Genomic DNA, 57,671 nt, shown 5'->3' with positions numbered 1-57,671 from the left:
TGCCGACTCGCGGAAAGCGCCGAGGTCGGGTGTGGCGCGCGGGCAACCCGCAGGTCACACGGTGGAGCGCGCCGAGTTGAGGGTGTTCTCAGCGGGGTGGATCTACCCTTTGCGCATGTTCCGTCGTCGCGTCCTGGTAGGCGCGCTCGCCCTCCTGCTGGCCGGGTGCACGTCGTCCGGTGAGCTGCCCGCCGGGTCCGACCTGCTGGGCGAGTCGGCCGCCGCCATGCGCTCGGTGAGCAGCACGCACTTCACCATCGAGGTCGACGGCGAGCTGCCCGACGTGACCGTCAAGGACGCCGAGGGCGACCTCGACGCCGAGGGCAGGTCGAAGGGCCGGGCCAAGGTCGAGCAGTTCGGGCAGCTCCTGGAGGTGGAGTACGTCCTGGTCGGGGGCGACCTGTACTTCAAGGGCCCGACCGGCGGGTTCACCAAGTTGCCCGCCGCGCTGGCCGGCCAGGTCTACGACCCGACCGCGATCCTCGACCCGGACCGGGGCGTGGCGAAGGTGCTGGCCGACGCGAAGGACGCGAAGACGGTCAGCGCCGAGGACGGTGGTCACGTGGTCGAGGCGACGGTGCCGAAGGACGTGGCGGCGGGTCTCGTGCCCGGGATCGGCGGCGACGTGAAGGCGACGTTCACGCTCAAGGACGACAAGGTGACCAACGCCGTGTTCGAGCCGGCCAACGGCGCGAAGGTGACCATCGCGCTGACCGACCTGAACAAGGCGTTCACCGTCGCACCGCCGACGTGAGTTCCCGACGGCTGGCCATCGGCGCGGGGGCGCTCGCCGTCCTGCTCGGCGCGCTGGACGCGTACGTGGTGGTCGGAGTCCTGGTCGACATGGTGCGCGACATGGGCATCCCGGTGAACCACCTGGAGCGCGCCACCCCCGTGGTGACCGGGTACCTGCTCGGGTACGTGGCCGGGATGCCGCTGCTCGGGCAGCTCTCGGACCGGTTCGGCAGGCGGGTCGTGCTGCACCTGTGCCTGGTGGGGTTCGCCGTCGGCTCGGCGGTCACCGCCCTGGCGGGCGACCTGCCGCTGCTGGTCGTCGGCCGGGTCGTGCAGGGCCTGGCCGGTGGCGCGCTGCTGCCCGTGACGATGGCCCTGGTCGGCGACCTGTGGGACGAGAGGCGGCGGGCCGGCGCGCTGGGCGTGGTCGGCGCGGCGCAGGAGCTGGGCAGCGTGCTCGGGACCCTCTACGGCGTCGGGGTCGCGTCGCTGTTCAACGCGTGGTCGGTGGCCGAGTCGCTGGAGCCGCAGAGCTGGCGGTGGGTGTTCTGGGTGAACCTGCCGCTGGCGGCGGTGGCGGTGCTCGTCGTGCAGCGCACCGTGCCCGGCGGGTCGGGCCGGCCGGTGCGGATCGACGTCGTCGGCGGCGCGCTGCTGGCATTGTCGCTGGCACTGCTCGTGGTGGGTTTGTACAACCCGGACCCGGAGCACGCCGTCCTGCCGCCGTGGGGGTGGCCCGCGCTGGGTGGCGCGGTGGTCGCGCTCGCCGGGTTCGTGTGGTGGGAGAGGCGCTCGTCGGTGCGGCTGCTGGACCCGACCGGCGTGGCGATGCGGCCGTTCCTGGCGTCGCTGGGGGTGTCGCTGGCGGCCGGGGCGGCGTTGATGGTGACGCTGGTGGACGTCGAGCTGTTCGCGCAGACGGTGCTGCGCCGCGATTCGGCGGCGGCCGTGGCGCTGCTGGCCAGGTTCGTGATCGCGTTGCCGGTCGGGGCGCTGCTCGGTGGGTGGGTGGCGAGCCGGATCGGTGACCGCTGGGTGTCGGTGGTCGGGATGGCCCTGGCGGCGGGCGCGTACGTGCTGATCTCGCGGTGGCCGGCGGACGTGCCGCCGGCCACGCTCGACCGCGACCTGGTGGTGGCGGGCTTCGGGTTGGGGCTGGTGATCGCCCCGGTGTCGGCGGCGGTGCTGCGCGTGGTGCCGGCGGCCCAGCACGGAGTCGCGTCGGCGGCGGTCGTGGTGGCGAGGATGACCGGGATGCTGGTCGGCGTGGCGGCCCTGTCGGCGTGGGGGCTGCACCGCTTCAGGGAGCTGACGGCGGACCTGGACACCCCGTTGCCGTTCGGCGTGGAGGCGGCGGAGTTCAAGCGCCAGGTCGAGCAGTACCAGCGGTCCCTGACCGAAGCCCTGCTGACGGAGTACCACGAGATCTTCCTGATCACGGCCGTCATCTGCGGCGCGGGAGCGGTCCTGGCCCTCCTGCTCCCGGCGAAGACCCACCACCCGGCCCCTGCTCCCGACGCCACACGTCCCCGTAGCGGGTGAACAACCCTGGGAATTTGTACGAAAACACTGTTCCCGTTACTCGGTGAAATATCGAACGCGCGAGCCGCCGCCCCCCGGTCCCCACCCCAAGACCGCTACCCCACAACCACCCCCACCACGGTTCACACGGGACAGAACAAGACAGAACCAGGCAGGCCAACACCAAGTCCCCGTCTCGACCCCGCACTCCGCACCCCGCCTTTGCACTCCGACCCCGCGCCCCGCACTCCGCGCCCTGCACTCCGCGCCCCGCCCGACTCGCCCAGCCACCCCTGACCCGCCCACCCCTCGGCTTGCCGACCAGCTTGCCAACCGGGTCGCCGAGCGGGTCCCCGCCCGACTTGCCGAGCGGGTCACGAACCGGGTCGCCGAACGGACCGCTGAACGGACCGGCGAACGGCAGCTTGGCCGACGCGGCTGGATCTTGTGGGCGGCCGGACATGACATGCGGGGCCGCGCATGTCAGCCTGGACAGATGGGTGATCCGAATGCCTGGTACTACTGCCTGACCCACCAGACGGCCGAGAAGGGTGTCGGTTGTCGTGGCGGGGATCGAATGGGGCCTTATCCGGACGAGGCGGCGGCTCGGCGAGCGCTGGAGCTCGCCCGCGCGCGGACCGAGTCGGAGGACGAGGCCGATCGGAACTGGAAGGACGAGGCCGATCGGGAGTGGGAGGAGAAATAGACCGGGTTCCGGTTGCCGAGCGGGTTAAGGTGCAGGCGTGGCCTCGATCGTGATCCGTACCGGGCGGGCGGACCTGGACTTCAGCGGGATTCGAGCCGAGTTCGGGTTGCCCTCGGAGTTCCCGGCGGCGGTGCTGGCCGAGGCCGAGCAGGCCGTCGGGCGTGAGATCGCGGTCGGGGATCGTGAGGACGCCACGGCGTTGCCGCTGGTGACCATCGATCCGCCGGGCGCGAAGGACCTGGACCAGGCCGTGCTCGTGGAACGGGTCGGGCGCGGGTTCCGGGTGCACTACGCGATCGCGGACCTCGGGGTGTTCGTCGTGCCGGACGGCGCGTTGGACGCCGAGGTCCGGCGGCGCGGGCAGACCCTGTACCTCCCGGACGGCAACGTGCCGCTGCACCCGCCCGTGCTGTCGGAGGGCGCGGCGAGCCTCCTGCCGTCGCAGACCCGGCCGGCCGTGCTGTGGACGTTCGAGTGCGACGCCGACGGCGAGCCGGTGGACGTGCGGGTCCGGCGGGCCGTGGTGCGGTCGACGGCCCAGTTCGACTACGAGAGCGTGCAGGCGTCCTTCGACTCCGGCACGCCGCACCCGTCGATCGAGGCGTTGGCCGACTTCGGCCGGTTGCGGCGGGAGCGGGCCACGGAGCGCGGCGCGGTCGAGTTGCGGTTGCCGGAGCAGGAGATCGTGCCCAACGGCGACGGTGACTGGAAGCTGGTGGTCCGGCCTCGGGTCGACGTCGATGCCTGGAACGCCGAGATCTCGTTGCTGACCGGGATGTCGGCGGCGCGGATCATGCTGGACGCGAAGGTCGGCGTGCTGCGCACGTTGCCGGACGCGGACGACACGGCGGTCGACGCGTTGCGGCGCTCGGCGAGCGCGTTGGGCGTGCCGTGGCCGGACGGCGTCACGCCGGCGCGGTTCCTGGCCGACCTCGACCCGGCGCGACCGGAGTCGTTGGCGCTGTTCGTGGATGCGACACGGTTGTTGCGGGGCGCGGGTTACACGGCGTTCGACGGCGAGATCCCGCCGGTCACCACGCACGCCGGTGTCGCCGCTCCGTACACGCACGTCACCGCTCCGCTTCGGCGGCTGGTGGACCGGTTCGCCACCGAGGTGTGCCTGGCGGTGAGCGCCGGCCAGGACGTGCCGGAGTGGTTGCGGCGGGCGTTGCCGTTGCTGCCCGGCGTGATGGGCGGTTCGGACACGGTGGCGAACAAGGTGGACCGGGCCTGTCTGGACCAGGTCGAGGCGTGGGTGATGGCCGATCGGGTCGGCCAGGTCTTCGACGCGGTGGTGCTGCGGGCCGAGGGCAACGGGGCCGACGTGTTCGTCGCGCAGCCGCCGGTGATGGGCCGGTGCGCGGGAGCCGACCTGCCGGAGGGCGAACGGATCCGGGCCAGGTTGACCGAGGCCGATCCGGAACGCCGCAAGGTCGCGTTCACCCGGGTCGAGGACTGATGCTCCCGGTCGACGACCTGGGCGAGCCGGTCGCGCTGCCGGTCGCTCCTCGGCGCGTGGTGAGCCTGGTCCCCTCGCTCACCGAGGCCGTCGATCCCGGCGTGCTCGTGGGAGCCACCGACTACTGCACGCATCCTGCGGACCTGGACGTCACGCGGATCGGCGGGTCGAAGTACCCGAAGGTCGACCGCGTGGTGGCGTTGACGCCCGACCTGGTGCTCGCGAACAGCGAGGAGAACCGGCCGGAGGACGTGGAACGCTTGCGCGCCAACGGGATTCCGGTGTGGGTGACAGCCGCGCCCGCGACCGTTCCGGCTGCGCTCAAGTCGTTGCGCCGGCTGCTGGGCACGGCGTGGGACGTGGAGCCGGACTGGTTGGTCGAGGCCGAACGGGTGTGGCGGGACGTCGAGCCGGCCAGGTTCCGCGCGATCGTCCCGGTGTGGCGCAAGCCGTGGGTGGTGGTGGGGCGGGACACGTTCGCCGGGGACGTGCTGCGGCGGCTCGGCGTGGTCAACGCGTACGCCGACCACGCCGAGCGGTATCCGCGACCGTCGCTGGACGAGCTCCGGGCGGTCGATGCGGATCTGGTGGTGCTGCCGGACGAGCCGTACCTGTTCACGCCCGAGGACGGTCCGCAGTTCTTCCCGGACTTGCGGCCGGTGCACGTTTCCGGGCGTTATCTGACCTGGTACGGGCCGTCGTTGGTGGCGGCGCGATCCGAGCTGGCGCGGGCGTTCGCGGGCTGAGGTGGCGCGGGCGCTCGCGAGTGGGGCGCTCGCGGGTGGGGTGGTTCGCGGGGCTGCGATCTATCGGGCTCGGGGACGGAAGCGGTCGGTGGCTGCCACCAGTGCCTCCAGAATTCCCGGCTCGTCGAACGCGTGACCCGCGTCGGGCACCATGACCAGTTCCGATCCCGGCCACGCCCGGTGCAGTTCCCAGGCGGACGTCGCGGGGGTGGCCATGTCGTAGCGGCCCTGCACGATGACGGCCGGGATGCCCGCGAGCACGCCGGCGTCGCGCAGCAACTGGCCTTCGTCCAGCCACCCCCGGTTGACGAAGAAGTGGTTCTCGATGCGGGCGAACGCCAGCGCGTAGCGGGGTTCGGCGAACACCGCGACGAGCTCCGGCCGTTCGCGCAAGGTGACCGTGGAGCCTTCCCACACGCTCCACGCGACCGCCGCCGGTTCGTGCACGGCCGGATCGGGGTGGTTGAGCAGGCGGGCGTAGGTGTTGATCACGTCGCCGTCGGGGGCGAGCGCCGCGACCCGGCTCCACAGCTCGGGGAACACGAAGCCGGCACCGCCGCCGTAGTACCAGTCCAGTTCGCGCTCGCGCACCAGGAAAATCCCGCGCAGCACCATTTCGGTGACCCTCGACGGGTGGGTTTCGGCGTACGCGAGCGCGAGCGTGCTGCCCCACGAGCCGCCGAACACCTGCCAGCGGTCGATGCACAGGTGGTCGCGCAGCTTCTCCAGGTCGTCGACGAGGTGCCAGGTGGTGTTGGTGGTCAGGTCCGCGCCCGGACTACTGGCATGCGGCGTGGACCGCCCGCAGCCGCGCTGGTCGAGCAGCACGATCCGGTAGGCCGCCGGGTCGAACAACCTGCGGTGGACGGGCGAACTGCCGCCGCCCGGTCCGCCGTGCAGGAACACCACGGGCTTGCCGCGGGGGTTGCCGGACACCTCCCAGTAGATGCGGTTGCCGGCACCGACGTCGAGCAGGCCCTGGACGTAGGGCTCGATCTCGGGGTACATGGCCCCCACTGTGCCCGACGCCGGCCCGTCGATGATCACCCTGCCGGGACGGGGAAGGCGTGTTGCGTGGGGACCGTGCGCCGGGTCGGAGGAACGTGCGGCGGGTCAGGTGGCCCCTTGCGCACGGGGGCCGGAAAAGACCCGCCCTCGATCAGTGGAAGGTGTGCTCCGGGCCGGGGAACTGGTGGCCGCGAACCTCGTCCGCGAACGAGCGGGCCGCGCCGAGCATGACATCGGCCATGTCCGCGTACCGCTTCACGAACTTGGGGGCCTTGCCCCGGCGCAGTCCGACCATGTCCTGCCACACCAGGACCTGGGCGTCGGTGTCCGGACCCGCGCCGATGCCGACGGTCGGGATGTCGAGGTCGTGGGTGATCTGCTTGGCGACCTCGGCGGTGACCATCTCCAGGACCACCGCGAACGCCCCGGCTTCCTGCACGGCCCGCGCGTCTTCCACGACGGAGTCGAACGCGTCGTTGCGGCCCTGGACCCGGTAGCCGCCGAGCTGGTGCTCGCTCTGCGGGGTGAACCCGATGTGGGCCATGACCGGGATGCCGGCCCGCACGATCGCCTGGATGTGCGGTGCGAAGTGGCGACCGCCCTCCAGCTTGACGGCGTGCGCGCGGCCTTCCTTCATGAACCGCACGGCGGTGGCCACGGCCTGCTCGACGGACACCTGGTAGGAGCCGAACGGCAGGTCGGCCACGACCAGGGCGCGCTTCGCGGACCGGGTGACGCCGCGAACCAGCGGGATCAGCTCGTCCACGGTCACCGGCAGCGAGGTGTCGTAGCCGTAGACGTTGTTCGACGCGGAGTCGCCGACCAGCAGCACCGGGATGCCCGCTTCGTCGAAGAGCTCGGCGGTGTACATGTCGTAGGCGGTGAGCATGGGCCACGGCTCGCCGCGTTCCTTCAGCTCACGCAGGTGGTGGATGCGCACTTTCTTCGCCGGCGCGGTGGGGGTGCTGGGTCCGCTGCCGTAGGGCGCGGGTACCTCGGCGGAAGTCATCGTCGACCGTCCTCCCTCGAAGCCCGCTTCGTCGCGGGTCTCCGGGCCTTGTTGCACGGTTTACCCGCTCAGCGTGACACCGCAGGGGCCGGTTGTGCACGGTGTGGGAGTCACTTCACACGTCACAACCACTCTGAGTTGTCGAATTATCACTCCGTGGCATGTCGCGGGCGGCTGGATGGGGAGGCGTGTAAGGAAAGGTGCGTTCAGAAGGGCAGCCTGACGGCGTGTATGGGCTGTGGCGGCGTGCGGTCAGACCTGTCGGGTGGGCAGGACCACGATCTGGCGCAGGTTGACGTGCTGGGCGCGGCTGGTGGTGTAGCCGACCACGTCGGCCACCTCCGCCGAGGTCAGGCGGCCCACTCCGTCGAACCAGGAGCCGAGGTCGTCGCGGACGGCGGCGTTGTCGATGTGGTCGCCCAGCTCGGATTCGGTGAAGCCCGGTTCGATGTTGGTGACCCGCACGTTCTTCGGCCCGAGTTCGGTGCGCAGGTTCGCGGACAGGTGGGTGACGGCGGCCTTGGTCGCGGTGTAGACGGCGAAGTCGGGGAACGTGAGGTGCGCCCCGATCGAGGAGATGTTCACCAGGTCGGCCGGGCCGGACTTGGCGGCTTCGATCAGATCTTCGGTGAACGCGCCGGTCACGGCGAGGACGCCACCCAGGTTCGTGTCGATCATCCGGGTCCACTCGTCGGCGCGCCGGTCGGTGATGGGGTTGGCGAGCATGACGCCCGCGTTGTTCACCACCAGGTCGACGCGGCCGTAGGTCTCGTGGACGGCGGTGACCGCCTCGGTCAGGTCCCGGGTCACGTCCGCCGCCACCGCAAGCGCTTGCCCACCGTCGGCGCGGATCTTGTCCGCGAGTTCGGCGAGCCGGTCGGCCCGGCGGGCCAGCAGTGCGACCCGGGCACCTGAGCGGGCGAGCACCAGGGCGATCTCGGCCCCGATGCCGCTCGCGGCTCCGGTGACGACGGCGGTGCGGTCGGTGAGGTCGTAGGTCATGGGATCCAGGGTGGGGGCGGTTCGGGCACGGACCGGAGGCCCCGGCTCTCCCCAGGTCTGGCAGGACCAGGTTGCGACGGCGCGATCCGGCCATACTGGGTGACGTGAACCACGACCTGGGCGAGTTCCTGCGCACCCGCCGGGCCCGCGTCCGGCCGGACGACGTGGGGTTGCCGGGTGGTGGTCGCCGACGTGTGCCGGGCTTGCGCCGCGAGGAGTTGGCGCTCCTGGCCGGCGTGAGCGTGGACTACTACATGCGGCTGGAGCAGGGGCGGACGCCGGCGGTGTCCGACGCCGTGCTGGACGCGGTGGCGCGGGTGTTGCGGCTGGACGACACCGAGCGCGCGCACTTGCGGAACCTGGTGCGGCCCGCGAGGCCGCGCAAGGCCGTGCCGCAGCGGGTGCGGCCGGGGCTGCGGCGGTTGCTGGACCTGATGGAGGACGTGCCCGCCCTCGTGCTGGGCCGTCGCACGGACCTGTTGGCGTGGAACGCTTTGGCGGGCGCGCTGGGCGGGTACGAGGGGTTCGCGCCGACCATGCTGAACAGCGCGCGGCACGTGTTCCTGGATCCGGCGGCCCGCCGGTTCTACCGGGACTGGCCGACAGTGGCGGCGGACACGGTGGCCGTGTTGCGGCTCGACGCCGGGCAGCATCCCGACGACGCGCGGTTGGCCGCGTTGGTCGGCGAGCTGTCGGTGAAGGACGAGACCTTCCGGACGTTGTGGGCGCAGCACGCCGTGTTGGAGAAGACGCACGGCACGAAGCTGATGCGCCACGACGTGGTGGGCGATCTGGACCTGGACTACGAGGTGTTGCTGTTCCCGGGCGAACCGGACTTGCAGTTGGTGGTGTACACGGCGGAGGAGGACTCGCCGACCGAGGAGCGATTACGCCTGTTGGCGAGTTGGTCGGCCTCGGTCGACGTCTGACGCGGTCGCCGGATGACGCCTCTCAGGAGCAGGTCTTGCCGGTGGCCGGAAGTGTCAGGTTGATCAGGTACTCGTCGCCGATCGGGTCGACGCACCCGTTGCCCTGCAAGTACACGGTGTGCTGGTTGCCCTCGTAGGTGAGCAGCCCGCCACCGAGCTCCTTGGCCAGGTTCACGCCCGCCTGGTACGGGGTGGCCGGGTCGCCGGTGGTGGAGATGATCAGCGTCGGAGGCAGGCCATCGGTGGTCTTGGCGTCCTGCGCGGTCGGCGGGACGGGCCAGAACGCGCACGAGTCGAGCGCGCCGGCCGGCGGGTTGCCGTCGTCGAGGAACGGGGCGGCGGCCTTGTAGCGGCGGGCGACGTCGTCGAGCACGGCGCGGTCGGTGACGCGCGGCTCGTCCACGCACTTCACGGCGGTGAAGGCGTCGGTGATCGTGGCGTACTTGCCGTCCTTGTCGCGGTCGTAATAGGCGTCCGCGAGCTGCATCAGCACTTCGCCGCTGTTGTTCTTCAGCTCGGCGAGGCCGGCGTTGAGCGGGCCCCACAGCTCTTCGGTGTACATGGCCTGGATCGCGCCGGTGATGGCGTCGTTGTAGGACAGCTTCCGCGAGTCGACGTCGACCGGGCGCTGCGCGAGCGGCAGGGTGAGGTCGCGGAACGCCTTGCTCGCGCCCGACGCGTCCCGGCCGAGCGCGCAGTCCTGGCGTTTCGCGCACCACGCGGAGAACGCGTCGAACGCCTTCTGGAACCCGGCAGCCTGGGCGATCAGCGACTCGACCTGGTCCTGGGTCGGGTCGACGGCTCCGTCGAGGACGAGCGCGCGGACGTTCGCGGGGAACGCCGCCGCGTAGCCCGCGCCGATGTGCGTGCCGTAGGAGTAGCCGAGGTAGGTGAGCTTCTCGTCGCCGAGCGCGGACCGCATCGCGTCGAGGTCGCGGACGACGTCGCGGGTGCCGACGTTCGCGAGGACGTCGGCACCGGTGGTCGCGGCGCACTTCTCGGCGTACGCCTTGTTCTCCGCCTCGGTCTGCGCGATGCCGGCCGGTGACGTGTCGAGGTCGATGTCGAGGCGGTCGGTGTCGCGTTCGTCGTCGGTGAGGCAGCGGACCTGCGGTTGGCTGGAGCCGACGCCGCGCGGGTCGAACCCGACCAGGTCGAAGCGCTCGCCGAGGGAGGACTTGGCGACCTGCGCGCCGAGGCTCGCGGCGGCGGACATGCCCGACGCGCCGGGGCCGCCGGGGTTGATGAACAGCGAGCCGATGCGGTCACCGGTGGCCCGCTGGCGCAGCAGGCCGAGGCGGATGGTCCGACCGTCCGGTTTCGCGTAGTCGAGGGGCACCTCCAGGCGCGCGCACTCGATGCTCTTCTTGTTCCTGTACTGCGATCGGGTGGTTCCGGTGGTGGCGTAGTCGGCGCAGTCCTCCCAGCCGAGCTGCTGGCCGTAGAACCGTTTCAGTCCGGCGGGCACGGTGCCGGCGGGTCCGCGCTGTTCAAGCGCTGTTCCCGGGGTCGGTGAGCCGGGCACGACGCTCGTGCAGGACGCCAGCACGGGCAGGACGAGGAACAGCGTTAGGGAACGGCGCACGGTTCGATCGTAGGTGTGACACGTCGGCCACAACGTCCACCACGCTCGCCCCGGGTGAGCGAGAATGCGTCCATGCCACAGCTCCGACTCGCTCTCGCCCAGGTCAACGCCTGTGTCGGCGACCTGGCCGGCAACGCCGAACTCGTCGTGGACTGGTCCCGCAAGGCCGTCGAGGCCGGCGCGCACCTCGCGGTCTTCCCGGAGATGGTGCTCACCGGGTACCCGGTGGAGGACCTGGCGCTGCGGGAGTCGTTCGCGGAGGCGTCCCGGGCGGCGCTGGCCGCCTTGGCGACGCGCCTGGACGAGGCGGGCTGCGGTGGGCTGGCCGTGTTCGTCGGCTACCTGGACCGCGACGAGCTCGGGGTGCGCAACGCGGCGGCGGTGCTGCACGGCGGCGAGGTCGTGGCGCGGCAGCACAAGCACCACCTGCCGAACTACGGCGTGTTCGACGAGCGGCGGTACTTCACGCCCGGCGACTCGCTGGACGTCGTGCGGCTGCACGGCGTCGAGGTCGGCATGGTGATCTGCGAGGACCTGTGGCAGGACGGCGGGCCGATCGCCGCGCTCGGGGCGGCCGGCGTGGACCTGGTGGTGTCGCCGAACGCCTCGCCCTACGAGCGGAAGAAGGACGACGCCCGGTTGCCGCTGGTCGCCCGGCGGGCGATCGAGGCTCGGGCCCCGCTCGCCTACGTGAACCTGATCGGCGGCCAGGACGAGCTGGTGTTCGACGGTGACACGATGGTGGTCACCGCCGACGGGGAGCTGGTGACCCGGGCACCGCAGTTCGTCGAGCACCTCGTGGTGCTCGACCTGGACCTGCCCGGCGGCGCGGCCCGGACGGAAGGCGTGGTCAACGGGTTCACGGTGCGGCGGCGGGTGGTGTCGGCGGACCCGGTGGCCCGCTACGAGCCGCTGCCCGTGCCGGCGGCGGCCGAGCCGTTGTCGGACGAGGCCGAGGTGTGGCACGCCCTGGTCACCGGACTGCGCGACTACACGCACAAGAACGGGTTCCGGTCGGTCGTGTTCGGGCTGTCCGGCGGGATCGACTCGGCGGTCGTGGCGGCGTTGGCCGTGGACGCGCTGGGAGCCGACTCGGTCTACTGCGTGTCGATGCCGTCGGTGTACTCGTCGGACCACTCGAAGTCCGACGCCCACGACCTGGCGCAGCGGACCGGCGTGCACTACGAGGTGCAGCCGATCGCGGACATGGTGAAGATCTTCGTGGACCAGCTCGGGCTGACCGGGCTGGCCGAGGAGAACGTGCAGGCGCGGTGCCGGGGCGTGACGCTGATGGGGTTGTCCAACCAGCACGGGCACCTGGTGCTCGCGCCCGGCAACAAGACCGAGCTCGCGGTCGGGTACTCGACCATCTACGGCGACGCGGTGGGCGGGTTCGCGCCGATCAAGGACGTGCTGAAGACCCTCGTGTGGGACCTGGCCCGGTGGCGCAACGCGCAGGCCGAGAAGCTGGGCGAGCTGCCGCCGATCCCGGAGAACTCGATCAGCAAGCCGCCCTCGGCCGAGCTGCGGCCGGGGCAGGTGGACACGGATTCGCTGCCCGACTACGAGCTGCTGGACGCCGTGCTGGACGACTACGTCGAGGGCGACAAGGGCTACCACGACCTGATCGCGATGGGGTTCGCGCCCGAGCTGGTCGACAAGGTGCTCCGCATGGTGGACCGCGCCGAGTACAAGCGGCGGCAGTACCCGCCGGGCACCAAGATCACGTTCAAGGCGTTCGGGCGCGACCGCCGGCTGCCCATCACGAGCGGGTGGCGCGAGGGCTGACCTTCCGGGCGCGCCCCGGTCCGACCGGGGCCGACTTGGACTGGCTGGGGTCGACTTGGGTTGGCTGGGCCGACGGGGGCCGAGTGGGACCGTTCGCACGGTGGCTCGGTCGGCGGTGGTTCGCTTTGCCGGTGACGCACCTCGGCCGGACCTCGCCTGGTGGCGGGGTCCGGCCGAGGTGCGTCGAGTGCTTCTAGGGGCTTCTAGGGGCTTCTAGGGGCTTCGAGGGGTTGCGCGGGAGCTAAGCGGGAGCGGCGTGGCCGGTGGTCCCGGTGTGGTCCGTGGATCGCTTGGTCGCGGGCGCGCGGCCCTCGGTCACCGCGGTCGCGATGCTCAGCACACCGAGCACCAGCAGCGTGATGCCGAACAGCCAGGCGAGCGCCACCATGCTGGACAGCGGCGCGACCAGGACCACGATCCCGGCGATGACCGTGACCACGCCGGAGAACACCGCCCAGCCGCTGGTGCCGAAGCCGTGGAAGATCTCGGCCACCCCGCCGACCACCCAGATCGCGCCGAGCAGCAGCGCCAGGACGGCGATCGTCTGGAACGGCGCGCGCAGGCACAGGATGCCCGCGAGCAGCGACAGCAGCCCGGACACCGCGAACAGCACCCGGTGACCGGTGCCCGCTCCGTCCGTCGTGAACGTGCTGACCAGCCAGAATACGCCGGTGATCAGGAGTTGGACGCCGAACAGCACCGCCGCCGTGAGGATGGTGATGCCGGGCCAGATCAGCACCAGCAGCCCGATCAGCACGGTGATCACGCCGAACGTGATCCGCAGTCCCTTCGACTGGCCGAGCGTCGCGAGCGACGGTGACGGACCAGTCGTGCCACCCGGACCAGCCTCGAAGTGCGTCATGGCGACCAGGGTGCGCCTCATCACCACGTCGTGCAGTGCCGAACTCGCGTATCACCCGTTCCGGGACGCCAGAGCAGGTGCGCGCGTAGCCGGGTGCGAGCCCGGAGCCAGGTGCAGAGGCAAGTACGGAGGCAAGTACGGAGGCAAATATGGAGGCAAGTGCGGAGACGAAGTCGGATGCGGGGCTGAAACCGAGTGCGGAACCAGGTGTGAAACCGGGTGCGGACGAGGTCGGTCAGCGGGATGTCCAGCGTGCGGCAGGGCTTGGGGGCCGGGGTGTCGGGGGCGATAGGGGCGACAGGGATGTCGGGAGCGACGAGGGTGCCGGGGGTGCCGGGGACCTGCGTGCACGGCCTGCGCGCGAGTCGCGCCAACGCGGTCGCGCCCGAGCGTTGCGGACTCGGCCGGCCGGCGATGCGCGGTCGGGGCCGCCCGGCGGCGGGGCTGGGCTTGGCGGGGCTGGGCTCGGCGCGGTCAGGCTTGGCGGGGTGCGGCTTGGCGCGGCCCGGTTCGGTGAGGCCCGGTTCGGCTGGGTGCGGCTCGGCTGGGTGCGGCTCGGTTGGTTGAGCGGTGGGGAGCGGGGAGCGGCACCGGGCTCGCAGGTGGGCTGGGACGGTGGGTCGGGGTGCGCGGGATTCCATGTTCTACCCGAGTGACGGGAACACCGTTACCGTACGTTTTTCGGCTTGATCACCCGAAAGTGTCAGGACCGAGGAACGTCCCGAGGCGTGGCGGCCTGGGGCCGCCGATCCCGTCAGCGCTGGTGGGGCGACTGCACCGGCAAGGGGCCGGACTGGGGGTGCTGCTGGTGCGGCACCGGGAAGCCCCGGGCCGGGGTGTTCTGGTTGGCGTTGGCGTAGTCGCCGGGGATCGGGTCCAGGACGGACACCAGCACCACGCGGTTCTCCGGGTCGTCGATGCGGGTCCCGGCGCGGTCCCGGTAGACGAGTTCGCCGTCCGCGTCGATCTCCATGATCGCGCCGACCTCGGCCAGTTGCTCCTCGTCCAGGTCCACCAGGCGCTCCCGCCGGGACGGGGTGACGCGGTAGATCGGCCACCCCAGGTGGGCGAACGAGCGGTGGAACTCGGCCAACAGGTGGGTCATCTGCTGCTGCCACGGCAGCGGCATCGCCTCGACCAGCGACCTCGGGAGCACGGCGTACGCACCGTCGACTCCCGGCGGCAGGGCCGACAGGTAGTCCCGGACCGGGGTGCTGGACGCGGGCGGGCCGGCGTGGCGCTGGATGGGGTCGGGGGTGAACATCGGTAATACCTCCCTCGCACGATCTACACGCCCGGCCGGACGGCCAGTGGCATCAACTCGTGGTAGTCCCAGTTGACCTTGCTGATCTTCACCACGTCCCCGGTCTGGGGGGCGTGGATGTACTCGTCGCCGCCCAGGTACATGGCCACGTGGTGCACCGTGACCGGGTCGGCCGGGTTGGTCGCCCAGAAGATCAGATCACCTGCTTTGGCCTCCCGCACGGGGAGGTGCGCGCCACCGGAGGTGTACTGGTCGTTCGCCACGCGCGGGATCTTCACGCCGGCTTCGGCGAACGCCTTGACCAGGATGCCCGAGCAGTCCCACTGGTCGGGGCCGTTGCCGCCCCACAGGTACGGCTCGCCGAGCTGCTGCTTGGTGAACTCGATCGCGGTGCCCGCTGCCCCGGAGGCGAGCAGGAACTGGCCGACGGCCTGGCCGCAGCCGGCCGGGTCGACCACGTTGCCGAGGTCGCCGATGAGGAACGCGGCCATGGCTTCCCAGTTGTGGTACCGGTCGGGGAACGCGGAGCGCTCCACGGCCTGCGCCGACTCGCCGGGCCGCCGGTCCTCCCAGTTGGGGACGTTGACCAGCACGTCGTAGAACTTGTTGACCGCGTACACCGGGTCGGTGACCTCGGTGGGTGAGCCCCAGCCCATGGAGGGGCGCATCTGGAAGATGCCGAGCGAGTCGCGGTCGCCGTAGTCGAGGCTGCGCAGCCCGGATTCGGTCATGCCGGCCTGGATGGCGATCTGCCAGGCGAGCGGCGGCAGCTTGCGCTCCTGGCCGATGGAGATGATCTTGGCGACGGTGCCGCGCTGCTCTTCGTCCAGCCGGCTCGCGTCGTTGCGGCCCTTCTCCTCGCCGCCGCCCTCCCACGGGCCGATCGACGCGTTGCACCCGACGTTGCGGATGCCCATCGTGGCCTCGTCGGGCGTGGTTCCGTTGACCACGGTCGACACGCCGTTGGTCACGGTGACGGCGACTACGGCGGCCACCGCTGCGACGACCATCGCGATCTTCAGCATCTCAGCCCACCCTGCTGTACTTGTGCACGCGCCAGCCCTCGGGCAACTTCGCCACGGTCAGCACGAGCTTGCCGGTTTCCAGGTCGGCTTCGAAATCGACCGAATCGGTGGTGGACCGACTGGCCTTGACCGGGCTCTTGATCTCCTTGGGCACGTTGGCCGGGTCGACGGACTGCAACGTGGGCAGCAGTTCGTCCGAGGTCCACGGCTTGAGCCCGGCCAGCCACTTAGCGTTGGTCATGCCCGCCGGGTGGTTGAGCCACGCGTCGATCCAGCTCTCCGCGACCAGTTGCGCGTCGGCGGTGACCGGCGCGGACGTCGCGGACGCGGTGGGGCTGGGTGCTTTGGTCGGCAGCGGCGTCGTGGTGCCCGTGGGGGGCAGCACGCCGATCTGGTTGCCGGTGCCGGGCGCGACCGGCCTGGTGGAGGTGGTGGTCGTGCCGGCTGCGGTGGTGGGCCGCGAGCCGACGACGCGGTCGACGACGATGCTGGACGTGGCGACCAGCGCGACGACTCCGACGACGGTGGCGATCAAGTGCCGGGGTGACCGCAACGGCCACCCCCACAAGCGGCGGTAGACCGCCGTGCGCCCCCGGTTGGTCCTGATCGGCATCAGCTGTCCCTGACCTCAAGTCCGCGCGAAGGCCGGTAGATCACGTGGACCTGCCTGCCCGCTACCACTTCGGTCTCGGCTCGCCTCGGCCCCGGCACGACCGGGGTGTCGGCGATCCGGGTGAAACCGTTCGTCACCCGGGAGGGCACCAGGACGGCGTCCTCCGAGCGGTCCCAGGTGCGGTCCGCGACGGGTGGGGTGTCCACGACCCTGGACCGCCCGGACGACAGGGCCGCCGGGCCGCTGTGCGCGCCGATGGGCAGCGCGGCCTGACCGCCGCCACCGCCTGCACCGGGGCCGAGCTGCGGCTGGCCGCCGGTCCGGTCGAGCCGGTGCGCGGTGGCGACGACCGGGTTGGCCGCCTCGGGCCGCACCCGTCCCCGTCCCCGCTGCGGCACTTCCGGGCCGTCGGGGTCGGAGTCGCGGACGGTGTCCCAGAACTCCTCCTGCGGCGACGGTCCGGCGTCCTTCTTGCGCCGCATCCGCGAGAGGAGCCCGCCGCTCATGGGCAGCGCGTTCCGGGCGGGGCCGACCGACACCTCGACCATCTGCCACATGCGCCGCAGCGGTTTGCCGACCATGAAGCACACGAGCGTGAGCATCAGCCCGAGCAGGGTCCTGGTCAGCAGCGACAACCCGGTCGCGTTGAAGATCTCCTGGAGCAGCAGCGCGTGGATGCCGGCCAGCACGGCGAGCACCAGCACGTTGAAGACGGTGACGGCCGCCGCGCGGCCGACCTTGCGCAGCAGGTCGTGGTGCAGCAGTGCGACCAGGCCGATGAGCGGGCCGGCGAGGGTGATGAGGCGCAGCAGCAACTGGGCCAGCAGGACGGCGGCCTTCGCGAAGAGCTGGAACAGCGAGAACGCGACCGATTGGAGGAGCGACAGGAATCCCGCACCGGTCCGCCCGCCGTCGCTGCCGGTGAAGTAGCCGCGCACCGGTCCGAGCTGGGTGGCGATGTTCTTGTACTCGTTCCGCTTGGCTTCCAGCGCGACCTTGTCGCCGTCCTTCTGCTCGTCCAGCTCGACCACGGTCCAGGCCTGCACGTTGAGCAGGCGGGGGCCGAACTCCTTGGCCTGCGCCGCGTCCGGGGTGCCGAACTCGCCGCGCAGCCAGCTCTGGTAGACGACCGAATCGTGCAGGCGGGACGGCAGGACGTGCAGGGTGCCCTGCTCCTCCGGGTTCTCGATGAACCCGGCTTGGATCTCGGCGGTCTTGGTCACCAGGGTCTCGTCGAGGAGTTTGTAGAACTGGGGCAGGGCGAGCGCCGAGGTGGCCAACCACATCGCGGCGAGCGCCCACAGCCCGCGTTTGCTGATGGAGGCGAGGTCGCCTTGCCAGATCTGCCGGAACATGAGGATGGCCAGGATCAACGCCACGAGGCCGAACCAGCGCAGGTAGACGTTGTCGTAGACCCGCTGGACACCTTCCTTGACGGCGTCGTCCAGCGGTTTGAGCAAGCCGTTGCCCATCACCGTGTAGTGCAGTGCGTTGGTGATGCCGACGATGTTCTTGGCAACGTTGAACAGCTCGTTGCCCATCCACGTGTCGAGCACCGCAGAGGTGTCCGGGAGCTTGAGACACGTGTCCTGGTAGGTGTGCCACACCATGCCCGCGTACCCGTAGGTCAGGTAGGGCGTGTCCTTCAGACCTTGGCCGTCGGGCGGGTCGAGCGCCCCGACCATGCCCGATCCGGGCCGTTCCGGGTTGGGCGCTTCACCGCAGTCGGCGGCGTTCGCGGCCGGAGCCCCGAGCACCACCTGGAGGCTCATGATCGCCACGACCGTCGCCATCGACGCCCACCGGGCGCGCCCCCTGCGGGTGCGAACGGGCCCGGCCTGACCCTCTGCGGCACGGGCGCGTCTGAACCGCCGCCGCGCGTAGAGCGCGGCGGCGATGACCGCCGCCAGCAGGAGGGTGCTCATGCCGCGCCTTCCCGTCCCTTGCGGCGGTTTCCTCCCTCGCCGTGCGCCGAGTCGACCAGTTGGGGGTCGGCCAGGCCGACTTCCAGGTCGGCCGCGAGTTCGTCGTCGTACTCGTCGGTGAGGCCCTCGTCGTAGGCGAAGGGGTCCTGCGGCGGCGAGGAGAGTTCGACCTCGCCCTGGTCCGGGCCGTCGCGCAGGGCGTCGGGGGTGGTGTCCAGGGAGTTGCGGAGGTGTTCGAGGTGCGGGCCGGAGAAGTCGATGCGGATGCGTTCGACGCCGCCCGCGCCGTCGCCGAAGATGAACTGGCGGGGGGCGCGGTCGCGTTCGGTGCTGTTGCGGATGCCGCCGGGGCGGCGGCCGAGGGAGGCGACGACCTGTTCGTAGCCCGCGCCGACGGGGACCTTGAGCAGGCGCAGCGCGTCGGCCTGGGCCTGGTCGTCGTCCAGCCGGCCGACGAACACCGAGTCGAGCAGGGTGACGAAGCCCTGGATCTTCAGGAAGTCGGCGGGGATCTGGGAGGACAGCAGGACGCGGACGTTCCACTTGCGGGAGTCGCGGGCGAAGCGGTTCATCAGCACGCGGCCCGTCGGGACTTCGGACAGGAAGAACGCCTCGTCGATCCACACGCCCTTGCGGAGGTCCTTGGGGCGTTCGTAGATGGACCGCTGGGTGAGCCACGCGGCGAGGTTGAGCATCTCGACGCCGAGCGACTCCGCGTCGGTCCAGTGCTCGCGGCCGGTGCCGTCCTTGGGCAGGTTGAGGCCCGCCATGGTGAGGACGGTGAGGCGGTCGTCGCGCTGCTCGTTGTACGGGTCGGCGTCCTGCTCGGGGATGAGCAGCGACATGCGCTCGCGCATCTCGTCGAGGAAGTCGGCGACCACGACGGCGTGCTCGTGGTGTTCCGACGAGTCGCGGCGCAGGGCTTCGAACACCTGGCCGGGGTGGGCGTCGGGGCGTCCGCCGACGGTGCGGACGGCGCGCAACAGCACGATCCTGGTCTGCGGGAGCCGCGCGACCTCGAACGGGAGCAGGCCGGTGAGCACGTCGAGGACGAGTCGGCGGCGGGTGGCGGCGGCCAGTGCGCGTTCGCGCCGCCACGCCCGTTCCGGGTCTTCCTCGTCCAGGAAGTGGTCGAGCTGGGGTTCGGCGACCACCCGGTAGGGGTTGAGGATGCCGGGTTGGGCGTTGAGCAGGTTGATCGGCCGCGCGTAGGGCTTGAGCTCGGGCAGCTCGCACAGGGCGGCCAGCGGGCCGGACGGGTCGAGCAGCGTCCAGTGCGCGCCGGACCGCAGCGTCTTGTAGACGATGCCGCCGCCGAGGAACGACTTGCCCGCGCCGAGGCCCGCGACCATCGCGGACAGGCCGGACGCGTCGCGGAGCTCCTGGGCCATCCACGGGTCCCAGGCGACGGGGCGGCGGGTGGCGGTGACGGTCTCGCCGAGCAGGATGCCGCGCCGGTCGCCGACCTCGGCGGTGGCGGTGGGCACGGACGAGGCCGCCCACAGCACGGAGCCGCGGCGCAGGTACGCCGACGAGGACAGCGACTCGCCGGGGATGAACTCGCGCGCGATGGCGTACTGGGCCTCGGGGTGCTCGATGGCGACCTTCGGCTTGTACAGGTCGAGCAGGGCCTGGGCCAGGCGCAGCGCTTCGCGCTCGGTGGGGCCGGACACGGCGAGCCGCCACCAGGAGCGCACGCGGGTGCCCAGCGCGGTGAAGCCCGACGTCATCTCGTCGTCGATCTCCAGCACCCGGGACGCCTGGCGCGCCAGCGACTGCGGCGGTTCGAGCTCGTGCTCGTCGGTGTAGTGCCGCACCTGGGAGCGGACCTTGTTCATCTGCCGGGTCAGCTCGCCGGAGACCTCTTCGGGCCGCCGCACGTAGATGCGGGCGGACCACTCGACGGCGGCGGACAGCCGGTCGGAGCGCTGCACCCACGGGTCGTCGATCTCGGGGATCTGGAGGCCGTGCATGAGGCCGACGGTGAGCACGGCGACGTGCCGCTTGATGCCGGCGTTGGAGCCGGTCCGACCCCGCACGGTGACGGTCGGCGAGTACGGCTCCTGGTGGAAGTCCGCGGCGTCGGTGAACGACGCGAGGTCTTCGGGTTCCCACGGCGCGCCGGGCACGGCGGGCAGGTTGCGCGGCGCGGGCAGGCCCAGCGAGCACGACCGGTGCATCAGCCAGGACATCTCCTCGGCGGTGACCGGCCGGCCTTCGAGCCCGGCGGAGCCGATCACCTGGTCGAGGTGGTCGACCTCGGACTCGATGGCGACGAGTTCGGCGTCGACGGCGTCCGGGAAGACCTTGCGGAGCACGGGCGCGGCGCGTTCGACGGCGCGGTCCATCATGTTCCGGGTCTGCACCTGGACGCCCAGGTAGACCTCTTTCTCGGCCATCGAGCGGCCCATGAGCTGCTGCTGCTCGCCGACCATGTAGTCGTCGAACGACAGCGTGCCGGGCGTGTCGGGCAGCCGGCGCACCGCGTTGTGCACGTGCGCCTCGGCCCACATCCGGATCGGGTAGGGCCGGGTGGTCACCCGCAGGTGCATCCACCGGCCCTGGAGCTCGGCGTACTGGCCGGCGATCGCGGCGATCAGGTCCTGGCGCTGCGAGTCGGAGCGGAACGACCAGCGCTGCGGGGCGAGCTTGTACCAGGCGTACACCTCCTGGCCGGTGCGCAGCAGGTGGCCGTCGATGCTGCGCGCGGCGATCGACGGGGTGTAGCTGGGCACCGCCTGCTCACCGGGCAGGCGTCGGCCACGCTTGGAGTAGACCTTCCGGTCGTCCCGCGCGGCAGCCGCGTGCTGGGCCACGTGCTGCGCTGCGGAACGACGGGTGCGGTCACGCCGGCGTCCGAACACCGCGAACCTCCTTCTTGCGACGGTCTGGCTGCCCGCGGTGCTGGGACCGGGCGGCGCGCGCGGCGCGCTTCGCCCCCTTCTCGGAAACACGTTTCCGAGGCCGGTTCTGGTTGACCCGGATGCGGGCGGCGCTGGCCGCACCGCCGTTGCCCGAGGTCGTCTCGCGCGGTGAGTTCAGCTCGCGCACCCACATCGTCATGACCGACGACAGCGGGCGCTCGTGGCTGATGCGGGTGCAGATGTACCGGGTCAGGGCGACCGTGAACACGAAGCCCCACCCGGTGTTGATGAAGTCGAACCCGAAGCCGACCTGCCGCTGCATCGCCGTGACCAGCAGGAAGACCACGATTCCGACGCCCCAGGCCACGTAGCGCGCACGCCACGGGAAGGTCGCCTTGGGCGGGCCGAGCCAGACGGCGTCGACCCGGTAGACCTCGTCGTCAGTGCGTACCCGCAAGGGTCACCCGCCGGTGAACAGGCCGGCGATCCACTGGCCGATGTTCGCCCCGGCGTTCGTGGTCACCGCCAGTCCGATGATGCCGAGCGCGATGATCACGCCCCCGAGTCGGCGCATGACACCGGCGTTGTCGCCCTTGCCGCCGCCCAGCCACAGCAGCAGGACCGCGACGGTCAGCAGCAGCAGGGGTACCAGGTTGTCGAGGATCCACTGGCGCACACCTCCTGTGCCCAGGGCGGGTTCTGTCTGCTGCGCGAGTGTTACCAGGGTGTGGGCGGTCATCTCAGTACTCCTGAGTACGCAGGACTTCGCCGGGCGGGCCGAGGGTGCCCGTCCGGTTGGTGCGCCAACGAGTAGAACACGTCTTCGTCACGAGGTGTATCTGTCGGTTCGCGGTGAGTAGATCACTGGCCGTTCCCCTGAGCCTCGATTACGTCTAATCTGACCACAGACATCATGGGTCGAGGGGAGCCGGTGGAGAACCGGCGACACTGGATTCTCCCGATTGCTGAGACAGTTCACCCGACTGCGAATTTCCAGGTCACGCACCGTGTGCACGGCCTCGCTCCCCATTGTCCAACCCACTGTGCGATTGACCCGTCCGGCCGGAACGTTAGCCCGAACGAACCGCACCCCGGAGTGACGACGCCGAGGAGGCTCGCAGATGGCTCAGCCACCCGAAGCCGCGCCCGAACCGGTCTCCGCAGTGAACGAGATCACCGTCTCGGTCACCGTCTCGGGCAATGATCAGGTTACCGGCACGGACGGCCGTCCGGGGCGGCGGGTGCAGCGGACGGTCAACTTCGACCAGGAGGTGCTGGAGCGGGCCCGCGCCGCGGCCACCTTCCTGGCCGCGTACGAACCCGCGGCGGGCGTGCGGAGCCTCGCGGACATCGTGAACCCGGCGGTCGAGGCGTACGTGGCGGAGTTGGAGCAGCGCTTCAACGGCGGCGAGGCGTTCCGCCCCGTGCACCGGATGCCGCCGGGAAGACCTGCCCGACGCTAGAACCCGAGGAGCACTCGTGCCCGTGACCGACACCGACCCCCGCTACGGCGACCCCGCCGCGCCCGCCACCCCGTGGTCCCTGGCGCGGGGGCGACTGGCCGAGGCCGAGGTGTACTGGTTGTCCACGGTCCGGCCCGACGGCCGACCGCACGTGACGCCGCTGATCGCGGTGTGGCACGACGAGGCGGTGCACCTGTGCACCGGCCAGGACGAGCGCAAGGCCCGCAACATCGCGGAGAACCCGAACGTGGTGCTGACCACCGGCGACAACGCGCTGCACGGCGGCTTGGACGTCGTGGTCGAGGGCACGGCCCGACGGGTCGTGGACCCGGCCGCGCTGGCGGACCTGGCCGCGGTGTGGGAGGCGAAGTACGGGCCGGACTGGCACTTCGACGTGACCGAGGGCGGTTTCGCGAACCCGCACGGCGTGGCGCTGGTGTTCCGGGTCGAGCCGGTCACCGCGTTCGGGTTCGGCAAGGACCCCTACAGCCAGACCCGGTGGCGGTTCTGACCGCACGGCGAACGGGGCCCTTCCACCCCCAGTGCCAGGGGAAGGGCCCCGCCGTCGAGCGGGGGTCAGCTCGTGCCGGAGATCCGCCAGAAGCCGAGCGTCGGCAGGGTGTCCGGGCCGACCGGTCCCTTGTTCCAGAAGTAGTCGTTGTGGTTCGCGATCCACGAGTAGCCGATCGGGCCCATGGTCGCCCAGCGCACCCACGACGGCTGGGTGTCGATGGACGCCTGCGCCCACGCGTCGCGGACCTTCATCGGAGCCGGCCGGTTGCGCAGCAGGTAGTTGCCGTACCGGGCCCCGTGCGCGGAGCTGTGGTACGACACGGTGTCGAAGCTGTTGATCTGGTGCAGGCCGTGGAACGCCCGGCCCCACCGCTGCGCCCAGTTCTGGCCGCCGGAGGTGGTCTGGAGGAGCGACGCGGTGTAGAGGCTCATCCACTCCACGTCCCGGTTGCCCCAGCGGGCGTCCCGGTTGGACAGGAAGGTGTCGGTGTTGCTGCTGCACCCGGCGAAGGAGATGCCGGTGGGCGAGCCGCGACCGTGCCAGTAGGTCAGGTCCACGTCGTCGGTGTAGACCTGGTCCTGGCCGCCGGCGAAGGCCGGGTCCTTGAAGTCCCGCTCCCACGCGTTCGAGTCGAGCCAGCTGAACTGCACCGGGATGCCCCGGCTGGTGAACTGGTTGTTGAAGCCGTTGACGTCGGTCGCGGTCCACGGCAGACCGGCGCACCGGCCGGTGCCCTCGCTGCCCACGTCGATCCGGGGAATCCACTGCGGGGAGACCACACCGGCGTTCTCGGTGCGCGGCGGCTGGCTCGGGCCGGGCTCGGGCAGCGTGCCGTCCACCGCGGCGGGCAGCGTCACGGGCTGCACGATCGCGCTGTTCGGGTCGGTGCCGGAGCAGCGGATGCTCGGCTCCAGCCGCGTCGTCTTCTCCGACAGGGCGGGCGCGTCGTAGGCGTAGGACACGTCGGTGATCCGGGTGTCCGCGGCGAAGACCTTGGCGCACCGCGCACGGGACTCGGCCAGGTCGAGCACCTTGATCGTGCCGGTCTTGACCAGGTCGCGCGTGTTGTAGACGAGGCCGGTGACCGCGCCCTTGCCGTCGAGGGCGACCCGGACCTTCGCGCCGCCGCCCTCCAGCGGGATGCCGTCGAGGGAGAACGCGAAGGACACCGCGGTGTCCAGCGGTGCCGACGCCACGACGTCGCCCCCGGTGCCGACGACCTCGAACGTGGTGTTCGACGCGGAGGCCACGGCGTTGCCGGGCAGCAGCCCGACCCCGCGCAGGGTTTCCTGGACCTTCTTCACGGCGGCGTCCGCCGGGACGGCGCGCAACTGCTTGAGCGCTTCGACGTCGAGCTGGGTCTGGGTGGTGGGCACGCCGTCCTCGCCCGGCTGGCCCGCGCCCTTGTCCAGGCCGGGGACCTTCAGGTAGGTGGCCTCGTCGGTGAACGACACCGAGCCGTCGCTGTCGCGCTGCACGCTCTTCAGGCCGAACGCCCGCTGTAACGCGGTGGCCTGGTCCAGGCTGAGCCCGGCACTGCGGACCGCGTAGACCGGCAGCTCGACGGTCGCGGCCGACGCGGTGACCGTGCTGGTGACGGCCGCCGCGCCGACCAGTCCGGTCAAGGCGAGCCAGGTGGCGGCCCGCTTGGTGGCTGACATGGGTTTCCTCCTCCTCTGACCGCGGAGCAGGGCCCGCGGTTCGGCTGGAGGACGAGGCCGCGCACGGCCTGATACCGACGACCACTCGAACGGCGTCATTTTTGTAACATCGTTGCGGCGCAAGGGATCTATAGGCGGACCAGTACGCCCGGAGACGGTTCTCGGGTGAGTGCCGGGTACGGCGGCCGGGCCGGCGGGCCGGGCGTTCGGCCTCGTGCGGGGTGGTCGGCGCGGCACCCCCGGTGCGGGGTGCCGAACCGGGGGGTGCGGATGAGCCGGCATGTAAGCCGGATTCTGTCCCCGGGTGCCTCGCGGCGGTCCCGGTGGGCGGCCATCCATCTCGGCCTGCCGTCGCCGACAGGCTCGTGCGGCCTACCCGCAGGCATCGGGCGGGCCGCCCTCGATCGCCTGCGCAGACGCCGAAGCGCCCTCTTGGCCTTGCTCCGGGTGGGGTTTACCTAGCCGCCCCCGTCACCGGGGGCGCTGGTGGTCTCTTACACCACCGTTTCACCCTTACCCCGACTCGCGCCGGGGCGGTCTGTTCTCTGTGGCACTGTCCCGAGGGTCGCCCCTGGTTGCCGTTGACAACCACCCTGCCCTGTGGAGTCCGGACTTTCCTCGGCGGCAGACACAAAATCTGCCGACGCGACCGCCCTGCCGACTCATCCGCGCCGCCAGCATAGCCGGACACGTCCCAGGCTGTGGAACCAGGAGCCCGCAACCTTGTCGTGATGTGGAACGAACTGCTCTACTCGAAACATGGCAGGAAATGGGGGACTTACCCGCCGTCGGCACGTGGACTACGGTCGCACCGCCGCCGCCATCTGTTGTCGCTGACAGCTTTTATCTCGTAGTCCGAGCTTTTTCGGGAAGGTGTCAGCGAACCATGTCCTCCATTCTGGTTATTTCCGGCAGTCCTTCTCCCACGTCGCGCACCGGGATTGTCGTGGCGCACGTCGAACACCTCCTGCGCGACGCGGGGTACGACGTGCGGACCGTGCACGTGCGCCAGTTGCCCACGTTGTCGCTGCTCACCGAGGACTTGCACGACCAGGAGATCGCCGACGCGGTGAGCGCCGTGCTGCGCGCGGACGGCGTCGTGGTGGCCAGCCCGGTGTACCGGGCGGCGTACAGCGGCCTGGTGAAGGCGTTGCTCGACCTGCTGCCGAAGAAGGCGTTGCGCGGTCGGGCGGTGCTGCCGCTGGCGACCGGCGGCAGTCAGGGATTCCTCGTCGCGATGGACTACGCGTTGAATCCGCTGCTCACCGGCAAGGGGGCGGACCAGGTGTTGCGCGGTGAATTCGTGCTCGACCCGGACATCGTGGGCGAGGTGATCGCGCCCGCGTCGGCCGAGGCGCTGCGCGGCGCGGTGGACCGCTTCACGCTGGCCGTGGAAGAAGCCCGGTTCCGCCGCAAGCGCACCCAGTTGCGGCCCGCCGTGTGAGCCGGGGCTCCCGCGCCGCCGGTGACGGATCGCCGGCCGGCGGGGAGGCACCGGCGGCGTCCGCCGGTACCGCGTCAGTCCAGGTGCGAGGTGTCGTTCACGAGCCGGACGGACGCGTGGCCGTCGGGGTAGAACTCGACCACGGACAGCGACGCGAGGTCCAGGTGCAGCCGGTACAACAACGACGGGCCGGCGTCCAACCCCATCCGCAGCAGCGACTTGATCGGCGTCACGTGGCTGACCACCACGACGTCGCGACCGCCGAACCGGGTGATCAGCGCGTCCCGCGTCCGGCGCACCCGGCGGTGCACCACGTCGAAGCTCTCGCCGCCCGGCGGGGCCACCGAGGGGTCGCCCAGCCACCGCCGGTGCAGGTCCGGGTCGTGCTCGGCAGCCTCGGCGAACGTCAGGCCCTCCCAGCCGCCGAAGTCGGTCTCGATCAGCCCGTCGAGCGCCTCCACCTCGACCCCGAGCGCGCCCCCCACCGCGGCGGCCGTCGCCGCGGCACGCCCCAGCGGCGACGACACCACGGCCGCGACGCCGTCGAGCTTCGCCAGCCGCGCGGCGGCGGCCTCGGCCTGCCGGCGGCCCACGTCGGTCAGCGGCGGGTCGCCCCGGCCGGAGTACCTCCGGGCCGCCGACAGCTCGGTCTGCCCGTGCCGCACCAGGTGCAGCCGGGTCGGCTCGCCCACGGCACCGGTCCACGACACCGGCGTCGCCCCCGACGCGGTGCCCGACGCGGTGCCCGGGGCGGCGGGCTTCGCGGCCGGGGCACGCCCGGCCTGGGCGTCCATCGCCTCGTTGGCGAGCCGGTCGGCCACCTTGTTGCGCTCGCGCGGGATCCACTCGTAGGACACGCTCGCGATCCCCGACGCCACCTCGCGGGCCTCCCGCGCGAGGGGCTGCATCGAGGGGTGCTTCACCTGCCAGCGCCCGGACATCTGCTCCACGACGAGCTTGGAGTCCATCCGCGCGACCACCGCCGAGGCACCCAGCTCGACCGCCGCCCGCAGGCCGGCGATCAGCCCGCGGTACTCGGCGACGTTGTTGGTGGCGACCCCGATGCCCTCGGCGCGCTCGGCGAGCAGCTCGCCGGTCGCCGCGTCGCGCACCACCGCGCCGTAGCCGGCGGGCCCGGGGTTGCCCCTCGACCCGCCGTCCGCCTCGACGACGACCTTCACAGCCCGGATTCCCCCGTGCGCACCATGATCGCGCCGCACTCCTCGCACTGCACGACCTCGTCCGCGGCGGATTCCTTCACCTTGGAGAACGCGCTGCGGTCCAGCTCGATCCGGCACGCGCCGCACCGGCGGGACTGGAGCAGCGCGGCCCCGATGCCCTTGTGCACCCGCACCCGGTCGTAGAGGGCGAGCAGCGGCTCCGGGAACTGGGTGGTGGCGAGCTTGCGTTCCGCGGTGCGCTTGGTCTCGGTGGACTCCAGGTCGGCCAGCGCGCTGTCGCGGCGGCGCGCGGCGTCGGACAGCGCCTCCTGCGCCTTGTCCAGCTCGACCCGCGCGTGCTGCACGTCGGCTTCGACGGCCTCGCGGCGCTCCATCAGTTCGAGCAGGTCGTCCTCCAGCGCGGCCTGGCGACGCCGGAGGGTCGCCATCTCGTGCTCCAGGTCGGTGAGCTGCTTCGCGCCGACCGTGCCGGCCTGCATGAGCTTGCGGTCCCGGTCCTCGCGGGCGCGGACCTGGTCGATCTCGGTCTCCTGGCGCTTGACGTCCCGGTTGAGGTCGCCCAGCGTCGTCTCGATGGTGGTCAGCGCGTCCTGCTTGGCCCGCGCGGACTTCTCGGCCTCCGCGATCTCCGCGATCTCCGGCAGCGTGCGGCGGCGGTGGGTGACGCGCGACAGTTCGGCGTCCACCTGCGCCAGGTCGAGCAGCCTGCGCTGCACGGCGGGATCGGCTTTCACTTCAGCGGCCTCCAGTTCGGGTCGTCACGCCAACGGTCCACGGGTCGGTCCGGCGAGTCGAGACGAGAACGTCGACCGTACCGTCGAAAGCGTTCCGCACGATGCCCGCCGCCTGCCCACACCACGGCCACTCGCTGGCCCAGTGGGCCACGTCCACCAGCGCGGGCCCGCCCCGGGCGAGGTGCTCGCCCGCCGGGTGGTGCCGCAGGTCGGCGGTCACGTAGGCGTCCACCCCGGCCCGGGTCGCCGCGCCGAGGTAGCTGTCACCGGCACCGCCGCACACCGCGACCCGCCGCACCGGCCGTTCCGGGTCGCCGGCGGCGCGCACGCCCCACGCCGTGGCGGGCAGGGCGTCCGCGACGCGGCGCGCGAACACCCGCAGCGGCTCGGCGGCGGGCAACTCGCCCACCCGGCCGATGCCGGTGCCCGTGCGGGACGGCACCTCGGCGATCTCCACCAGGGAGAACGCCACTTCTTCGTAGGGGTGGGCGGCGCGCAGGGCGGCCAGCACCGGGGACCGCAGCCCCCGGTCCAGCACGACCTCCACCCGGGTCTCGGCGACGCGCGACACCGAGCCCACCGACCCCACGGCCGGGTCGGCACCGGCCACCGGGCGGAACTGCCCGACGCCGTCCACGGTCCACGCGGCGTCGCGGTAGTCGCCGATCGCGCCGGCTCCGGCGGCGTGCAGCGCGGACAGCACGCGCGCCGCCGAGTCGACCGGGACGTAGGTGGTCAGCAGGTCCACCGCCGGGGCCGGGGCGGCGCTCAGCGGACCGGTCACGGTCAACCCCAGGGCGTCGGCCAGTGCGTCGGACACGCCGGGCGAGGCCACGTCGGCGTTCGTGTGCGCCGTGTAGAGCGCGATACCGGCGCGGATCAGCCGGTGCACCAGCGCGCCCTTGGGGTCGTCGGCCGGCACCCCGTGCACGCCGCGCAGCAACAGCGGGTGGTGCGCCACCACGAGCTGGGCACCCACCGACTCCGCTTCGTCCACAACGGACGGATCGGGGTCGACGCAGAACAGCACCCGCGACGCGGTCTCGCCGCGATCGCCGCACACCAGCCCCACGGCGTCCCACGACTCGGCCGTGGCGGGCGGATAGGCGGCCTCCACCACGGCCAGCACGTCCCCGACCGACGTCACCGCTCCTCCAGCACCACGCGCAGCGCGTCCACCAACAACGCGAACTCCTCGGGCGGCCGGACGGCCACCCGGAGGTGATCGGCGGTCAGCCCGGGGAACGTGTCCCCGCGCCGCACCGCGATCCCCTTGTCCCGCAACGACAGTCGTACCCGTTCGCCGCCGGGGACCCGCAGCAGCGCGAACGGCGCGGACGGCGGCACCACCACGAGGTCGCCCAGCGCGCGCACCGCGGACGCCGTGTGCTCGCGGCAGTCGAGGGCCAGCGCCGCGGCCTCGGCCACGGCGGCGGGCTCGCAGCAGGCGGTGACGGCTTCCAGCACCAGGCTGCCGACCGGCCACTGCGGCCGGGGCAGCGCCAAGCGCGCCAGGAGTTCCGGTGCCCCCAGCGCGTACCCGGCGCGCAGCCCGGCGAGCCCCCACGTCTTGGTCAGGCTCCGCAGCACCAGCGTTCCCGGCACCCGCGCCGAGGCCAGCGACTCGACCTCGCCGGGCACGGCGTCCGCGAACGCCTCGTCGACCACCAGGACCCGGCCGGGCCGGCTCAGCGAGGCCACCACCTCGGCGGGGTGCGACACGGAGGTCGGGTTGGTCGGGTTCCCCAGGACCACCAGGTCGGCGGAGTCCGGCACGGCCCCCGGCCGGAGCCGGTAACCGTCCTCGGCGGACAGCAGGACCCGGTGCACCGGCACGCCGGCGTCGCGCAGGGCGACTTCGGGTTCGGTGAAGGAGGGGTGCACCACCACCGCCGAGCGGGGCCGGAGCGCGGGCAGCAGCGAGAACCCCTCGGCCGCGCCGGACAGGACGAGGACCTCGTCCGCGTCGCGCCCGTGGCGGGCGGCGACGGCGGACCGGGCCCGCAGGTCCTCGGCGGCGGACGGGTAGCGCCCCACCGCGTCGAGCACGCCCGCCAACCGCTGCCGCAACCAGGCGGGCGGCGCGGTCATCCGGACGTTCACGGCGAAATCGGCGAGACCGGGTGCCGCGTCGACGTCCCCGTGGTGCCGCAAGAGCGCCCGTCCGGAATCCTGGCTGGTCATCGCCTGAAGTCTAGGCGATGGGCGGACCCCCACCGACCGCCCCGACCACGCCCGGTGCCGCACGCGACACCGCCGGGAACCGGCGCTGTCACGAGATCTGCGACACGGCCCACTCCAGGTAGGCCACCGGCAACTGCCGCAGGATTCCCAGCGCCTCGGACTCGGGCACCTCCGGCAGCGCCCGCGCGGTCTGCTCGGCCAGGCTGCGGCAGTAGGCGACGGTCTCGGCCACCATGCCCCCGGCCCGCAACCCGGCCAGCAGCCCGGCCAGCTCACCGTCTTCCCACGTCCCGCCGCGCGCGGCGAGCAGCTCCCGCTGCTCCTCGGTCAACGACCGCAGCAGCGGGAACGTGTAGACCCCCTGCCGGATGTCGTTGCCCACCGGCTTGCCCAGCCGCTCCACCGACGACGTGAGGTCCAGCAGGTCGTCGAGGATCTGGAACAGCAGCCCGAAGTGCGCCCCGTACTCCGAGAGCCGGGTCGCCACCTCGTCCGACGCCGCCGCGCAGTGCGCCGCCAGCACGCACCCCACCCGGAACAGCGCCCCGGTCTTGAGCGCGACGGACCGCAGCGCGCTGTCCGGCGACCGGTGCACGTCGTACAGGTCCAGCACCTCCAGGACCTGCCCCTCGACCAGGTCGGTCACCGCGGCGGCCAGCTTCCCGGCCGCGTAGGGCGAGATCGACTCCAGCGCCGCCTGGCTGGCCCGCGCCAGCATGAAGTCCCCGACCAGCACCGCCGGGCCGGGACCCCACTCGGCGTTGACCGTCGGCACCCCGCGCCGCTCGACCGCGTTGTCCATCAGGTCGTCGTGCACCAGCGACCCGGCGTGCAGCAGCTCGACGCACGCCGCCGCCGTGACGGCCTTGTCCGGGATCTCCCCGGACAAAGCCAGCGACCCGGCGAGCATCACCACCGAGCGCAGCCGCTTGCCGCCGGCGGCGGTGATCCGGCCCGAGAACGAGTTGACGATCGGGACCGTCGAGGAGGTGGCCAGCTTCCGGATCTCGTCCTCGACCCCCGTCAGCGCGCTGGCCAGCGCCGGGATGGTCGGCATGGTCGTGGTGGGCACACCGCCGATCCTCGCGCGCGCCTGCTGAGAGGCCGCTGAGACGCCGGACCCGCGCTTCCGGACCCGTGCGCGGAGCAGCCCGGAGCACGACCGCGGAATCGTTCCGCGAAACGACTCAGAGCACCGACGCGGCCACCGCGAGCAACACCACCGCGATGCACAGAATCCAGTGCCACCGCATCGGAGGGCGCGCGTCACCTGCCGCGAAGTCGCGTAGTAGGGGGTCGCTCATGTTTCCTCTTCCCGAGGTGCCACTACACGAACAACGTCGTGGGGAAACGTCGGAACGTTACCCTTCGGCACGTTTGCGCAAGGTCGCGTCCACTTCGGACATCACCCGCGCGCGATCCCGTCTGGCCTGCTCACGGCGCTCCTGGTCCCGCACCAATTGTCGCACGGCGTCGTCCCGGTAGCCGGCGGATTCACGGTGGAAACCCTCTTCGAACCACCACCACGAACGCAGCCCGACACGCGCGACACGCACGGGCTGTTCCCGCCTGCGCACGTCGAGTGACGGATAGTCGGTGATACGCACCGGCGGGCATCCGGTGGCCACGAAGAAATGGCGTTTCCGGAACAGGAATCCGCGATCGGTGAAGAATCCGGCGTTCGGGTCGGGCAGCAGGTCCGCGTTCGGCACGGTCGGTCGGGGCTGGGCGAACGCGGGTGTCTCCGGCTGCGCTCCCCGCCACCACGACAGGCCCGCGAACGCCGCGAACCCCGCGACGAGCAGCAGCAGCACCGCGACCACGCCTGACATCGATCCCCCACCACCGGCCGGCCCGCCGGTCCCCGTGGCGGCGATCATATTCCGCGACCACCCGACCGGGTCCGACCCGGGTGACCTCGTGACCGTGACCAGCGCGGGCACGTCGCCGGCCCTGCCGCCCACTGCCATGATGAGCCGATGGGGATCGAGGCGTTCGACCGCGACGACTGGCAGTGGCTCAACGAACCGGCCTGCTGGACCACCGACGGCGGACTGCGCTTCACCACCGACCCGGACACCGACTTCTGGCGCACCACCCACTACGGGTTCGTCCGCGACACCGGCCACGTCCTCGGCGTGCCGCTGGTCGGCGACTTCACCATCGTCGCCGCGTTCACCGCCGACTACGCCGCCCAGTACGACCAGGCCGGCATCGCGCTGCACGTGGACGAGCGCAACTGGATCAAGGCCGGCGTCGAGCTCGTCGACGACGAGTACCAGGTCGGCGCGGTCGTCACCCGCGACTTCTCGGACTGGTCGGTGGTGCCGGTGGCGCACCCGACCCGGGTCACGATCTCCGCGAGCAGGGAGGGCGACGCGGTCACCGTCCGCTACGGCCTGGGCGACGCCGAGCCGACCACGATGCTGCGCCTGGCCTACTTCCCGCCCGGGGTCGGCGTGCTCGCGGGGGTGCTGGCGGCGGCCCCGACCGGTCCCGGGTTCACCGCGCGCTTCGACCGGGTGCGGGTCACAACGGCCTAGGGCTTACCGTGGACGGGTGCGGTTGAGCTTCCTGTTGCGGCCGGGGTGGCTGGCGTTGACGCTGGCGGTCTGGGTGTTCGCGGGCGCGTGCTTCGCGCTGCTCGCCCCGTGGCAGTTCAGCCGGGACGCCGAGCGCGACGCCCAGAACCACGCGGTCACCACGTCGGTGCGCACCGATCCGGTGCCCGTCGCGACCGTCCTGGACCGCCCCAACGCGGAGAGTGAGTGGCGGCGGGTCACCCTGACCGGCCGCTACCTGCCCGAGGGCCAGGCCATCGCCCGCCTGCGCACCGTGCAGGGCGAGGCCGCCTCCGAGGTGCTGACCCCGTTCGTGCTGGACAGCGGCGAGACCGTGCTGGTCGACCGGGGGTACGTGCGGCCGGTGAACGGGCTGAAGGTGCCGGAGCTCAAGCCCGTCCCGGAGGGCGCGGTCACGCTCGTCGCGTGGGTGCGCGCCGGCGAGAACGACAACCGGGACGCGATCGAGCGCGACGGCCACCGCGAGGTGTACGCGATCAACTCGGCCGTGGTGGGCCGCGCCGCCGGGCTGGACATTCGGCCCGGCTACTTCCAGCTCACCGAGGGCCAGCCGGGCGTCGAGGAGGAACTGCCGCTGCCGAAGCTCGACGCCGGCCCGTTCTTCTCCTACGCGCTCCAGTGGATCGCGTTCGGCGCGATGGCCCTGGGCGGCTGGCTGTACTTCACGGTCCGCGAGGCCCGCCCCGGCGGCGCGCTGGCCGACGCGCCGAAGGTCAGGCGGAAGTCGGTCGCCGAGGTGCTCGCCGAGGACGAAGCAGCGCCAGCGCCGAGGTGACCACCGCGGCCGACGCGCCGACCACCCGGGACAGCTCCACCGCGCGCGTCACGTGCCCCGCGTCGGGCTGGCGGCCGTGGCCCAGCACCGGCCGGTCCTCCGCGCCGTGCGCGTACACCGTCCGCCCGCCCAGCCGGATCTCCAGCGCACCGGCGAACGCCGCCTCGACCTGGCCGGCGTTGGGGCTGGGGTGGGCCGCCGCGTCCCGCCGCCACGTCTTCCACGCCTCGCCGGACGAGCCGCCGACGACCGGCGCGCCGGCCGCCGTGAGCAGCGCCGCGAGGCGTGCGGGCACCAGGTTCGCGAGGTCGTCGAGCCGGGCCGCGGCCCAGCCGAACCGGCGGTAGCGGGCGTTGCGGTGGCCGACCATCGCGTCCAGGGTGTTCGCCGCGCGGTAGCCCAGCAGACCGGGCACGCCCGCGACCGCGCCCCAGAACAGCGGCGCGACGACCGCGTCCGACGTGTTCTCGGCCACCGATTCCACGGTCGCCTTGGCCAGGCCCAGGGTGTCCAGGCGGGCCGGTTCGCGCCCGCACAGGTGCGGCAGCCGGCGGCGGGCCGCCTCCAGGTCGCCGCCGTCGAGCTCGCGGCCCATGGACGTGCCCTCGTCGGCCAGCGACGACCCGCCGAGCACGACCCAGGTCGCGACGGCCGTCGTCATCGCCTCGAACACCGGGTGCCCGCGCCCCGCGTGCTGTACCGCGATCCCGGCCAGCACCGCGCCGCCGACCAGCGTCGCGGTGTGCACGACCCCCGCCGCCGGGTGGTCCCGGTAGACCTTGCGCTCCACCTGGGCGGCCACCCGCCCGAACCCCGCCACCGGGTGGTACTTCCTGGGATCGCCGAGCACCGCGTCCGCGGCCACGCCCAGCAACAACCCGACCGCGCGTCCCACGCTCACACAGGCACGGTATCCCGCGACTGTCGGTAGCCCGCACTAGGGTGCCTCCCGTGGAACCGGCCCGCCTGAAGCTCTACGCGTACCTGGACGCGCGCGACCACCAGCGCACCTACCTGGCGGTCATGCGGCTGTTCACCTCGACCCTGCTGGCCGACCTGTCGGCGGGCGAGGTGGCGGGCGCGCTGGCCGGCGCGGAGCGCGCGGGCCGGGTGGAGGCGGGCGAGTCGCGCATCGAGAACGTGATCAACCGGCTCAGGCAGCTCGTCGAGTGGGGCAACCTGGTGCGGGGCCGGCGCGAGGTGGTCGCGTCGAGCATCGCCGAGTTCCAGCACGGCAGCGTCCGCTACCAGGTCTCGAAGCTGGCGGTGCGGGTGCAGCGGGACGTGGACGAGCTGCTGCGCGTCCCGGAGGGGGCGCGCGAGGTGTCCCGCGAGCTGCTGCCCGCCGTGGAGCGCGGCCTGGGCCGGCTCGGCCGGTCGCTGTCCGAAGCGCTGCTCAGCGAGGCGGAACGGCCGCGCGAGGTGCTCGCCGAGCAGGTGACGACGCTGTTCCTCCAGCACGCCGAGCTGGCCGCGACGGTCCGCGACTTCTACGCCTACCTGGGCCAGGTCGTGACCCGGCACCACCTCGCCGCCGAGGAGATCTCCGGGTTCCGCAACCTGCTGGTCGAGTACATCCAGATGGTCGTGGAGGACGTGTTGCGGCACACGCCCGCGATCGCCGACGCCCTGGCCCGGCTCAACGCGGCCCGCGCCGAGCTGCTGCGGCTGCTGGGCCGCGCGGACCTGGGCGAGCGGGTGGAGCGGGCGCGCGGGCGGTCGGCGGAGGACTGGCAGGAGCTGACCGACTGGTTCGTGGACCGGCCCGGCCGGCCCAGCCAGGTGACCGCGCTGCGGGACGCGACGGCCCGCGCGATCGGGTCGCTGCTGGCCAGTGTGAAGCGCGCGACCTCCGGCGGCGGCCTGCTCCCCGGCCGGCGCGCCGAGCTGCTGGCACTGGCGGCGTGGTTCGACGGCGGCACCCGGTCGCAGGCGCACGAGCTGTACGCGGCGGCGTTCGGCCTGTACTCGGCGCGCCACCTGTCGCCCGCGCCGGAGCACGACTCCGACAACGAGCGCACGTCGTGGCGCGACGGCCCGGTGCACGAGGTGCCGGTGAGCGTCCGCAGCCGGGGCGACCGGAGCGCGCGCGGTCGGGCGTCGCGGATTCTCGACGACCCGATGACCGAGCAGTCGCTGCTGGCCGAGGCGCGCGACGCCGACGAGCGGCGGGCCGCGTCGGTGGCCGAACTCGCCGCCGCCGCGCCGCACCTGGCCACCACGAGGCTCAGCGGCGAGGCGCTGGGCGTGCTGTGCGAGCTGCTGACGCTGGCCATGGCGCAGCGCGACACCGCCGCCGACCCGGGTTCCGCGACCGATCCGGTGCGCGGGCTGCGGGTGACCGTGGCGCACGAGGCCGGGCGGTCCACCCGGGTCCACTCGCGGGCGGGCACGTTGACGCTGCACGACTCGACGCTGGTGCTCGACTGATGGTCGACGGCCTCTCCGACATCGACGCGGCGAACGTGGTGCGCTGCGCCCGCACCCTGCTGCGCCGGCCGCTGCTGCGCGCCGACGGGCCCGACGGCGAGCTGCTGACCCTCGTCTACCGGCACCGGGTCGCGTTGCAGGACCTGTTCGCCCGCCGGCTCGGCTACCGGCTGGTGGTCGAGCGCCGGTTCGCCCGGCTGTACAAGGCGGGCCCCGGCGCGGACGACTCGCGCGGCGTGCCGGGCATGTCGCCGCGCGGCTACGCGTACGTGGCCCTCACCATGGCCGTGCTGACCGGGATCGGGCGGCAGACCCTGCTGTCCCGCCTGGTCTCCGACGTCCGCGCCGCCGCGGTCGAGGCGGGCATCGAGGTCGTGGACGACGTGGTCGACCGGCGCGCCCTGACGGCGGCGCTGCGGCACCTGGTGTCGCTGGGCGTGCTGCACGAGACCGAGGGCACGGTGGACAGCCGGACCGAGGCGCTGATCACCGTGGACACCGACCTGCTCGGCCAGTTGCTGACCGGCCCGGTGGCCGAGGCGTCGTCACCGGAGCGGTTGGTGGAGCTGGCGAACCGGCCCGGCCCGCGCGGCGTGGAGCACGCGGTGCGGCGCAAGCTGGTCGAGAACCCCGTGGTGCTGCACGCCGACCTGACCGCCGAGCAGTCCGAGTGGCTGCGGCGCAACCAGCGCAAGGAGTCGGTGGTGCTGGAGACGTCCTTCGGGCTGCGCACCGAGGCCCGCGCGGAGGGCGTGCTGGCCGCCGACCCCGAGGACTACCTGACCGACCTGTACTTCCCGGGCACCTCCACCGTGGCCCGCATCGCGCTGCTGGCGCTGCCGGAGCTGCTCTCGGAGGACCCCGTGGCGGGCCGGCACCCGGTGCCGCGACCACGGCTGGTCGAGTTGTGTGCCCGCTTGGTGGAGGATTACCCGGCGGCGTGGTCGAAGCAGTTCACCGACGAGGTGGAACGCCTGGCGGACGAGGTGCTGGAGCTGTTGCGGCGCATGGGTTTGGCGGCGTGTTCCGACGGGAGCTGGTCGCTGGCCGCCGCCGCGCACCGCTGGACACCGGAGCCGGACGGCGACCCGGAACGTGGAGTGGAGCGACCGGTCGCGGCCCCCGAGGTGCCGAGCTGGTCGCTTTTCGACGAGGAGAACGTGTGAACAGGTGGCGGCTGCACCGCGGCGGCATCGTCAACATCTGGCAGTACACCGAGCAGGCGTTCGACTTCTCCGGTGGCCGCGCGATCTTCCAGGGCACCAACGGGTCCGGCAAGTCGCGGACCCTGGAGCTGCTGCTCCCCCTGTGCCTGGACGGCGACCTGCGCCAGGTCGGGTCCAAGGGGTTCGACACGGTCAGCCTGCGCCGGCTGATGCTGGACGACTACGACGGCGGCCCCAACCGGATCGGGTACGCGTGGGTGGAGCTGGTGCGCGGTGACGAGCACCTGACCTGCGGGCTGGGGGTGAAGGCGTCCAAGACCTCCCAGGCGATCACCGACTCGTGGCGGTTCGTCACCCCCGCGCGGGTCGGGCACGACCTCCAGCTCGTCGGCCCGGAGCGCACCCCGCTCGGCCCGGCCCAGTTGCGCGACCTGATCGGCGCGGACTGCGTGCTGGAGGAAGCCGCCTTCCGGGCGCGGATCGCGGAGACCGTGTACGGCGTGCCGGCCGCGCGCTACGGCGACCTGCTGCACCTCCAGCGCACCCTGCGCAACCCGGACGTCGGGTTGAAGGTCCTGGAAGGGCAGTTGGAGCAGATCCTGTCCGACGCGCTGCCGCCGCTGGACCAGGCGATGGTCGAGCAGCTCGCGACGTCGTTCGACGACCTGGAGTCGATCCGGGAGAACATCGTCCGGCTGTCGTCGGCGGACGCGGCCCTCGGCACGTTCCTCAAGACCTACTCCGACTACGCGTTCGGCGGGCTGCGGTCGTCGGCGGACCGGCTCGACGCGGCCGAGGAGGCGGTGCGGAAGCTGGAGCGCTCGACGGCGAAGCTGTCCTCGTCGCTGGACGCGGCGGTGGCCGGACGCGCGGCGGCGGAGCACTCGCTGACCTCGCTCGAAGCCGGCGAGCAGCAGACCGAGGAGACCATCGGCGCGTTGCGGGAGCTGCCCGCGTTCCGCGACCTCCAGGACCTCCGGACCCGCGAGAAGCTGGTGCAGGAGAAGCGGTCGTCGGCCGTCGCCGCGCTGGACGTGGCGAACAGGCAGCGCGCGCAGGAGGACGGCGCGGTGGACGGCGTGCTGCGGCTGCTGCGCCGGCTCGCCGACGACCTGGGCGCGGCCGAGGAGCTGGTCGAGCCGCTGCGCCACCACCTGCGGGTGGCCGGGTTGGACGACGTGCTCGCGCCGGACGTGCCGCGGGTCGCGGTGGTGGACGCCGCGGTGCGCACCGAGTCCGTGCGCGCCAAGCCGGACCCGGAAGCCGAGCCGCTGCCCATCGAACGCCGGGTGCCGCCCGCGCTGCCCGACCTCGACCTGGCACCCGCCGCCGAGCGCACCGCCGAGATCGCGTCCCTGGCGCGGCAGCGGGGCGCGCTGGCGCTGGCGCTGCACCGGCAGGCCGACGAGCTGGACACCGCGCAGCGCCAGGTCGACGCGCTGCGGCAGACCGCGCGGGACGCGCGGCAGGCGGCGGCCGAGTCGTCCGCGCTGCGCGACCAGGAGGCGCGGGAGCTCGCCGAGGTCGCGCTGACCTGGCTGGACGAGGTGCGCGCGTGGCAGGAGGCCGGGCCCGCGCGGCCGGAGGACGCGCTGGAGCTGCCCGCGTCGGTCGACCCGGCGGGGGCGCGGTCGCTGACGTCCGCCGCCCGCGAGTGGGTCGGTCCGCTGGTCGCGGCGGCGCGGGAGTCCTCGCACGGCGTGTCCGCGCGGCGCGGGGACCTGCACGGGACGATCGACGCGCTGGACGCGGAACTCGCGGCGCTGCGCTCCGGCACCGCCCGGGTGCCCGAGCGGGGTCGGTACGCCGCCGCCGACCGGGACCCGGCGGCCGGGTCGCCGTTCTACCGCCTGGTCGACTTCCGGCCCGACGTGGACGACGCCCGACGGGCCGGGCTGGAAGCGGCGCTGGAGGCGTGCGGCCTGCTCGACGCGTGGGTCAGCGCGTCCGGCACGGTCTCCGACGCCGATTCGGGTGCGGTCCCCGGCGCGGTCGACGTGCTGGCGGTGCCCTCGACACCCGTGGCCGAGCCGTCCCTGGCCGCCGTGCTGACGCCGGCGGTCGACCCGGCGTCCCCGGTGTCCGCCGACGTCGTCGCGGCGGTGCTGGCGTCGGTGTCGCTGGGCGAGGGCGCGTTCGCGGTGCGCCCCGACGGCGGGTGGCGCGCGGGCGTGCTGACCGGCTCGTGGCACAAGGACGCGGCCGAGTTCATCGGGGCGGGCGCGCGGGAAGCGGCCCGCCAACGGCGCATCGTCGAGCTGGAGGACGAGCTCGCCGCCCTGCGCGCCGAACTCGGCGGGGCCGAGACCGAGCTCGCCGCCGCGCACGACCTGGTCGACCGGTGGGAGGCCCACCTCGACCGGTTCCCCGCCGACCGCGACCTGGTCGCCAGGCACGGCCGGCTGCAAGCCGCGCAGGAATCCGCCGACCGGTCCGCGAAACGCGCCGAAGAACTGCGCGCCGAACTCGACACCGCCCAGTCCCGGGACGAGGCGGCGCGGGGCGAGGTGGTCCGGCAGGCCGGGGACGCGGACCTGCCCGCCACCACCGACGGGCTGCGCCAGGCGCAGAGCGCCGCCGCCGAGGCCCGGCGCACCGCCGACCGGCTCGGCGACGTGCTGCGCCGGCAGTGCCGGTCGACCGCCGTCGACCTCACCGACGCCGTCCACCGCTACCACGCGGCGGTGGACGACCGGGTGGCCGCCGAGTCCGACGCCGGGACCCGGTGCGTGGACTACGCGGCGCAGGCGGGCGCGCTGGCCGAGCTGACCGACGCGATCGGCGGCGAGGCGCGGCAGATCGCCGACCAGCTCTCGGCCGCCGAGCGGTCCCGCCGCGAGCTGCGGGGCGAGCTCACGGGCGTGCGGGAACGCGTCGCCACGGCCCGTGAGCAGGCCGCGAAGCTGTCCGCCCAGCTCGACGCCGCCCGGGAGCAACTGACGTCGGCGCAGGACGCGCGAGCGCGCGCGGCGGAGCGGTTCAAGGCCACCGCGCACGCGCCCGGGGTGCTGGTCGCGGCGCTGCCGGACGTGCCGCAGGACGTCGAGTCGGTGCGGGCGGCGCTCGCCGCGGCCGACCGGCGCGGCGCGGGCGAGACGACCGTGATCACCAGGCTCCAGGCGTTGCAGACCTCGCTGGCCGGCAGCCACGACATCACCGCCGAGCAGCACGAGGGCCTGCTCACGGTGACCGTGACCGGCGAGGACGGCGCGCGGCCGGTCGCCGTCGCCGCCCGCCGGGTGACGGAGAAGTTGGCCGAGCAGCGGGGGTTCCTGGACGAGCGGTACCAGACCATCTTCGCCGACTACCTGATCCGGGACCTCGCGGAGTGGCTGCGCGGCCAGATCGCCGTCGCCGAGGACCTGTGCAAGCGGATGAACGAGGTGCTCGGGCGGGCGCGGTCCAGCCAGGGCGTGCACGTGAAGCTGGCGTGGAAGCCGTCGGCGGCGCTGGAGGAGGGGACGCGCGACGCGCTGGCGCTGGTGCGCCTGTCGTACGCGGACCGCGACCCCGAGCAGGACGCCGTGCTGCGCCGCGTGTTCACCGAGCGGATCGAGGCCGAGCGCGACTCGCACTCGGGCGGCTACGCGGAGATCCTGTCCCGCGCCCTGGACTACCGGACGTGGCACCAGTTCACCGTGACCGTCGCCGACACCGGTCCCGACGGCAACCCCCGGGAGCGGCGGTTGCGGCAGTTGTCGTCCGGCGAGACGCGGCTCATCTCGTACGTGACGCTGTTCGCGGCGGCGGCGTCCTTCTACGACGCGGTCAGCGGCGACTTCTCGCCGTTGCGGCTGGTGCTGCTGGACGAGGCCTTCGAGCGGCTGGACGACCCGACCATCGCGCGGATGCTCGGCCTGCTGGTGGACCTGGACATGGACTGGGTGATCACCTGGCCGAGCGGCTGGGGCGTGTCGGACAAGATCCCCCGGATGCACATCTACGACGTGCTGCGGCCCAAGAACGGCCGTGGCGTCGCGTGCACCCGGACCACGTGGGACGGCGCGGCCCTGGACCGCATCGACCCCTGATCCCGACCAATTCCCGGGCCGCACGGCGACCTCCGGTGCCCGCCGACGTGCGAGCGCCGGGTCGGCCGGTGCTCCGGCGGCGCGCCCCGCCGGACTCCGGCAGCGCGGACTCCGGCAGCGTGGCCGCCCCGAGCGCGGCCGACTCGGGACCCAGCTCGCACAGCGCGATCGTCGCCCGCTCGAAGGGCCGGCGCAGCGCGTGCCGGGCGGCCTCCCGGCGGACCAGGTCGGGCAGCCGCTCGCCGAGCACCAGCCCGGCCCACCCGCCGAGGAGCACCGCCGAGGGGTGGAACAGGTTGATCAGGTTCCCGATGCCCGCCCCGGCGAACCGCGCGGTCGCCGCCAGGATCGTCGCCGCGCCGGGTGACCGGTCCGCGATCCCGGCCGCCCCGAGAAGGCCTCCAGGCACCCGGCGGCCCACAGCGGCACGCCCGACCGTCCAGCCCGACCGTCGTGTGGCCCCACTCCCCCGCGCCGCCGGACACACCCCGGAAGGGCACGCCGCCCACGATCACGCTCGCGCCGACCCCGGACCCGATCAGCGCGACCACCACGTCCGCCCCGCCCCGCCGGGCCCCGAACCACGACTCGGCCCGCCCAGCGTGTTGACCCCGTTGTCGAGGAACAGCGGCAGCCCGGTGCCGGCGCGCAGCAGCCGTGCCGGCGAACCCGGGATTCACCCGCAGCAGCACGCGGGGCCGCCCGCCGTCAGACTCGACCTGGCCGGCCTCGACCACGAGGCCCTCGGCGGCCGACTCCTGCCGACTGCGCGGCTGGTCGAAGTACAGCGCGCGCAGCACCCGCGCCCGGTTGCCGGTCCGCAGGTCCCGCACGGTCAGCGTGCGCCGCACAGCCCACCCCTTCGTCGGACCGGGCGTCGAACCCACGTCATCGGCCCCGCCCCGCTCCCCGCCCGCAGCCGAGCCGGCGGGCGGCCCGGCCTCAGTTCGCGAACCGCTGCGCGTCCCACTTCCCGTGCGCCTCCAACAACTTCCGCCCGATCCGCTTCAGGTCCGCGATGTCCCGGTCGTTGAGCGGCGCGGCGAACTCCTGCGCCACGGCGGCCCGGTAGGTCGGGGCGGTGGTGTCGTGGAGCACCTGCCGGCCCTCGTCGGTGAGCGCCGCGTAGACCACCCGCCGGTTGTCCGGCGGCTGCGAGCGCTCGACCCAGCCGCGCCGCACGAGCCGTTCCACCAGCCGCGTCGCCCCGCTCGGGCTCACCGCGAGCAGTTCGGACAGCTCGGACATCGGCAGCCGCCCGTCCTTGTCGATCCGGTAGAGCGCCTCGTGCTCCAGCAGCGAACACCCGGCCGACGCCTCGACCCGACCTCCCATGGCGACGCGCACGGCGTCCACACCCTGCTGCGCGTAGAGCCACGCCAGCATCTCGTCGCTCGGCTCGAACCGGTTCACAGCCGCCACCCTACCAAATCGCTTGACTCCAGAACATTTTCGCTGTCAACCTTTGTTCATGGAATTGACCTTGGTGACCGGAGCGACCGGAGCCCAAGGCGGCGCGCTCGCCCGCCTTCTCCTGGATCGCGGCCACCCCGTCCGCGCCCTCACCCGCACCCCGGAGAGCCCCGCCGCGCAGCGGCTCCACGCCGCCGGAGCCGAACTCGCACGCGGCGATCTCGACGACCCCACCAGCCTCGCCGAGGCCCTGCACGGCGTCCGCTCGGTGTTCGCGGTGACCACCCCGTTCGGCACCGACCCGGAAACCGAGATCCGCCAGGGCACCGCCCTCGTGGACGCGGCGCACGACGTCGACCACATCGTGTTCACCTCGGCGGCGAACGCCGACCGTTTCACCGGTATCCCGCACTTCGACAGCAAGCAACGCATCGAAGAGCACCTGACCAGTGGAAACGTTCCGTGGACCATCCTCGGTCCGGCCGCGTTCGTCGACGACAAGTTCGGCGAGTGGACCCTCAGCGGCCTGCGCCGGGGCGTCCTCGGCCTGCCGATGCCGACCGATCGCGCGCTGCACCTGGTCGCCGTGCGCGACATCGCCGCCGTGGCCGCGCTCGCGCTAGAACAACCGACCCGCTTCGCCGGCACCCGCCTGGACCTGGCCGGCGAAGCCCTCACCCCGCGCCAGATGGCGCAGATCCTCACCACGGCCACCGGCCGGCGGATCGACCACCACCGCACGCCGCTGGACGTCGTGGAACGCCACTCGACCGACCTGGCCGCCATGTTCCGCTACTTCACCGACGTCGGCACCGACATCGACCTGCCCCGCCTGCACGCGGCCCTGCCGGAGATCACCTGGCACACCTACGCCGAGACCGCCGCCATCGTGCCCTGGCCGGAGCTCCTCTGACCCCACCCCGAACGCGGCGCGGGCCGGCCCACCAGGGCCGGCCCGCGCCAGGTCGAGATCACCGCGACCGGTCCGCTAGCCGCCGACCGCCGCCCACGACTGGATCATCCGGTACGCGATCGACGCGCCCGGCGCGAGCAGCAGGTCCGGCACGCTCCCCGGGACCTCCAGCGCCTGCCGCACGTCGGCCCGCGTGACCCACCTGGCCTGCGCGATCTCCCCGTCGGCCAACCGCAGCGGCTCGTCCGGGTCACCGGTCGCCTCGAACCCCACCATGAGCGAGCGCGGGAACGGCCACGGCTGACTGCCGAGGTAGCGGATGCCCGACACCTCGACACCCACCTCCTCCTCGATCTCCCGGGCGACACAGGCCTCCAACGACTCGCCCGCCTCGACGAACCCGGCCAGCACCGAGTACCGCCCCGCCGGCCACCCCTCGCCGCGCGCGAGCAGCACCCGGTCCGCGCCGTCGTGCACCAGGCAGATCACCGCGGCGTCGGTGCGCGGGTACTCCTCGCGCCCGCACTGCGCGCACGCACGCGCCCACCCGGCCTTGACGGGGGACGTGGCACCGCCGCACACCGCGCAGAACTTCGCCGTCCGGTGCCAGTTGAACGACGCCACAGCAGAGGTGAACAGACCCGCGCCCGTGTCGTCCAGCAACGCCCCGCACGCCCGCAGGTCCAGCCACTGCGGTTCGTCGGTCAGGTCCGCGCCGAACCACGCCCGCCCGGCCGGCGCGCCCACGGCCTCGTCGGCGAGCAGCACCGCCCAGTACGCGACGCCGTCCTGCTCGCCGAGCAGCACCGCGTCCTCCGGCGGAACGTCCCCGAACTCGGTCGCCGGCCGGTCGACCAGGCGCGACGCCCGCTCGGTGACCAACGTCCGCCCGTGCGCGTCGACCGTGAGGACCCGGGCCTTCGGCCACAGTCGCAGGAGCCGCTCCGCGTCGCCGCGCAACGGCTCCTGCCGGTCCACCGTGTACCGCGACAGCGCCGGGAGCTCCACCAGCTCGAAGCTCACGGCAGGCTGACCCCGCCCAACGACCGCAACTGCGGCGCGAGCAGGTCCGCGTCGCCCACCAGGACACCGGTGAACGAACTCGGCGCGAAGAACTCCAGCGCCACCTCGGCCACCTGCTCCACGGTGACCGCCTCCAGCCGCGCCGGGTGCCCGGTGAACCACTCGATGTCCAGTCCCAGCCCGGCGAGGTTCACCAGGAACGACGCCAGACCGCCCTGCGACGACGTCGCGGTCAGCAGCGAGCCGATCGCGTACCGCCGCGCGGTGTCCACCTCGGACTCGGACGGCGGCACCAGGCCCAGCCGCCCGAGCTCGTAGCGGGTCTCCAGCAGCGCGGCGGCGGTCACCTCGCTCGCCGTGTCCGCGTCCACCAGCACCGCCGCGCTCTCGGGCGTGAACTCCGGGTGCGACCGCGCGCTGTAGGTGTAGCCCTTGTCCTCGCGGATGTTCTCCACCAGGCGTGAGGAGAAGAACCCGCCGAACACCAGGTTCGCGATTTGCAGCGCCGGGTACCGGGGGTCGGTCCGCACCAGCCCGCGACCGGCCAGCCGGATCTGCGACTGGACCGCGCCCGGCCGGTGCACCAGCAGCACGTCCCCGCCGCGCACCTCGGGCAGCGGCGACAGCGACACCGCGGTGCCCTCGCCGGTCCACCCGCCGAGCGCGCCCTCGACCGCCCGCACGGCGGCGTCCGGCTCGATGTCACCGACGACCACCAGCACGGAACCGCGCGGGAGCACGGCCGACGCGTGCAGCGCCAGCACCTCGTCCCGCCCGATCGCGGCGACCTCCTCGGCCTCCGGCATCTCCTTCGCGAACGGGTGGTCGCCGTACAGGTGGCGCTGCAACGCCTCCCGCGCGATCACGTTCGGCTGCGACCGGGCCAGCCGGATCCGCTCGACCAGCCGCGCCCGCTCCCGCTCGATCTCCTCGGCCGGGTAGGACGCACCGGTCAGCACGTCCTTCAGCACGTCCAGCACGGTGTCCAGGCCGGACACCAGGGCGTTGCCGGAGAACGCCAGGCGCTCCGGGTCCACCACCGCGTCCAGCTCGCCGCCGACCAGCGCCAGCTCGGTGTCCACGTCCACCCGGCTCCGCGTGGCGGTGCCGGTGAGCACGGTGCTGGCCAGCAGCTCGGCCCGCGCCGCGTGCGTCGACCCCGTGCTGGAGGCCGCCGGGTCCCCGAACGGGATCCGCAACCGCACCTCCACCAGCGGCACCGACGACCGGCGCACCGCGATCACCCGCAGCCCGTTGCCCAGCACCGTGTCCACCGTGGACAGGTCCACGGCGGCACGCTGCTCGCCCAGCTCGGGGAGCGGACGCGGCCCCTGCTCCGTGCGACCGATCTCCTCGGCGCTGCGGTGCGTCGTCGGGGCGCTCACTCGGTACCTCCGTTGTCAGCAGCCGTGCCGGCCTCGGCGACGGCGGGGTTGAGGATCAGCACGGCCCGCGAGTCCGGCCGCAACGCCTTGGCCGCCGCGGCGACCTCGTCGGTGGTGATCGCGGCCAGCTTGTCCGGCAGGTCGTAGAGCAGTTCGGCACGGCCGAACAGCAGCTCTGCCGAGCCCAGGCCGAGCGTGCGGCTGGTCAGCCGGTCGTGCTCGCGGTGCATGGTCGACACCCACCGGGCGGTGACCTTCGCCAGCTCCTGCTCCGTCGGACCCTCCTCGGCCAGCCTCAGCAGCTCCTCGTCCACCGCCGCCACCACCTGCTCGGAGGTGGTCTCCGGCGAGTGGATCGCGGTGATGTTGAACGTGTCCGGGTCGCGCGCCTCCAGCGGGCCGAAGAGCCCGCACCCGGCACCGACGTCGACCACGATCGCGTCCTGGTGCACCAGCCGCTGCTGAAGCCGGGAACCGTCGCCGTCGGTGAGCACGCCCGCGAGCACCAGGTAGGACAGGTAGCCCTCCACGTCGCTCACCGGGTCGGGGATGCGGTACCCCAACGCGATGGCGGGCATCGGCGCGTGCTTGTCCGAGTGCTCGGCGCGCAGCTCACCCTTCGGCGGCGCTTCCGCGAACGAAGGCCGCACCGGCACGGGACGCTCGGGCACGTCCCCGAAGTGCTTCTCCACCAACCCCTTGGCGACCTCGGGCCGGAAGTCGCCCGCGATGGTCAGCACCGCGTTCCCCGGCGCGTAGTACGTGTCGAAGAACGCCGCGCAGTCGTCGACCGTCGCGTTCTCCAGGTCGGTGAAGTCCCCGTAGCCGTTGTGCGCGTTCGGGAAGGTCTGGAACAGGACCGGCGGGAGCAGGATCCAGGGGAACCCGCCGTACGGCCGGTTGAGCACGTTGAGTCGGATTTCCTCCTTCACCACGTCGATTTGATTCCGCAGGTTCTCTTCGGTGAGCTTCGGCGCACGCATGCGGTCCGCCTCCAGGAACAGCGCCCGCTCCAACGCGGCGGACGGCAGCACCTGGTAGTAGTCGGTGTAGTCGGGGTGGGTCGACCCGTTGAACGTGCCGCCCGAGGACTGCACGTGACGGAAGTGTGCGAGCTTCTCCAAGCTCTCGCTGCCCTGGAACATCAGGTGCTCGAACAGGTGCGCGAACCCTGTCCGGCCTTCCGGCTCCGAGCGGAATCCCACGTCGTAATGCACGCTCACCCCGACCACCGGGGCGCTCGGGTCTGGGGCGAGCACCACCCGCAGGCCGTTGGGAAGCGTGAACCTGTGCAGTTCGGGTAGCGCCATGGAAGCAGCCTACGGGCTCCCGGCCCCTGGAGGCCCGCAGGTGGCCTGCCCGGACCAATGCCCGTGTCCGCCCGTGGCGAACCGGGTGCGTTCCCACACCCGACCACCCCGACAACCGTCCCCGCCGAGCTGCTCCGCTGCCCGTCGGAACCGTGTGGCGGGACGCGTCAATTATCGAACAGGGGTTCGAAGGAAGGCAAGATCACCATCGGGTGAACGTCAGCCGCGGAGCGACCTCAGGTGCCCGGCCTGCGCCAGCACGCCGTCCACCGCGCCCAGGAAAGTCGGGAACCGGTGAGCGAATCGTCGCAGGTCACCGCCCTGCTCGGCCTCGCCGAACCAGTACAGCCCGGCCTGCCCGCCGGCGAACGCGCCGAGCCAGCGCTCCGTCTCACCCAGCACCACCGCGTACGGCAGCGACCGGGAGAAGACCATCTCCCGGTCCGCCTCGGGGATGTCGTTGGGCGTCACGGACACCAGGTAACCGCGCAAGCCGCGAACGTGCTCCAACAGCGCGCTACCCCGCTTGGTGCGGGCAGGCATCGACCGCGCGCCCAACGCCAATGCCACGCCGGCGACCACCACGACCAACCCGAACAATGCGGGTCCGGTGATCAACGCCAGCAACACAGTGGCACCGACACCCACAAGGGTGAGGGCGATCCCGGCCCACCACCACAGGCTGCGTTCGGCGTCCGGCCGACGCACGAACCAGTTCTTCGCCACGACGTCGGCGTACAACTCGTCCCGCACCGTCGCGAGGTCGATCCGGCGGCTGCGCAACTCCGACAGCCGCACGGCGTCCACACCGTCCGGGAGAATCGCGGCGTACACGGCGCGCTCGTACCCGGACAGCGACGGGTCGGCGGGGTTGCGCCGCACGAACCGCCAATCGAGCCCGTCGACCTCTTCGATCCACACGTAGTTGCGCACCGCGAGGTCGACGATCGTCGCCGTCACGTCCACGACGTCGACGTGCTCGTCCACCACGGTCCCGACCTGGCCCGGCAGCACGCCGTCCGGTGAGGCGAAGGCCACGTGCCCGGCCGCGTCGGACACCAGCACGTTCACCGGCCCGACCTCGCCCGCCATCGCCCGGGAGTCCCGACCGCGCAGGTACCACAGCAGCAGTACGCCGCCGAGCAGCAGCACCGCCAGGCCGCCCAGCACGGCACCGCTCAGGGGGGTCAGCGCGAAGGCCGCCGCGAGGCCCGACGTCTCCTCCACCCGGGCGTTCGCGGGGGCCGCGCCGTCCTGCAACCCGACTGCCACGTCGATACGCTCACCTGCGGGAAGGCCGATCTCGGTGGCCCGGACACCGCGGCCGTCGCCGAGTTCGGCGGTCGTGCACGGCTTGACCGTCCCCGGCGTGCCGGCCAGGCAGTTCACCGACTTGGGGGCATCCGGCGTGATGACCGAGACCTTCACCGAGTCCAGCGCGGTGTCCCAGCCGCTCGCCGGCTGCCAGCGCAGCTCCAGGGAGTCGCCGATCTGGGCGACCGTGCCGACCACCGAGTACGTGACGGTGGAGGTGCCCGCCGCCAAGTCGATGGTGAGGTCGTCGGCGGTCGCGGTGGCGGTGCCCTTGCCCTCGACGGCCGCGTCGCCGACCTGGAACACGCGGTCGCGGGTGTCACTGACAGCGATGCGGAGCGGGACCACTCGTCTGGCGGTCCTGCCTTCGGGGACGTTGACGACCTCCGTCACGGACAGCGTGCCGTCGCGCTCCAACTTGAGGCGCACGTCGGCACCGACCGTGCCGGGCAGCCCCACCTGGCTGCCCGGCTGCGCCGCCGCCGTGCCGGTGACCAAGCACAGCGCGGCGGCGCAGGTGATCGCCGCTCCCCAGTTTTTCAACACGGCCGCGGAGAATAGCGGAGTCCGCCTATGCTTCAGTGCTGATTCGGGCATCCGCGATATGGGGGATCACCAGCGATGACGCAACCACCGCCGCCGGGTGGCTGGCCGCCGCCACGACCGGTTGGGCCACCGCCCGTGCCCGCCCCGCTGACCCCCCAGCCGACCCGCCCCTGGCCCACCCAGCAGCCGCAGCAGCCCCCGCCCCACCAGTCTCCGCAGCAGCCCGTGCAGCAGCCCCCGCCGATGCCCCCGCCGCAGCCGCTGCCCCCGCCGATGCCCCCGCCGCAGTGGCCGCAACAACCACCCCATCAGGTGATGCCGCCACCGATGGCCGCGCCGCAGCCGCCGCCGGTGAACTGGGGCCCTCAGCCCGGCTGGGGTCCCGGGCTGCCCTACCCGCCGCTGCCTCGGAAGAAGAGCAAGGGCCCGCTCGTCGCGGGTGTGCTGATCGGCGTCGTCGTCCTGGGCATCGCGGCCATCGGGATCGCGGTCGCCACGAACAAGCGCAAGAGCGTGAGCGATTCCGCCTACTCCGGGTACTCCAGCTACTCCTACTCGGCCACGCCGACCACCACGACCGAAGCCACCACGACGACCAGGACGACGACGTCCGCCAGGTCCACGTCGCCCAGTGCCACGAAGGCCGGCCCCAAGGCCGTGATCGCCCTGGGTGACAACCCGATCCACGGTGGCGGCCTCGGCGCGTTCAACATCGACGGCTGCCCGCTGCCAGGCATGAACTACTCACCGTCCGGGCAGGACCAGTTCCTGCGCGCCGCGCTGCCGTGCATCGAGGCGATGTGGAAGCCGTCGATGCAGAAGGCGAACCTGCCCTACCAGTCGGTGGAGCTGGTCATGGTCACGTCGCAGATCACCAACACGTGCGGCTCCATGGGCCCGGACCGCACCGCGATGTACTGCGACGGCACCATCTACTGGACGCCGAACCACTACGCGAGCGAGCAGGGTTCGGCGAACCCCAACCACCCCGGCAAGTACCTCGGGCAGTTGGCGCACGAGTACGGCCACCACATCCAGTGGCTGTCCGGCATCCTGCGCGCGTCCAGCCAGGCCCAGTACGAGAAGGGCGGCTGGGACACCGAGGCGGGTCTGGACCTGAACCGGCGCAAGGAGCTCCAGGCGACCTGCTTCGGCGGTATGACGCTGGCTCCGCTGTCGCACGGCGCGGTGCCCGGTGACGTGATCTCGGTGGCGATCGCGGACGCCGGCAACCGCGGCGACTACCCGATCTACCCCAACCGGGACCACGGTTCCCCGGAACGCAACTCCGCGTGGGTCAACCACGGGTTCAAGAGCAACGAAACCAGCGCGTGCAACACTTGGGTCGCGAGCGCGGCGGACGTCAGCTGACCCGACTGGAGGACCGTGCACACGCCCGAGAGGCCCAAGAACAACCCGATCGTCCTCATCGGCGTGTTCTCGTTGATCGTTTCGTGCGTGCTCGGCCTCGGCCTGCTCACGCAGGTGGACACCAGCCGGCGGATCGGCGGCAGGCCGGTCGCGGCACCCCACGCCCCCGGCTCGCCGGTCACGGCCGAGCAGCCCCGCCCCCGCGCGGTGCACCGGCTGGCCGACCACCCGTTCCTGACCGCGCCTGTCCGGCTGGCCGGCGCGACGTGCGCGCTACCCGCGTTCGGGGTGTCGGACGCGGAACTCTCGGCCTACTACGCGGCCGGTGTGGCGTGCCTGGACCTGGCGTGGCGGCCCGCGTTGGCGGAGGGGAACCTGCCGTTCGACACGCCCAAGCTGGACGCGTCGCCGGACCTGGAAGACGGTCCGTGCGGTTCCGCTCCCGCCGAGACCGAGGCGGTCGCGTACTACTGCGGTCGCAACCGGACCATCTACATGCCGACGTCGCGACTGCGCGAAAACGGCGGCGGTGACTACCCGGCGACGCACCTCGCGACGTTGGCGCACGAGTACGCGCACCACGTGCAGGCGTTGTCCGGGATGCTCCGCGCCGCGGACAGCAAGATCGTCGACGCGGGCGAGGGCACGCCCGCCGGGCTGGAGATGTCCCGCCGGATCGAATTGCAGGCCAACTGCTTCGCCGGCATGTTCCTGACCGCGGTGTCCCCGTCGATCGGCGCGGACCTGGCGCAGGAGGCTGCGGACGACTTCCAGTACGCCGTCGAGGAGCCCGCGGAGAAGAACGCGCACGGCAGCCCGACGAATCAGGCCGAGTGGGCGTCTTTCGGTTTCACCGGGGGCGTCACCACGTCCTGCAACACCTTCGCGGCTTCGCCGGAGGCTGTCGCCTGACGGTGCCGGCCGAGCAGGGAGGCGTACAGACCGCCGGCCAGCCCGCTGAGGCCCACGAGCATCGCGGTCAGCCTTCCTTCGAACGGCGTCGACACCGGCGTGCTGCCGGCCATCTGCGCGGTGAACTCGCCGTTGGTGTCGGCGGGAAGTACGACCTCCACCACCTCGCCTGACCGATGACCGCAGCCGTCGAGCTTCGCGGTGCGCGCCTGGTCGCCGATCTTGACTTCGATGCGGTCGTAGGTGTCGGAACCGCCGCAGGGTGCCGGTGTCACCACGGTCGCCTGGACCCTCTGGGTTTCGGCGGACGCGGTGGACGCGCCACCCGGCCACCAGAGCGCGACCGCCGCCGCGACCCCGGCCAGTCCGACGACCAGCAGGATCAGCGCCCATCGGACTGGGCCGAGCCGAACCGCCACGGGGTGGATGGTCGCAGACCGGGTGTCGTCTTGTCGTGGGGCCGGGGCGGTGTTCTTCCCCCCGGCCAGTTCACCCGATAGTGATCTTGACCATCGTCGAACGCCTGTTCGAAGATAGTTCCATGCAGAAATCGACGTCCGACCCCGCGACCGATCGCCGCCGCGCCGCCGCGATCCCGCCCACCGTCCACTTCAGACGTGGCCCCGGCCCGTCCGCCGACCCTTGACGGAGCGCTCGGCGTCCCCTGTTCGGGGCGCTCGGCGGTCCGGGACCTGCCCGGCCCGGCCCGCTCCCGCCCGCGTCGCTGTCCGCTGTTCACCCGACTGCCCGACCTATTGCCTGAACGCAGGCTGAAGACGTGGGCGGGGCCCTGCCCCCACCACGCAGAATGAGGAGGTGTCGACTGCTGCCAGGGTGCTGGTGATCGAAGACGCGGAGGCCATTGGTGCCGCGGTGGGCTCGGCCCTGCGCGATGCGGGCTACCAGGTCCAGCTCCGTCCGGACGGTCGGGACCTGGAGGGCGAGCTCGCCCGGTTCCGGCCGGACCTGGTGGTGCTGGACGTGATGCTGCCCGGTCGGGACGGGTTCATGCTGCTGGAGGTCATCCGGCGCACCAGCGGGGCGGGCGTGGTCATGCTGACGGCCCGCGACGGTGTCGCGGACCGGCTGCGCGGGCTCGACCGGGGCGCGGACGACTACGTGGTGAAGCCGTTCGTGCTGGCCGAGCTGGTGGCCCGGGTCAGCGCGGTGCTGCGGAGGCTGGGCCGCACGCCGTCGACCGTGCAGATCGGGGACCTCGTGGTGGACGCCGACTCGGCGGTGGTCCTCCGCGGGGACGCCCCCGTGGAGCTGACCGCGACCGAGCTGCGGTTGCTGCGCTACCTGGCCGCCCAGCGCGGGCGGGTGGTCGGCAAGACGCAGATCCTGACCGCCGTGTGGGGTTACGAGGACTACGACCCGAACCTGGTCGAGGTGCACGTCAGCGCGCTGCGCCGGAAGTTGGAGGAGCACGGACCCCGATTGCTGCACACCGTGCGGGGGTTGGGGTACGTGTTGCGGGCGGAAGATTCGTGAACCTCCGGACGGTGTCGCTGCGGCGTCGGGTGACGGTCTCCGCGATCGCGGTGCTCGGCATCGTCCTGGTGGGGCTCGTGCTGATCGTCGACGCCATGTTCATGGCGCAGTCGGTGCAGGACGTGGAAACCACGCTGTTGGACAAGTCCCGCAACGCGCAGACGTTGGTGAAGCAGCAGCGGGTGCGCGGAGCGGAGCTGGTGAACCGGCTGGAGGGCCGGGGTGTGCAGGCGCGGCTGGTGATGCCGGACGGCACGGTGCACGGGCACCTGCCGGCCGACGAGGTGACCAACAAGGTCACCCGTGACCTGCCGGACGGGTCGACGATCACGCTCTACGTCGAGTCGTCGGTGATCACCGTCGCGCAGGCGCGCCTGCGCCGGTTGCTGCTGCTGGTCGGCTTCGGCTCGCTGGCGGTGACCGCCGTGGCTCTGGTGTGGGTGGTGCGGCGGGCGTTGGCACCGCTGGACGCGATGACCACGCTGGCCCGGTCGATCGCGCGAGGCGACCGGGGTCACCGGCTGAACCCGGAACGGACGGACAACGAACTCGGTCGGACCGCCGCCGCGTTCGACGACATGCTCGACTCGTTGGAGGGATCAGAGGAACGGACCAAGAGATTCGTCGCGGACGCGGCGCATGAACTGAGGACGCCGATCGCGGGCGTGCAGGCCGTGGCCGAGGCGTTGATGCAGACCGGCAGCGCCGAGGACCGGGAGCGCTTGAACCTGCTCCTGGTGCGGGAGTCCCGCCGGGCCGGCCGCCTGGTGGACGACCTGCTGGCGTTGGCTCGGATCGACGCCGGTCTGGAGCTGCACCGGGAAAAGGTGGACCTGTTGGCGCTGGCGGAAGCCGAGGTGGGGCGCACCCGGCTCCTGGCTCCCGACTTCGACATCGCCACCGAGGGCACGCCGGCCTACGTGTCAGGCGATCCGCAGCGCCTGGCGCAGGTCCTGGCGAACCTGGCCGACAACGCCCGTCAAGCCACCGGTCCGTCCGGTCGGGTGCGGGTGCGCGTGTCGACCGTGGGCAGCTACGCCTGGCTGGTGGTGTCCGACGACGGGCCGGGCGTGCCCCCGGACGAACGCGACCGCATCTTCGACCGCCTGGTCCGCCTGGACGAGGCCCGTGACCACCGCTCCGGTGGTTCCGGACTCGGCCTGCCCATCGCTCGCGGCGTGGTCCGAGCCCACGGCGGCGAGCTGTCCTGCGTCGACTCCGACGGCCCCGGTGCCGCCTTCCAGGTCCGCATCCCGCTCGCCGACTAGTTCTGCGCGGCGTGCCGGGGATAGGTGGCGCGGGCGGGAGGCGCGGGCGGGAGGCGCGGGCGGTTACCGGGCTGGGCGGATGTCGGCCAGCAGGGTCTCCAGGGCCTCGGTGGTGGGGACGTCGGCGTGGTGCGGGTCGCCGTCCAGGCCGGCGACCAGGATCAGCACGCGGTGGGTGTCGCCGGCGTCCAGGACCAGGGCGTGCACCACGCCGGTCGAGCTCGCGCACGGGCCGGCGGCGGGAGCGGTGACGTCGGCGCGCAGGTGGATGCCGTAGTAGCGGTGTTCGCCATCCGCAGTGGTCCGGGCGGTTTCGGTCGGTGGCGCGTAGTCGGTGACGGCTTCCTCGCCCCAGGAGAGGTGGAGCCATTTGTCCAGGAATGCCCTGGCGGTGCCGACCAAGGTCGTTTCGGTGGCGGGGACGTCGGCGAATCCGAGAATTACTCGGCTGTAGAAGGTGCCGCCGCAGCGGTAGTCGGGAAGGGGGAAGACCTCGACCGGTTCGGGGAGTTCCACGCGGTAGTGGTCGGAAGCGCGCACGACCCGTGCGGACGGAGGCCGTTCGGACGGTGCCGGCTCCAGTCGGGCGGTGTCCGCTCCCCGGTGGTCCCGGTCCTGGTGACCGGCGTCCGGGGTGCCGGGTGGCAGGTTCCCCATGGTCAGGGCCACCAGCAGGGCAGCGACCAGCAGGCTGTGGACGGACCAGGCGATGCGGCTCGGGCCGCGCTCCTGGTGGAAGTGGACGCCGCCGTGCACGGTCCGCGCCTGGGCGGCGGCGTGCGCTGTGCCGCTCAGTTCGTTGTGGACCTCGCGCGTCACGACCTGTTCACCCCTTCAGCCGATGGGGTAGTTGTACCCACCGAATCTGAGAGGAGGCCGTCAATTCCCTTAGCGGCGGCGGGGAAAAGCGAATCCCCCTATCGGGGATCCGCTTCCTTGGGCGGGGTCACCTTCTTGACGTACAGGAGTCGGTCGCCCGCTTCGACGGCGTCGGCTTCCGGGGCGTCCACGCGGTAGAGGGTGCCCGCCCGCACGACGCCCAGCACGATGTCGGGCAGGTGCCGGGGTGAGCCGCCGATCTCGGACGGTTCGACGTCGCGTTCCGCGATCGCGAGGCCGGCGTCCGGGGTGAGCAGGTCTTCGACCATGTCGACCACGGACGGGGTGGCGGTGGCCATGCCCAGCAGCCGGCCGGCGGTCTCGCTGGAGACGACCACCGAGTCCGCGCCGGACTGGCGGAGCAGGTGCTCGTTCTCCCGCTCCCGGACCGAGGCGACGACCTGCGCCTTCGGGGCCAGTTCGCGCGCGGTGAGGGTGACCAGGACCGACGTGTCGTCGCGGTTGGCGGCCACGACCACGGCTCGGGCCTTCGGGACGCCGGCGACGCGCAGGACGTCGTTGCTGGTGCCCGACCCGTGCACGGTGACCAGCCCGATCGACGAAGCCGCGTCCAGGGCTTCCTGGGACGTGTCCACCACGACGATGGAACCCGGTTCCGTGCCGTCGCCCAGCAGCGCGCTGACGGCGGAACGACCTTTCGTCCCGTACCCGACGACGACCACGTGGTCACGCACCTTCGTTCTCCACTTCTGGATCCGCAGCGCCTGCCGCGAGCGTTCGGTGAGCACTTCGAGGGTGGTGCCGACCAGGACGATCAGGAACAGCACCCGGAGGGGGGTGATGACCAGGACGTTGACCAGGCGCGCCGACGAGCTGACAGGGGTGATGTCGCCGTATCCGGTGGTGGACAGGGAGACCGTCGCGTAGTAGACCGCGTCGAGGAACGACAGGCCGTCGTCGTTGACGTCCCGGTAGCCGTCGCGGTCGAAGTACACGATCAGAACGGCGGAAATCAGCGCGGCGAGCGCGCCGACCACGCGTTTCATGATCGCTTGGACCGGGCTCTGGACGGTGTCCGGCATCCGGATCACACCCACCAGGGTGTGGCCGGGCCGTTCGCTGAGCGGCTCGCCCGGGTGGGTCCGGCGGATCATGACAGCCTCTCGGGGAGTAGCCGCCACAGGCGGGCTGCGGCTTCCGCGCCGCGCAGGAGGAGCGGCACGACGACGCGTTCGTTGGGCGCGTGGATGCGATCATCCGGCAACGTCGCGCCCAAATACACAACCGGCACGCCGAGCCCGGTCCGCAGCAGTGCGGCGGGGCCGCTGCCGCCGGTCCGGCTGAACCGAACCGGCTGCTCGAATGCGCCCTCCAGGGCCTCCTTCACCGCGCGCACGGCCGGGTGGTCGACGGGCATCGCGTACGGCGGTGCGCCGTCGCCGCGCGGGATGATCTCGGCGCTCAGGCCGGGCGGGGTGTGGGCGGCGACGAACTCGCGGAGCGCGGCGGCGATGCGGTCCGGCCGCTGGTCCGGCACCAGCCGGAACGACAGCTTCACCGCGGCCCGCGCGGGGACGATGGTCTTCAGGCCCGGTCCGGCGTAGCCGCCGAGGATGCCGTTGACCTCGGCGGTGGGGCGCACCCACACGCGTTCGAGGGTGGACCAGCCCGCCTCGCCCGCCTCGGTTTGCGCGCCGCCGGAGTTGGCGAGCCAGACGTCCCGGTCGAACGGCAGGGCGGCGTAGTCGGCGCGTTCCGCGTCGGTGGGCTCGATCACGTCGGCGTAGAAGCCGGGCAGCAGCACCCGGCCCTGGTCGTCGTGGAGTGCGGCGACCAGGCGGGCGACGGCGGTGGCGGGGTTGGGCACGCTGCCACCGGCGCGGCCGGAGTGGACGTCGGCGGTGCCGCCGGTCAACACGACTTCCGCGCCGTAGATGCCGCGTTGTCCGGTGCACACCGTGGGCGCGTCGCGCGCGTAGAGCGGGGTGTCGGTGAAGACTACGAGGTCGCACGCGAGGTCGGCGCGGTGGTCGTCGAGGAGGCGGGCCAGGTTCGGCGAGCCGGATTCCTCCTCGCCTTCGACGAACAGCTTGATCGTCACCGACGGGTGGTCGGCGCGCAGGGCCGCGAGGTGCGCCTTGACGCCGAGCAGGTGCATGGCGACCTGGCCCTTGTCGTCGCTGGCACCGCGCCCGAACAGCTCCTCGCCGACCAGCGTCCCCTCGAACGGCGGGTACCGCCACTGCTCCACCGGGTCGACGGGCTGCACGTCGTGGTGCCCGTAGACGAGCACGACCGGCGCGTCGGGGTCGGCGGCGGGCAGGCACGCGAACACGGCGGGCAGCGCGCCGGATCCCGACCAGACCCGGACGTCGGGCCAGCCGTCGCGGCGCAGCGCGGCGGCGAGCCACTCGGCGGAGCGGGCCACGTCCTCGTGGTGCGCCGGGTCGGTGCCGATGGACGGGATGGCCAGCCACTCCCGCAGGTCCGCGACGAAGTCGTCGGCGAGAGCGGCCACCGCGGCGCGCTCGGGATGTTCGGGATTTTCCGGATCACCACTCACGGTGCGGGAGGATAACCCCAATGCCGCTTAGTTAGGGCTGGGAGTGGTCTGTCAAGGCTGGTGAGATGGCAACGGAGTTCCTGCTAGAACAGTGTCGACCAAGATCACTGAAG

The 57,671-nt window shown here is 72.4% G+C and carries 49 protein-coding genes, 1 other RNA gene and 2 pseudogenes; 20 read left to right on the top strand and 32 right to left on the bottom strand.

Annotated features, from left to right (window positions below; genetic code table 11):
• Positions 1–115: 115 nt before the first annotated feature.
• The 5 genes from AB0G01_RS34180 to AB0G01_RS34160 all read left to right on the top strand — a co-directional run bounded on the left by AB0G01_RS34180 (position 116) and on the right by AB0G01_RS34160 (position 5,167).
• Positions 116–754 (top strand): LppX_LprAFG lipoprotein, encoded by a 639-nt coding sequence (locus AB0G01_RS34180; RefSeq protein WP_360954679.1) that lies wholly within the window; start codon positions 116–118, stop codon positions 752–754.
• Positions 751–2,277, top strand: coding sequence for an MFS transporter (locus AB0G01_RS34175; protein ID WP_360954676.1), 1,527 nt, complete (start codon positions 751–753; stop codon positions 2,275–2,277). Before AB0G01_RS34180 ends, AB0G01_RS34175 begins: the two co-directional genes overlap by 4 nt.
• A 475-nt stretch (positions 2,278–2,752) precedes the next feature.
• Positions 2,753–2,962, top strand: coding sequence for a hypothetical protein (locus tag AB0G01_RS34170; protein WP_360954673.1), 210 nt, complete (start codon positions 2,753–2,755; stop codon positions 2,960–2,962).
• 49 nt (positions 2,963–3,011) lie between these two features.
• Entirely contained in the window at positions 3,012–4,421 is a 1,410-nt protein-coding gene (locus AB0G01_RS34165) for an RNB domain-containing ribonuclease (protein ID WP_360954694.1), read from the top strand.
• Positions 4,421–5,167: a helical backbone metal receptor gene (locus AB0G01_RS34160; RefSeq protein WP_360954670.1), complete on the top strand. Its 747-nt coding sequence runs from the start codon at positions 4,421–4,423 to the stop codon at positions 5,165–5,167. Before AB0G01_RS34165 ends, AB0G01_RS34160 begins: the two co-directional genes overlap by 1 nt.
• A 60-nt stretch (positions 5,168–5,227) precedes the next feature.
• On the opposite strand, the gene pip is transcribed toward AB0G01_RS34160, so the two are convergent.
• The 3 genes from pip to AB0G01_RS34145 form a co-directional block, all read right to left on the bottom strand.
• Positions 5,228–6,175 carry a prolyl aminopeptidase gene (gene pip, locus AB0G01_RS34155; protein WP_360954668.1) on the bottom strand — a complete coding sequence of 316 codons (948 nt, stop codon included), beginning with the start codon at positions 6,173–6,175 and terminating at the stop codon, positions 5,228–5,230.
• Between the two features lie 151 nt (positions 6,176–6,326).
• Positions 6,327–7,184, bottom strand: a complete 858-nt coding sequence (gene panB / locus AB0G01_RS34150; RefSeq protein ID WP_360954665.1) for a 3-methyl-2-oxobutanoate hydroxymethyltransferase — start codon at positions 7,182–7,184, stop codon at positions 6,327–6,329.
• A gap of 252 nt (positions 7,185–7,436) precedes the next feature.
• Positions 7,437–8,186, bottom strand: a complete 750-nt coding sequence (locus AB0G01_RS34145) for an SDR family oxidoreductase (RefSeq protein WP_360954662.1) — start codon at positions 8,184–8,186, stop codon at positions 7,437–7,439.
• Positions 8,187–8,290: 104 nt separating this feature from the next.
• Between AB0G01_RS34145 and AB0G01_RS34140 the strand changes: the two genes are divergently transcribed.
• Positions 8,291–9,115, top strand: coding sequence for a helix-turn-helix transcriptional regulator (locus tag AB0G01_RS34140; protein WP_360954659.1), 825 nt, complete (start codon positions 8,291–8,293; stop codon positions 9,113–9,115).
• 22 nt (positions 9,116–9,137) lie between these two features.
• Here the strand turns inward: AB0G01_RS34140 and AB0G01_RS34135 are convergent, their stop codons facing one another.
• The gene (locus AB0G01_RS34135) at positions 9,138–10,700 is read right to left on the bottom strand and encodes an alpha/beta hydrolase (protein WP_360954656.1); all 1,563 of its coding nucleotides are present in this window, start codon (positions 10,698–10,700) and stop codon (positions 9,138–9,140) included.
• A 72-nt stretch (positions 10,701–10,772) separates the two neighbouring features.
• On the opposite strand from AB0G01_RS34135, the gene AB0G01_RS34130 reads away from it, so the two are divergent.
• On the top strand, positions 10,773–12,488 hold the full coding sequence (locus AB0G01_RS34130; RefSeq protein WP_360954653.1) for an NAD+ synthase: 1,716 nt from the start codon (positions 10,773–10,775) through the stop codon (positions 12,486–12,488).
• 241 nt (positions 12,489–12,729) lie between these two features.
• Here AB0G01_RS34130 and AB0G01_RS34125 read toward each other — a convergent pair whose 3' ends face one another.
• The 8 genes from AB0G01_RS34125 to AB0G01_RS34090 form a co-directional block, all read right to left on the bottom strand.
• The gene (locus tag AB0G01_RS34125; RefSeq protein WP_360954650.1) at positions 12,730–13,350 is read right to left on the bottom strand and encodes a DUF308 domain-containing protein; all 621 of its coding nucleotides are present in this window, start codon (positions 13,348–13,350) and stop codon (positions 12,730–12,732) included.
• 754 nt (positions 13,351–14,104) lie between these two features.
• Complete coding sequence (locus AB0G01_RS34120; RefSeq protein ID WP_360954647.1) at positions 14,105–14,614, bottom strand: hypothetical protein; 510 nt, start codon at positions 14,612–14,614, stop codon at positions 14,105–14,107.
• 23 nt (positions 14,615–14,637) lie between these two features.
• Complete coding sequence (locus AB0G01_RS34115) at positions 14,638–15,639, bottom strand: C40 family peptidase (RefSeq protein WP_360954644.1); 1,002 nt, start codon at positions 15,637–15,639, stop codon at positions 14,638–14,640.
• Position 15,640: 1 nt separating this feature from the next.
• On the bottom strand, positions 15,641–16,252 hold the full coding sequence (locus tag AB0G01_RS34110) for a hypothetical protein (protein ID WP_360954641.1): 612 nt from the start codon (positions 16,250–16,252) through the stop codon (positions 15,641–15,643).
• Positions 16,252–18,177, bottom strand: coding sequence for a hypothetical protein (locus AB0G01_RS34105; protein ID WP_360954638.1), 1,926 nt, complete (start codon positions 18,175–18,177; stop codon positions 16,252–16,254). Before AB0G01_RS34105 ends, AB0G01_RS34110 begins: the two co-directional genes overlap by 1 nt.
• The gene (locus tag AB0G01_RS34100) at positions 18,174–20,993 is read right to left on the bottom strand and encodes an ATP-binding protein (protein WP_360954691.1); all 2,820 of its coding nucleotides are present in this window, start codon (positions 20,991–20,993) and stop codon (positions 18,174–18,176) included. The genes AB0G01_RS34105 and AB0G01_RS34100 overlap by 4 nt, the downstream gene beginning before the upstream one ends.
• 28 nt (positions 20,994–21,021) lie before the next feature.
• On the bottom strand, positions 21,022–21,498 hold the full coding sequence (locus tag AB0G01_RS34095; RefSeq protein WP_360954635.1) for a hypothetical protein: 477 nt from the start codon (positions 21,496–21,498) through the stop codon (positions 21,022–21,024).
• A gap of 3 nt (positions 21,499–21,501) precedes the next feature.
• Positions 21,502–21,780, bottom strand: coding sequence for a hypothetical protein (locus AB0G01_RS34090; protein WP_360954632.1), 279 nt, complete (start codon positions 21,778–21,780; stop codon positions 21,502–21,504).
• Positions 21,781–22,162: 382 nt separating this feature from the next.
• On the opposite strand from AB0G01_RS34090, the gene AB0G01_RS34085 reads away from it, so the two are divergent.
• Positions 22,163–22,504: a hypothetical protein gene (locus AB0G01_RS34085; RefSeq protein WP_360954629.1), complete on the top strand. Its 342-nt coding sequence runs from the start codon at positions 22,163–22,165 to the stop codon at positions 22,502–22,504.
• Positions 22,505–22,526: 22 nt separating this feature from the next.
• Positions 22,527–23,015, top strand: coding sequence for a pyridoxamine 5'-phosphate oxidase family protein (locus AB0G01_RS34080; RefSeq protein WP_360954626.1), 489 nt, complete (start codon positions 22,527–22,529; stop codon positions 23,013–23,015).
• A gap of 65 nt (positions 23,016–23,080) precedes the next feature.
• Here the strand turns inward: AB0G01_RS34080 and AB0G01_RS34075 are convergent, their stop codons facing one another.
• Positions 23,081–24,679, bottom strand: a complete 1,599-nt coding sequence (locus AB0G01_RS34075; RefSeq protein WP_360954623.1) for a DUF6345 domain-containing protein — start codon at positions 24,677–24,679, stop codon at positions 23,081–23,083.
• Between the two features lie 267 nt (positions 24,680–24,946).
• An RNA gene (rnpB, locus tag AB0G01_RS34070) (RNase P RNA component class A) lies at positions 24,947–25,344 on the bottom strand.
• 104 nt (positions 25,345–25,448) lie between these two features.
• On the opposite strand from rnpB, the gene ssuE reads away from it, so the two are divergent.
• Positions 25,449–26,123, top strand: a complete 675-nt coding sequence (gene ssuE, locus AB0G01_RS34065) for an NADPH-dependent FMN reductase (RefSeq protein WP_360954620.1) — start codon at positions 25,449–25,451, stop codon at positions 26,121–26,123.
• 74 nt (positions 26,124–26,197) lie between these two features.
• Here ssuE and AB0G01_RS34060 read toward each other — a convergent pair whose 3' ends face one another.
• From AB0G01_RS34060 to AB0G01_RS34035, 6 genes are all read right to left on the bottom strand, one after another.
• Positions 26,198–27,304, bottom strand: coding sequence for a bifunctional RNase H/acid phosphatase (locus tag AB0G01_RS34060; RefSeq protein ID WP_360954617.1), 1,107 nt, complete (start codon positions 27,302–27,304; stop codon positions 26,198–26,200).
• Positions 27,301–28,038 (bottom strand): C4-type zinc ribbon domain-containing protein, encoded by a 738-nt coding sequence (locus AB0G01_RS34055; protein ID WP_360954614.1) that lies wholly within the window; start codon positions 28,036–28,038, stop codon positions 27,301–27,303. The genes AB0G01_RS34060 and AB0G01_RS34055 overlap by 4 nt, the downstream gene beginning before the upstream one ends.
• 1 nt (position 28,039) lies before the next feature.
• Positions 28,040–29,158: a Nif3-like dinuclear metal center hexameric protein gene (locus tag AB0G01_RS34050; protein WP_360954688.1), complete on the bottom strand. Its 1,119-nt coding sequence runs from the start codon at positions 29,156–29,158 to the stop codon at positions 28,040–28,042.
• Between the two features lie 23 nt (positions 29,159–29,181).
• The gene (gene cobC / locus AB0G01_RS34045; protein WP_360954611.1) at positions 29,182–30,222 is read right to left on the bottom strand and encodes an Rv2231c family pyridoxal phosphate-dependent protein CobC; all 1,041 of its coding nucleotides are present in this window, start codon (positions 30,220–30,222) and stop codon (positions 29,182–29,184) included.
• An 88-nt stretch (positions 30,223–30,310) separates the two neighbouring features.
• The gene (locus AB0G01_RS34040; RefSeq protein WP_360954608.1) at positions 30,311–31,294 is read right to left on the bottom strand and encodes a polyprenyl synthetase family protein; all 984 of its coding nucleotides are present in this window, start codon (positions 31,292–31,294) and stop codon (positions 30,311–30,313) included.
• Positions 31,295–31,583: 289 nt separating this feature from the next.
• The gene (locus tag AB0G01_RS34035; protein WP_360954605.1) at positions 31,584–32,045 is read right to left on the bottom strand and encodes a hypothetical protein; all 462 of its coding nucleotides are present in this window, start codon (positions 32,043–32,045) and stop codon (positions 31,584–31,586) included.
• 156 nt (positions 32,046–32,201) lie between these two features.
• On the opposite strand from AB0G01_RS34035, the gene AB0G01_RS34030 reads away from it, so the two are divergent.
• Both AB0G01_RS34030 and AB0G01_RS34025 read left to right on the top strand, forming a co-directional pair.
• Positions 32,202–32,765, top strand: a complete 564-nt coding sequence (locus tag AB0G01_RS34030; RefSeq protein WP_360954602.1) for a DUF1349 domain-containing protein — start codon at positions 32,202–32,204, stop codon at positions 32,763–32,765.
• A 16-nt stretch (positions 32,766–32,781) separates the two neighbouring features.
• Complete coding sequence (locus tag AB0G01_RS34025) at positions 32,782–33,579, top strand: SURF1 family cytochrome oxidase biogenesis protein (RefSeq protein ID WP_360954599.1); 798 nt, start codon at positions 32,782–32,784, stop codon at positions 33,577–33,579.
• On the opposite strand, the gene AB0G01_RS34020 is transcribed toward AB0G01_RS34025, so the two are convergent.
• Entirely contained in the window at positions 33,518–34,480 is a 963-nt protein-coding gene (locus AB0G01_RS34020; protein WP_360954596.1) for a cobalamin biosynthesis protein, read from the bottom strand. The genes AB0G01_RS34025 and AB0G01_RS34020 overlap by 62 nt on opposite strands.
• A 50-nt stretch (positions 34,481–34,530) precedes the next feature.
• Between AB0G01_RS34020 and AB0G01_RS34015 the strand changes: the two genes are divergently transcribed.
• From AB0G01_RS34015 to AB0G01_RS34005, 3 genes are read left to right on the top strand one after another with little or no spacing between them, the layout of a single operon-like run.
• Positions 34,531–36,009: a DUF2397 domain-containing protein gene (locus AB0G01_RS34015; RefSeq protein ID WP_360954593.1), complete on the top strand. Its 1,479-nt coding sequence runs from the start codon at positions 34,531–34,533 to the stop codon at positions 36,007–36,009.
• Positions 36,009–37,175, top strand: coding sequence for a TIGR02678 family protein (locus AB0G01_RS34010; protein WP_360954590.1), 1,167 nt, complete (start codon positions 36,009–36,011; stop codon positions 37,173–37,175). Before AB0G01_RS34015 ends, AB0G01_RS34010 begins: the two co-directional genes overlap by 1 nt.
• Positions 37,172–41,206: a TIGR02680 family protein gene (locus AB0G01_RS34005; protein ID WP_360954587.1), complete on the top strand. Its 4,035-nt coding sequence runs from the start codon at positions 37,172–37,174 to the stop codon at positions 41,204–41,206. The genes AB0G01_RS34010 and AB0G01_RS34005 overlap by 4 nt, the downstream gene beginning before the upstream one ends.
• A 175-nt stretch (positions 41,207–41,381) precedes the next feature.
• On the opposite strand, the pseudogene AB0G01_RS34000 reads toward AB0G01_RS34005, so the two are convergent.
• The 3 genes and pseudogenes from AB0G01_RS34000 to AB0G01_RS33990 form a co-directional block, all read right to left on the bottom strand.
• A pseudogene (locus tag AB0G01_RS34000) lies at positions 41,382–41,615 on the bottom strand (sugar kinase); the annotation flags it as partial.
• A 55-nt stretch (positions 41,616–41,670) separates the two neighbouring features.
• A pseudogene (locus AB0G01_RS33995) lies at positions 41,671–41,757 on the bottom strand (hypothetical protein); the annotation flags it as partial.
• 391 nt (positions 41,758–42,148) lie between these two features.
• Positions 42,149–42,619 (bottom strand): MarR family transcriptional regulator, encoded by a 471-nt coding sequence (locus AB0G01_RS33990; protein WP_360954584.1) that lies wholly within the window; start codon positions 42,617–42,619, stop codon positions 42,149–42,151.
• A 58-nt stretch (positions 42,620–42,677) separates the two neighbouring features.
• Between AB0G01_RS33990 and AB0G01_RS33985 the strand changes: the two genes are divergently transcribed.
• Positions 42,678–43,532, top strand: coding sequence for an NmrA/HSCARG family protein (locus AB0G01_RS33985; protein ID WP_360954581.1), 855 nt, complete (start codon positions 42,678–42,680; stop codon positions 43,530–43,532).
• Between the two features lie 75 nt (positions 43,533–43,607).
• Here AB0G01_RS33985 and nudC read toward each other — a convergent pair whose 3' ends face one another.
• The 4 genes from nudC to AB0G01_RS33965 form a co-directional block, all read right to left on the bottom strand.
• On the bottom strand, positions 43,608–44,555 hold the full coding sequence (nudC, locus tag AB0G01_RS33980) for an NAD(+) diphosphatase (RefSeq protein WP_360954578.1): 948 nt from the start codon (positions 44,553–44,555) through the stop codon (positions 43,608–43,610).
• Complete coding sequence (locus AB0G01_RS33975) at positions 44,552–45,940, bottom strand: pitrilysin family protein (protein WP_360954575.1); 1,389 nt, start codon at positions 45,938–45,940, stop codon at positions 44,552–44,554. Before AB0G01_RS33975 ends, nudC begins: the two co-directional genes overlap by 4 nt.
• A complete protein-coding gene (locus tag AB0G01_RS33970) occupies positions 45,937–47,250 on the bottom strand; it encodes a pitrilysin family protein (RefSeq protein ID WP_360954572.1) in 1,314 nt (437 codons plus the stop codon). Before AB0G01_RS33970 ends, AB0G01_RS33975 begins: the two co-directional genes overlap by 4 nt.
• A gap of 219 nt (positions 47,251–47,469) precedes the next feature.
• A complete protein-coding gene (locus tag AB0G01_RS33965; protein WP_360954569.1) occupies positions 47,470–49,110 on the bottom strand; it encodes a DUF2207 domain-containing protein in 1,641 nt (546 codons plus the stop codon).
• Positions 49,111–49,425: 315 nt separating this feature from the next.
• Here AB0G01_RS33965 and AB0G01_RS33960 point away from each other — a divergent pair, with 315 nt between their 5' ends.
• Positions 49,426–50,481 (top strand): neutral zinc metallopeptidase, encoded by a 1,056-nt coding sequence (locus AB0G01_RS33960; protein ID WP_360954567.1) that lies wholly within the window; start codon positions 49,426–49,428, stop codon positions 50,479–50,481.
• A 15-nt stretch (positions 50,482–50,496) separates the two neighbouring features.
• Positions 50,497–51,393: a neutral zinc metallopeptidase gene (locus AB0G01_RS33955; RefSeq protein WP_360954565.1), complete on the top strand. Its 897-nt coding sequence runs from the start codon at positions 50,497–50,499 to the stop codon at positions 51,391–51,393.
• On the opposite strand, the gene AB0G01_RS33950 is transcribed toward AB0G01_RS33955, so the two are convergent.
• On the bottom strand, positions 51,306–51,812 hold the full coding sequence (locus tag AB0G01_RS33950) for a hypothetical protein (RefSeq protein ID WP_360954563.1): 507 nt from the start codon (positions 51,810–51,812) through the stop codon (positions 51,306–51,308). The genes AB0G01_RS33955 and AB0G01_RS33950 overlap by 88 nt on opposite strands.
• Positions 51,813–52,209: 397 nt before the next feature.
• Here AB0G01_RS33950 and AB0G01_RS33945 point away from each other — a divergent pair, with 397 nt between their 5' ends.
• Positions 52,210–52,887: a response regulator transcription factor gene (locus tag AB0G01_RS33945; RefSeq protein ID WP_360954560.1), complete on the top strand. Its 678-nt coding sequence runs from the start codon at positions 52,210–52,212 to the stop codon at positions 52,885–52,887.
• Positions 52,884–54,155, top strand: coding sequence for a HAMP domain-containing sensor histidine kinase (locus AB0G01_RS33940; RefSeq protein WP_360954557.1), 1,272 nt, complete (start codon positions 52,884–52,886; stop codon positions 54,153–54,155). Before AB0G01_RS33945 ends, AB0G01_RS33940 begins: the two co-directional genes overlap by 4 nt.
• Positions 54,156–54,218: 63 nt before the next feature.
• Here AB0G01_RS33940 and AB0G01_RS33935 read toward each other — a convergent pair whose 3' ends face one another.
• The 3 genes from AB0G01_RS33935 to AB0G01_RS33925 all read right to left on the bottom strand — a co-directional run bounded on the left by AB0G01_RS33935 (position 54,219) and on the right by AB0G01_RS33925 (position 57,558).
• On the bottom strand, positions 54,219–54,974 hold the full coding sequence (locus AB0G01_RS33935; RefSeq protein ID WP_360954554.1) for a hypothetical protein: 756 nt from the start codon (positions 54,972–54,974) through the stop codon (positions 54,219–54,221).
• Between the two features lie 98 nt (positions 54,975–55,072).
• On the bottom strand, positions 55,073–56,149 hold the full coding sequence (locus tag AB0G01_RS33930; RefSeq protein WP_360954551.1) for an NAD-binding protein: 1,077 nt from the start codon (positions 56,147–56,149) through the stop codon (positions 55,073–55,075).
• Positions 56,146–57,558, bottom strand: a complete 1,413-nt coding sequence (locus AB0G01_RS33925) for a M20/M25/M40 family metallo-hydrolase (protein ID WP_360954548.1) — start codon at positions 57,556–57,558, stop codon at positions 56,146–56,148. Before AB0G01_RS33925 ends, AB0G01_RS33930 begins: the two co-directional genes overlap by 4 nt.
• Between the last annotated feature and the right edge of the window lie 113 nt (positions 57,559–57,671).

Source organism: Actinosynnema sp. NPDC023587 (assembly GCF_040640215.1).
Lineage (GTDB): Bacteria > Actinomycetota > Actinomycetes > Mycobacteriales > Pseudonocardiaceae > Actinosynnema.
The sequence above is the reverse complement of the archived record's forward strand: the minus strand, read 5'-3'. Positions and strand labels throughout refer to the sequence as shown.

Excerpts from the sequence above, each read along its gene's own strand:
- AB0G01_RS34120 (WP_360954647.1), bottom strand. The coding sequence starts at position 14,614 with ATGTTCACCCCCGACCCCATCCAGCGCCACGCCGGCCCGCCCGCGTCC.
- AB0G01_RS34090 (WP_360954632.1), bottom strand. The coding sequence starts at position 21,780 with ATGACCGCCCACACCCTGGTAACACTCGCGCAGCAGACAGAACCCGCC.
- AB0G01_RS34075 (WP_360954623.1), bottom strand. The coding sequence starts at position 24,679 with ATGTCAGCCACCAAGCGGGCCGCCACCTGGCTCGCCTTGACCGGACTG.
- AB0G01_RS34010 (WP_360954590.1), top strand. The coding sequence starts at position 36,009 with ATGGTCGACGGCCTCTCCGACATCGACGCGGCGAACGTGGTGCGCTGC.
- AB0G01_RS34110 (WP_360954641.1), bottom strand. The coding sequence starts at position 16,252 with ATGCCGATCAGGACCAACCGGGGGCGCACGGCGGTCTACCGCCGCTTG.
- AB0G01_RS34115 (WP_360954644.1), bottom strand. The coding sequence starts at position 15,639 with ATGCTGAAGATCGCGATGGTCGTCGCAGCGGTGGCCGCCGTAGTCGCC.
- cobC (WP_360954611.1), bottom strand. The coding sequence starts at position 30,222 with ATGACCAGCCAGGATTCCGGACGGGCGCTCTTGCGGCACCACGGGGAC.
- AB0G01_RS33930 (WP_360954551.1), bottom strand. The coding sequence starts at position 56,149 with ATGATCCGCCGGACCCACCCGGGCGAGCCGCTCAGCGAACGGCCCGGC.
- AB0G01_RS33985 (WP_360954581.1), top strand. The coding sequence starts at position 42,678 with ATGGAATTGACCTTGGTGACCGGAGCGACCGGAGCCCAAGGCGGCGCG.
- AB0G01_RS34160 (WP_360954670.1), top strand. The coding sequence starts at position 4,421 with ATGCTCCCGGTCGACGACCTGGGCGAGCCGGTCGCGCTGCCGGTCGCT.
- AB0G01_RS33970 (WP_360954572.1), bottom strand. The coding sequence starts at position 47,250 with ATGGCGCTACCCGAACTGCACAGGTTCACGCTTCCCAACGGCCTGCGG.
- AB0G01_RS34030 (WP_360954602.1), top strand. The coding sequence starts at position 32,202 with ATGGGGATCGAGGCGTTCGACCGCGACGACTGGCAGTGGCTCAACGAA.
- AB0G01_RS34170 (WP_360954673.1), top strand. The coding sequence starts at position 2,753 with ATGGGTGATCCGAATGCCTGGTACTACTGCCTGACCCACCAGACGGCC.
- pip (WP_360954668.1), bottom strand. The coding sequence starts at position 6,175 with ATGTACCCCGAGATCGAGCCCTACGTCCAGGGCCTGCTCGACGTCGGT.
- AB0G01_RS33960 (WP_360954567.1), top strand. The coding sequence starts at position 49,426 with ATGCCGCCACCGATGGCCGCGCCGCAGCCGCCGCCGGTGAACTGGGGC.
- AB0G01_RS34130 (WP_360954653.1), top strand. The coding sequence starts at position 10,773 with ATGCCACAGCTCCGACTCGCTCTCGCCCAGGTCAACGCCTGTGTCGGC.
- AB0G01_RS34125 (WP_360954650.1), bottom strand. The coding sequence starts at position 13,350 with ATGACGCACTTCGAGGCTGGTCCGGGTGGCACGACTGGTCCGTCACCG.
- AB0G01_RS34085 (WP_360954629.1), top strand. The coding sequence starts at position 22,163 with ATGGCTCAGCCACCCGAAGCCGCGCCCGAACCGGTCTCCGCAGTGAAC.
- ssuE (WP_360954620.1), top strand. The coding sequence starts at position 25,449 with ATGGGGGACTTACCCGCCGTCGGCACGTGGACTACGGTCGCACCGCCG.
- AB0G01_RS34105 (WP_360954638.1), bottom strand. The coding sequence starts at position 18,177 with ATGAGCACCCTCCTGCTGGCGGCGGTCATCGCCGCCGCGCTCTACGCG.
- AB0G01_RS34145 (WP_360954662.1), bottom strand. The coding sequence starts at position 8,186 with ATGACCTACGACCTCACCGACCGCACCGCCGTCGTCACCGGAGCCGCG.
- panB (WP_360954665.1), bottom strand. The coding sequence starts at position 7,184 with ATGACTTCCGCCGAGGTACCCGCGCCCTACGGCAGCGGACCCAGCACC.
- AB0G01_RS34180 (WP_360954679.1), top strand. The coding sequence starts at position 116 with ATGTTCCGTCGTCGCGTCCTGGTAGGCGCGCTCGCCCTCCTGCTGGCC.